At 61.9% G+C, this 54,612-nt stretch carries 61 protein-coding genes (1 of these 61 cut by a window edge); 40 read left to right on the top strand and 21 right to left on the bottom strand.

The window, feature by feature from the left end:
* Positions 1-2,103, top strand: the 3' portion of a protein-coding gene (gene putA, locus NKJ67_RS13575) for a bifunctional proline dehydrogenase/L-glutamate gamma-semialdehyde dehydrogenase PutA (RefSeq protein ID WP_352581642.1). The gene continues 1,509 nt to the left of window position 1, outside the view; 2,103 of the gene's 3,612 nt are visible here — the last part of the coding sequence; its start codon lies off the left edge, out of view; its stop codon occupies positions 2,101-2,103.
* A 71-nt stretch (positions 2,104-2,174) separates the two neighbouring features.
* On the opposite strand, the gene hmuQ is transcribed toward putA, so the two are convergent.
* The 4 genes from hmuQ to NKJ67_RS13555 all read right to left on the bottom strand — a co-directional run bounded on the left by hmuQ (position 2,175) and on the right by NKJ67_RS13555 (position 6,296).
* Complete coding sequence (hmuQ, locus tag NKJ67_RS13570; protein ID WP_056596121.1) at positions 2,175-2,489, bottom strand: heme-degrading protein HmuQ; 315 nt, start codon at positions 2,487-2,489, stop codon at positions 2,175-2,177.
* Positions 2,490-2,549: 60 nt separating this feature from the next.
* A complete protein-coding gene (locus NKJ67_RS13565; RefSeq protein WP_352581641.1) occupies positions 2,550-3,563 on the bottom strand; it encodes a TonB family protein in 1,014 nt (337 codons plus the stop codon).
* 85 nt (positions 3,564-3,648) lie between these two features.
* The gene (locus NKJ67_RS13560; protein ID WP_023812248.1) at positions 3,649-4,092 is read right to left on the bottom strand and encodes a hypothetical protein; all 444 of its coding nucleotides are present in this window, start codon (positions 4,090-4,092) and stop codon (positions 3,649-3,651) included.
* 5 nt (positions 4,093-4,097) lie between these two features.
* Positions 4,098-6,296 carry a TonB-dependent hemoglobin/transferrin/lactoferrin family receptor gene (locus NKJ67_RS13555; protein WP_352581640.1) on the bottom strand — a complete coding sequence of 733 codons (2,199 nt, stop codon included), beginning with the start codon at positions 6,294-6,296 and terminating at the stop codon, positions 4,098-4,100.
* A gap of 198 nt (positions 6,297-6,494) precedes the next feature.
* Here NKJ67_RS13555 and hemP point away from each other — a divergent pair, with 198 nt between their 5' ends.
* The 5 genes from hemP to NKJ67_RS13530 all read left to right on the top strand — a co-directional run bounded on the left by hemP (position 6,495) and on the right by NKJ67_RS13530 (position 10,716).
* Entirely contained in the window at positions 6,495-6,707 is a 213-nt protein-coding gene (hemP, locus tag NKJ67_RS13550; RefSeq protein WP_352581639.1) for a hemin uptake protein HemP, read from the top strand.
* A gap of 124 nt (positions 6,708-6,831) precedes the next feature.
* Entirely contained in the window at positions 6,832-7,893 is a 1,062-nt protein-coding gene (locus NKJ67_RS13545) for a hemin-degrading factor (protein WP_352581638.1), read from the top strand.
* A gap of 10 nt (positions 7,894-7,903) precedes the next feature.
* Positions 7,904-8,812: a heme/hemin ABC transporter substrate-binding protein gene (locus NKJ67_RS13540; RefSeq protein ID WP_352581637.1), complete on the top strand. Its 909-nt coding sequence runs from the start codon at positions 7,904-7,906 to the stop codon at positions 8,810-8,812.
* 11 nt (positions 8,813-8,823) lie between these two features.
* Entirely contained in the window at positions 8,824-9,921 is a 1,098-nt protein-coding gene (locus tag NKJ67_RS13535) for a FecCD family ABC transporter permease (RefSeq protein ID WP_352581636.1), read from the top strand.
* 6 nt (positions 9,922-9,927) lie between these two features.
* Entirely contained in the window at positions 9,928-10,716 is a 789-nt protein-coding gene (locus NKJ67_RS13530) for a heme ABC transporter ATP-binding protein (protein WP_127267527.1), read from the top strand.
* A 29-nt stretch (positions 10,717-10,745) separates the two neighbouring features.
* Here NKJ67_RS13530 and rirA read toward each other — a convergent pair whose 3' ends face one another.
* A complete protein-coding gene (gene rirA, locus NKJ67_RS13525) occupies positions 10,746-11,207 on the bottom strand; it encodes an iron-responsive transcriptional regulator RirA (RefSeq protein ID WP_127267528.1) in 462 nt (153 codons plus the stop codon).
* Between the two features lie 275 nt (positions 11,208-11,482).
* Here rirA and NKJ67_RS13520 point away from each other — a divergent pair, with 275 nt between their 5' ends.
* From NKJ67_RS13520 to NKJ67_RS13510, 3 genes are all read left to right on the top strand, one after another.
* Positions 11,483-12,778 carry a DUF445 domain-containing protein gene (locus tag NKJ67_RS13520; RefSeq protein WP_352581634.1) on the top strand — a complete coding sequence of 432 codons (1,296 nt, stop codon included), beginning with the start codon at positions 11,483-11,485 and terminating at the stop codon, positions 12,776-12,778.
* Between the two features lie 112 nt (positions 12,779-12,890).
* Positions 12,891-13,319, top strand: coding sequence for a phasin family protein (locus tag NKJ67_RS13515; protein ID WP_127267529.1), 429 nt, complete (start codon positions 12,891-12,893; stop codon positions 13,317-13,319).
* A 191-nt stretch (positions 13,320-13,510) separates the two neighbouring features.
* Entirely contained in the window at positions 13,511-14,008 is a 498-nt protein-coding gene (locus NKJ67_RS13510) for a MaoC family dehydratase (RefSeq protein WP_127267530.1), read from the top strand.
* Between the two features lie 39 nt (positions 14,009-14,047).
* Here the strand turns inward: NKJ67_RS13510 and NKJ67_RS13505 are convergent, their stop codons facing one another.
* Positions 14,048-15,502 (bottom strand): MFS transporter, encoded by a 1,455-nt coding sequence (locus tag NKJ67_RS13505; RefSeq protein ID WP_256747597.1) that lies wholly within the window; start codon positions 15,500-15,502, stop codon positions 14,048-14,050.
* A gap of 128 nt (positions 15,503-15,630) precedes the next feature.
* On the opposite strand from NKJ67_RS13505, the gene NKJ67_RS13500 reads away from it, so the two are divergent.
* The gene (locus NKJ67_RS13500; protein WP_127329593.1) at positions 15,631-16,524 is read left to right on the top strand and encodes a LysR family transcriptional regulator; all 894 of its coding nucleotides are present in this window, start codon (positions 15,631-15,633) and stop codon (positions 16,522-16,524) included.
* Positions 16,525-16,573: 49 nt separating this feature from the next.
* On the opposite strand, the gene cml is transcribed toward NKJ67_RS13500, so the two are convergent.
* Both cml and NKJ67_RS13490 read right to left on the bottom strand, forming a co-directional pair.
* A complete protein-coding gene (gene cml / locus NKJ67_RS13495; protein ID WP_352581633.1) occupies positions 16,574-17,770 on the bottom strand; it encodes a CmlA/FloR family chloramphenicol efflux MFS transporter in 1,197 nt (398 codons plus the stop codon).
* 213 nt (positions 17,771-17,983) lie between these two features.
* Entirely contained in the window at positions 17,984-19,393 is a 1,410-nt protein-coding gene (locus NKJ67_RS13490; protein ID WP_352581632.1) for an aminotransferase-like domain-containing protein, read from the bottom strand.
* Between the two features lie 104 nt (positions 19,394-19,497).
* Between NKJ67_RS13490 and NKJ67_RS13485 the strand changes: the two genes are divergently transcribed.
* Positions 19,498-20,388, top strand: coding sequence for a DMT family transporter (locus NKJ67_RS13485; protein ID WP_352581631.1), 891 nt, complete (start codon positions 19,498-19,500; stop codon positions 20,386-20,388).
* An 18-nt stretch (positions 20,389-20,406) separates the two neighbouring features.
* On the opposite strand, the gene NKJ67_RS13480 is transcribed toward NKJ67_RS13485, so the two are convergent.
* On the bottom strand, positions 20,407-21,447 hold the full coding sequence (locus tag NKJ67_RS13480) for a zinc-dependent alcohol dehydrogenase family protein (protein WP_352581630.1): 1,041 nt from the start codon (positions 21,445-21,447) through the stop codon (positions 20,407-20,409).
* Between the two features lie 98 nt (positions 21,448-21,545).
* A complete protein-coding gene (locus NKJ67_RS13475) occupies positions 21,546-22,007 on the bottom strand; it encodes a winged helix-turn-helix transcriptional regulator (RefSeq protein WP_256747594.1) in 462 nt (153 codons plus the stop codon).
* 102 nt (positions 22,008-22,109) lie between these two features.
* Here NKJ67_RS13475 and NKJ67_RS13470 point away from each other — a divergent pair, with 102 nt between their 5' ends.
* The gene (locus tag NKJ67_RS13470; RefSeq protein ID WP_256747593.1) at positions 22,110-23,351 is read left to right on the top strand and encodes an MFS transporter; all 1,242 of its coding nucleotides are present in this window, start codon (positions 22,110-22,112) and stop codon (positions 23,349-23,351) included.
* A 2-nt stretch (positions 23,352-23,353) separates the two neighbouring features.
* On the opposite strand, the gene NKJ67_RS13465 is transcribed toward NKJ67_RS13470, so the two are convergent.
* From NKJ67_RS13465 to NKJ67_RS13455, 3 genes are read right to left on the bottom strand one after another with little or no spacing between them, the layout of a single operon-like run.
* Complete coding sequence (locus NKJ67_RS13465; protein WP_256747592.1) at positions 23,354-23,827, bottom strand: DUF4262 domain-containing protein; 474 nt, start codon at positions 23,825-23,827, stop codon at positions 23,354-23,356.
* Positions 23,817-24,470, bottom strand: a complete 654-nt coding sequence (gene maiA, locus NKJ67_RS13460) for a maleylacetoacetate isomerase (RefSeq protein WP_352581629.1) — start codon at positions 24,468-24,470, stop codon at positions 23,817-23,819. Before maiA ends, NKJ67_RS13465 begins: the two co-directional genes overlap by 11 nt.
* 4 nt (positions 24,471-24,474) lie before the next feature.
* Positions 24,475-25,170, bottom strand: coding sequence for a fumarylacetoacetate hydrolase family protein (locus tag NKJ67_RS13455; protein ID WP_127810248.1), 696 nt, complete (start codon positions 25,168-25,170; stop codon positions 24,475-24,477).
* Between the two features lie 174 nt (positions 25,171-25,344).
* On the opposite strand from NKJ67_RS13455, the gene NKJ67_RS13450 reads away from it, so the two are divergent.
* Complete coding sequence (locus NKJ67_RS13450) at positions 25,345-26,028, top strand: response regulator (RefSeq protein WP_027039066.1); 684 nt, start codon at positions 25,345-25,347, stop codon at positions 26,026-26,028.
* Positions 26,029-26,270: 242 nt separating this feature from the next.
* On the opposite strand, the gene NKJ67_RS13445 is transcribed toward NKJ67_RS13450, so the two are convergent.
* The 3 genes from NKJ67_RS13445 to NKJ67_RS13435 all read right to left on the bottom strand — a co-directional run bounded on the left by NKJ67_RS13445 (position 26,271) and on the right by NKJ67_RS13435 (position 29,526).
* The gene (locus NKJ67_RS13445; RefSeq protein WP_352581627.1) at positions 26,271-26,759 is read right to left on the bottom strand and encodes a hypothetical protein; all 489 of its coding nucleotides are present in this window, start codon (positions 26,757-26,759) and stop codon (positions 26,271-26,273) included.
* A gap of 226 nt (positions 26,760-26,985) precedes the next feature.
* On the bottom strand, positions 26,986-28,326 hold the full coding sequence (locus tag NKJ67_RS13440) for a hybrid sensor histidine kinase/response regulator (RefSeq protein ID WP_023812224.1): 1,341 nt from the start codon (positions 28,324-28,326) through the stop codon (positions 26,986-26,988).
* A gap of 15 nt (positions 28,327-28,341) precedes the next feature.
* A complete protein-coding gene (locus NKJ67_RS13435; RefSeq protein WP_127329575.1) occupies positions 28,342-29,526 on the bottom strand; it encodes an FIST signal transduction protein in 1,185 nt (394 codons plus the stop codon).
* A 264-nt stretch (positions 29,527-29,790) separates the two neighbouring features.
* Between NKJ67_RS13435 and NKJ67_RS13430 the strand changes: the two genes are divergently transcribed.
* The 4 genes from NKJ67_RS13430 to NKJ67_RS13415 all read left to right on the top strand — a co-directional run bounded on the left by NKJ67_RS13430 (position 29,791) and on the right by NKJ67_RS13415 (position 34,933).
* The gene (locus NKJ67_RS13430) at positions 29,791-30,288 is read left to right on the top strand and encodes a (2Fe-2S)-binding protein (RefSeq protein WP_352581626.1); all 498 of its coding nucleotides are present in this window, start codon (positions 29,791-29,793) and stop codon (positions 30,286-30,288) included.
* A gap of 122 nt (positions 30,289-30,410) precedes the next feature.
* Positions 30,411-32,759 (top strand): xanthine dehydrogenase family protein molybdopterin-binding subunit, encoded by a 2,349-nt coding sequence (locus tag NKJ67_RS13425; protein WP_292336539.1) that lies wholly within the window; start codon positions 30,411-30,413, stop codon positions 32,757-32,759.
* Positions 32,760-32,844: 85 nt separating this feature from the next.
* Complete coding sequence (locus NKJ67_RS13420) at positions 32,845-33,642, top strand: FAD binding domain-containing protein (RefSeq protein ID WP_128363423.1); 798 nt, start codon at positions 32,845-32,847, stop codon at positions 33,640-33,642.
* A gap of 268 nt (positions 33,643-33,910) precedes the next feature.
* Positions 33,911-34,933: an acyltransferase family protein gene (locus tag NKJ67_RS13415; protein WP_352581625.1), complete on the top strand. Its 1,023-nt coding sequence runs from the start codon at positions 33,911-33,913 to the stop codon at positions 34,931-34,933.
* Between the two features lie 42 nt (positions 34,934-34,975).
* Here the strand turns inward: NKJ67_RS13415 and NKJ67_RS13410 are convergent, their stop codons facing one another.
* From NKJ67_RS13410 to NKJ67_RS13400, 3 genes are all read right to left on the bottom strand, one after another.
* Positions 34,976-35,473, bottom strand: coding sequence for a GNAT family N-acetyltransferase (locus NKJ67_RS13410; protein ID WP_352581624.1), 498 nt, complete (start codon positions 35,471-35,473; stop codon positions 34,976-34,978).
* Positions 35,470-36,228: a copper homeostasis protein CutC gene (locus NKJ67_RS13405; protein ID WP_352581623.1), complete on the bottom strand. Its 759-nt coding sequence runs from the start codon at positions 36,226-36,228 to the stop codon at positions 35,470-35,472. Before NKJ67_RS13405 ends, NKJ67_RS13410 begins: the two co-directional genes overlap by 4 nt.
* Before the next feature lie 97 nt (positions 36,229-36,325).
* Positions 36,326-36,757: a cupin domain-containing protein gene (locus NKJ67_RS13400; protein ID WP_127322303.1), complete on the bottom strand. Its 432-nt coding sequence runs from the start codon at positions 36,755-36,757 to the stop codon at positions 36,326-36,328.
* Between the two features lie 223 nt (positions 36,758-36,980).
* Between NKJ67_RS13400 and NKJ67_RS13395 the strand changes: the two genes are divergently transcribed.
* The 4 genes from NKJ67_RS13395 to NKJ67_RS13380 all read left to right on the top strand — a co-directional run bounded on the left by NKJ67_RS13395 (position 36,981) and on the right by NKJ67_RS13380 (position 38,792).
* Positions 36,981-37,469, top strand: coding sequence for an Hsp20 family protein (locus tag NKJ67_RS13395; protein WP_352581648.1), 489 nt, complete (start codon positions 36,981-36,983; stop codon positions 37,467-37,469).
* 69 nt (positions 37,470-37,538) lie between these two features.
* Positions 37,539-37,994 (top strand): hypothetical protein, encoded by a 456-nt coding sequence (locus NKJ67_RS13390; RefSeq protein WP_127322299.1) that lies wholly within the window; start codon positions 37,539-37,541, stop codon positions 37,992-37,994.
* A 44-nt stretch (positions 37,995-38,038) separates the two neighbouring features.
* Entirely contained in the window at positions 38,039-38,338 is a 300-nt protein-coding gene (locus NKJ67_RS13385; protein WP_127329565.1) for a DUF982 domain-containing protein, read from the top strand.
* A gap of 208 nt (positions 38,339-38,546) precedes the next feature.
* Positions 38,547-38,792: a hypothetical protein gene (locus NKJ67_RS13380; RefSeq protein ID WP_127329563.1), complete on the top strand. Its 246-nt coding sequence runs from the start codon at positions 38,547-38,549 to the stop codon at positions 38,790-38,792.
* A gap of 381 nt (positions 38,793-39,173) precedes the next feature.
* On the opposite strand, the gene NKJ67_RS13375 is transcribed toward NKJ67_RS13380, so the two are convergent.
* Entirely contained in the window at positions 39,174-39,422 is a 249-nt protein-coding gene (locus NKJ67_RS13375; protein WP_127272210.1) for a hypothetical protein, read from the bottom strand.
* A gap of 651 nt (positions 39,423-40,073) precedes the next feature.
* On the opposite strand from NKJ67_RS13375, the gene NKJ67_RS13370 reads away from it, so the two are divergent.
* The 15 genes from NKJ67_RS13370 to NKJ67_RS13300 all read left to right on the top strand — a co-directional run bounded on the left by NKJ67_RS13370 (position 40,074) and on the right by NKJ67_RS13300 (position 50,626).
* Complete coding sequence (locus NKJ67_RS13370; RefSeq protein ID WP_352581622.1) at positions 40,074-41,402, top strand: tyrosine-type recombinase/integrase; 1,329 nt, start codon at positions 40,074-40,076, stop codon at positions 41,400-41,402.
* On the top strand, positions 41,395-41,952 hold the full coding sequence (locus tag NKJ67_RS13365; protein WP_352581621.1) for a hypothetical protein: 558 nt from the start codon (positions 41,395-41,397) through the stop codon (positions 41,950-41,952). Before NKJ67_RS13370 ends, NKJ67_RS13365 begins: the two co-directional genes overlap by 8 nt.
* A gap of 72 nt (positions 41,953-42,024) precedes the next feature.
* Positions 42,025-42,219, top strand: coding sequence for a helix-turn-helix transcriptional regulator (locus NKJ67_RS13360; protein WP_352581620.1), 195 nt, complete (start codon positions 42,025-42,027; stop codon positions 42,217-42,219).
* A 211-nt stretch (positions 42,220-42,430) separates the two neighbouring features.
* Entirely contained in the window at positions 42,431-42,703 is a 273-nt protein-coding gene (locus NKJ67_RS13355; RefSeq protein ID WP_352581619.1) for a hypothetical protein, read from the top strand.
* Positions 42,703-43,764, top strand: a complete 1,062-nt coding sequence (locus NKJ67_RS13350) for an AAA family ATPase (RefSeq protein ID WP_352581618.1) — start codon at positions 42,703-42,705, stop codon at positions 43,762-43,764. Before NKJ67_RS13355 ends, NKJ67_RS13350 begins: the two co-directional genes overlap by 1 nt.
* Before the next feature lie 329 nt (positions 43,765-44,093).
* Positions 44,094-44,765, top strand: coding sequence for a hypothetical protein (locus tag NKJ67_RS13345; protein ID WP_352581617.1), 672 nt, complete (start codon positions 44,094-44,096; stop codon positions 44,763-44,765).
* Complete coding sequence (locus tag NKJ67_RS13340; protein ID WP_352581616.1) at positions 44,765-45,328, top strand: hypothetical protein; 564 nt, start codon at positions 44,765-44,767, stop codon at positions 45,326-45,328. The genes NKJ67_RS13345 and NKJ67_RS13340 overlap by 1 nt, the downstream gene beginning before the upstream one ends.
* Positions 45,325-45,810 (top strand): hypothetical protein, encoded by a 486-nt coding sequence (locus tag NKJ67_RS13335; RefSeq protein WP_352581615.1) that lies wholly within the window; start codon positions 45,325-45,327, stop codon positions 45,808-45,810. Before NKJ67_RS13340 ends, NKJ67_RS13335 begins: the two co-directional genes overlap by 4 nt.
* Positions 45,811-46,170, top strand: coding sequence for a hypothetical protein (locus NKJ67_RS13330; protein WP_352581614.1), 360 nt, complete (start codon positions 45,811-45,813; stop codon positions 46,168-46,170).
* Positions 46,167-46,901 (top strand): hypothetical protein, encoded by a 735-nt coding sequence (locus NKJ67_RS13325; RefSeq protein WP_352581613.1) that lies wholly within the window; start codon positions 46,167-46,169, stop codon positions 46,899-46,901. Before NKJ67_RS13330 ends, NKJ67_RS13325 begins: the two co-directional genes overlap by 4 nt.
* Before the next feature lie 3 nt (positions 46,902-46,904).
* Positions 46,905-47,561 (top strand): hypothetical protein, encoded by a 657-nt coding sequence (locus tag NKJ67_RS13320; RefSeq protein ID WP_352581612.1) that lies wholly within the window; start codon positions 46,905-46,907, stop codon positions 47,559-47,561.
* The gene (locus NKJ67_RS13315) at positions 47,558-48,055 is read left to right on the top strand and encodes a hypothetical protein (RefSeq protein ID WP_352581611.1); all 498 of its coding nucleotides are present in this window, start codon (positions 47,558-47,560) and stop codon (positions 48,053-48,055) included. Before NKJ67_RS13320 ends, NKJ67_RS13315 begins: the two co-directional genes overlap by 4 nt.
* Positions 48,048-48,380, top strand: a complete 333-nt coding sequence (locus NKJ67_RS13310; RefSeq protein WP_352581610.1) for a hypothetical protein — start codon at positions 48,048-48,050, stop codon at positions 48,378-48,380. Before NKJ67_RS13315 ends, NKJ67_RS13310 begins: the two co-directional genes overlap by 8 nt.
* Before the next feature lie 78 nt (positions 48,381-48,458).
* Positions 48,459-50,057 (top strand): right-handed parallel beta-helix repeat-containing protein, encoded by a 1,599-nt coding sequence (locus NKJ67_RS13305; protein WP_352581609.1) that lies wholly within the window; start codon positions 48,459-48,461, stop codon positions 50,055-50,057.
* Between the two features lie 38 nt (positions 50,058-50,095).
* Positions 50,096-50,626, top strand: coding sequence for a hypothetical protein (locus NKJ67_RS13300; protein WP_352581608.1), 531 nt, complete (start codon positions 50,096-50,098; stop codon positions 50,624-50,626).
* Positions 50,627-50,632: 6 nt separating this feature from the next.
* Here the strand turns inward: NKJ67_RS13300 and NKJ67_RS13295 are convergent, their stop codons facing one another.
* A complete protein-coding gene (locus tag NKJ67_RS13295) occupies positions 50,633-50,794 on the bottom strand; it encodes a hypothetical protein (protein WP_352581607.1) in 162 nt (53 codons plus the stop codon).
* 346 nt (positions 50,795-51,140) lie between these two features.
* Between NKJ67_RS13295 and NKJ67_RS13290 the strand changes: the two genes are divergently transcribed.
* From NKJ67_RS13290 to NKJ67_RS13275, 4 genes are all read left to right on the top strand, one after another.
* Entirely contained in the window at positions 51,141-51,467 is a 327-nt protein-coding gene (locus tag NKJ67_RS13290) for a hypothetical protein (RefSeq protein WP_352581606.1), read from the top strand.
* A gap of 61 nt (positions 51,468-51,528) precedes the next feature.
* Positions 51,529-51,993: a hypothetical protein gene (locus NKJ67_RS13285; RefSeq protein WP_352581605.1), complete on the top strand. Its 465-nt coding sequence runs from the start codon at positions 51,529-51,531 to the stop codon at positions 51,991-51,993.
* A gap of 378 nt (positions 51,994-52,371) precedes the next feature.
* On the top strand, positions 52,372-53,691 hold the full coding sequence (locus NKJ67_RS13280) for a tyrosine-type recombinase/integrase (protein WP_352581604.1): 1,320 nt from the start codon (positions 52,372-52,374) through the stop codon (positions 53,689-53,691).
* Positions 53,688-54,422 carry a hypothetical protein gene (locus NKJ67_RS13275; protein ID WP_352581603.1) on the top strand — a complete coding sequence of 245 codons (735 nt, stop codon included), beginning with the start codon at positions 53,688-53,690 and terminating at the stop codon, positions 54,420-54,422. Before NKJ67_RS13280 ends, NKJ67_RS13275 begins: the two co-directional genes overlap by 4 nt.
* The last annotated feature ends 190 nt before the right edge of the window (positions 54,423-54,612 follow it).

Genomic DNA, 54,612 nt, shown 5'->3' with positions numbered 1-54,612 from the left:
CGGCCTTCCCAGATCTTTGGAGCCGGGCGTCGCAATTCGAAAGGATTCGACATCACCGACACGGTGACGCTGGCGGCGATCGACAAGGCCAGGGCGGCCTTCGCCGGGCCGGATCGCTGGTATGCCAAGCCGATCACGCGGGCCGCCGGCTACGGCAAGCAGCGTCCGATCGTCAACCCGGCAAAGCCTTCCGAAGTGGTCGGCACGGTCAGCGAAGCCGCCGCAAAGCAAGTCGCGACCGCCGTGCGCTTTGCGGTGGAAGCGCAGCCGGCCTGGGCAAAACGTCCCGTTGCCGAGCGCGCTGCCATCCTCAATCGTGCCGCCGATCTCTATGAGGCGAATGCGGTCGAGTTCTTTGCACTCGCCACCCGCGAGGCCGGCAAATCGCTGGCCGACGGCGTCGCCGAAGTGCGCGAGGCCGTCGACTTCCTGCGCTACTACGCCACCGAGGCGGTCAATGCAGAGGCGGGCACGCAAGCGCGGGGCGCCATCGTCTGCATTTCACCGTGGAACTTCCCGCTCGCCATCTTCACCGGCCAGATCGCGGCAGCACTTGTCACCGGCAATTCGGTTATCGCCAAGCCGGCCGAGCAGACGCCGCTGATCGCTTTCCGTGCTGTCGAACTGCTGCGCGAGGCTGGTGTGCCGGAAGACGTCATCCAGCTTCTGCCCGGCGACGGCCCGTCGGTCGGTGGCCCGCTGACCGCTGACCCGCGCATTGCCGGCGTATGCTTCACCGGCTCGACCGAGGTTGCCAAGCTGATCGAGAAGCAATTGGCCGAGACGGCCGCGCCCGACGCCATGCTGATCGCGGAGACCGGCGGCCTTAATGCCATGATCGTCGATTCCACCGCGCTGCCCGAACAGGCGGTGCGCGACATCCTCGCCTCGGCCTTCCAGAGTGCCGGCCAGCGCTGCTCGGCGCTGCGCGTGCTCTACGTGCAGAAGGACGTCGAGAAGAAGATGCTGGAGATGCTAAAGGGCGCCATGGAGGCGCTCAATGTCGGCGATCCCTGGCGGATTTCGACCGATGTCGGCCCGGTCATCGACGACGAGGCACAGAACTCGATCCGCGAGTACTGCACGAAAATGGGCCTGCAGGGCCGGCTGATCGCCAAGCTAGAGGCACCCAAGGAGGGCCGCTTCGTCGCGCCGCACGTCTTCCGCGTCAAGGGTATCGAGGACATGGAGCGCGAGGTGTTCGGGCCGGTGCTGCATGTCGCCAGTTTCGACGCCGACGAGATCGACTCGGTCATCGCCGCCATCAACCGCAAGGGCTACGGCCTGACCTTCGGGCTGCACACCCGGATCGAGGGCCGCGTGCAGCATTTCGTCGACGGCATCCACGCCGGCAACATCTATGTCAACCGCAACCAGATCGGCGCCGTCGTCGGTTCGCAGCCGTTTGGCGGCGAGGGGCTTTCAGGCACCGGCCCGAAGGCCGGCGGTCCGCACTATCTCCGCCGCTTCCGCAAGGGGCCGGAGGCTGGCACCGATTTGCAGGATGGCCATAAGGTGACGGCGACCGAACTTGCCGACAATCTGCCCGATCCCACACTTGGCGGCTGGTCGACCCGTCCGGACCGGATCGCCATTCTGAGGAAGCATCTGCGCGGCAAGGGTGCCGCGGCCATAGGTGCCGCCGCCGGCATCGATTTCGGCCAGATCGACCTGCCCGGGCCGACCGGCGAGGCCAATACGCTGTCGCTGTCGCCACGCGGACGGGTGCTGTGCCTTGGTCCTGACGGCGATACGCTGCTGGCGCAGACGATCCAGGCGCTCGCCGCCGGCAATGCCGTGCTGGCCGTTGCGCCAGGTGCACCGGCAGCCCTTTCCGCGTTGACCGGCAAGGGCCTGCCGCTGGCCGCCATCGACGGCCGGCCGGATCCGGTCGAGGCGCGCGCGCTACGCGTCAACGTCGTCGCTTTTTCAGGCACGTCGGAGGCCGCGCGCATCGTGCGCAAGGTCATCGCCGACCGCTCCGGCCCGATCGTGCCGCTGGTCACGGAGGTGCTCAACCCGGCGGCTTATGCGCATGAACGGGCGGTCTGCGTCGACACCACCGCCGCGGGCGGCAATGCGAGCTTGCTGGCCGGGGCCTGACCCCCCGGTCAACTTTTGTTTTTATGCATGTCGTTGTCCCAAAAATCGGGACCACTTTTGGCCGACATGCATTACGCGCCTTCGACGACCGAAAAACCCTCGAACTGGGGGTGGCCGAGATAGTGGACCTTTGTCGTGCCGACATTCCTGTGGGCGGCGCGGAAATTCTCGGACTTGGTCCAGGCGATAAAATCGTCGTGGCTGGCCCACACCGTGTGCGACGCGAAAAGCGTGTAGCCTTCGGTCTCGTTGACCGGGCCACGCAGCAGATGGAATTCCCTAAACCCCTTCATCTCAGCAAGGCTGGAATCGCGGTTCTTCCAGACGGCTTCGAAGTCGCTCTCCGAGCCGGTCTGCACCTTGAAGCGGTTCATTGCGATGTACATTGCGGTTCCTTTCGTGCGGATGTTGATGATTGGCGGCTGCAGCGTTTGTTCTGCGCACATTCAAAATGGGCCGATTTCGGTCTCGAACTCCAAATTTGCGCTTGCTGCCTGTGGTGGAATCGGAGGGAAGGGGGCTGCCTTGCGGACAATGCCAAGCGCTGCCTGATCGAAAGCCGCCGATCCTGAGGTTTCCAGAATGCGCAACTCGTTTATGTTGCCCTTCCTGCCTATGACGAATGTGACAACCGCATTGTTGCGTGCCGCCAGCTGTAGGGAAGGCGGGAGGGTGCGATTGACGCTGCCGAGCTTTCTAAAAACATCGCCGCGGTAGTTGTCTTCCGCGGCCGTGCCTGCCTCTTTTTGCCTTTTGCCCTTGCTGGCTGCTTGCGCCGACCGGTCCTCGCCATACGCCGTGCCGCGCTTCTCATCCGCCATCTCTGAAGGGGCAGCTGCCGGAGTTGGCCTGGCTCTAGGGATCGGAGGCCGCTCCGGAACGGCGACAGGCGCTTCCGTGCTCTCGGCCTGAACGGTTGGCTCCGCTGGTGTTTCGGCCTTCCTATCCACGGTCTGATCATCGGAGCGCGGGGCGCCGGCCACCAATATGTCGGGCGTCAGCGTCTGCTGTTTGACAGCTTCCGGCAAAGGCTTGAGCGGCTTTGCTGCGTCCTTCACGGGTTGCGAAGGCTCCGTTGGCGGCGACGGCTTGGGCGGCGTTGCCGGCTGTGGTTTGGCCGGTTGCGGGCTGGGCACCAGTGCAACGTTTATTGCCGCCGGGTCCTTGTCCAGCGCGCTGCCGGCCACGTTGCTGCCCGACTGTTCACTACCTTCCGGCTGCTCGGCGTCCTGGAAACTGGAAATCCCCGTAGGGGAGATCAGAAAGGCCGCCGCCACCGCGACATGGAGCAGGCAGGAGACGACGATCGCCGCCGTCCATTTGCGGCTCCAGGCCGATGGCCGCGGCAGCGCGAGCGGCTCGGTTGGCTCTATGGTCAGCTCGGCGCCGGCCTCGGGGAGGGGATTGATGTCCTGCATGTCTCGCCGCGAGACCTGCAGCGACAAGAGCAGAGTTGTCAAATCAAGATCGTTCGCCGGCAGTCTGCTATCGCCGGCCAGAGGCTGCACTACGGTGTTTCGCGGCAATGCATGATGCAGCCCCACCTCAGACTCCGAAAGCGATCCCGGTCTTGGTGTCCGTCTTCAGCTTTCGCATGCAGGCGTTCGGTTCGACGCCGGTACCGGTGCATTCGGTCGCGCTGTTGATCAGCACGCGGCTGACTTTCGAGCACTCGGTGCCGGCCAGATCGAAACGCGTCACCTTGGTCTTGCCTGCCGGCAATTCTTTGAAGTCGAGCACGGTCAGCCGGTCGACGACGCCGGCCTCGTTGAACAGGGCGATCTCGAACGCCGCCTTGGACAGGTCGGCGCCGAGATTGTTGTTGACCACGAACGTCAGGCGGCAACCCTTGTCGGAAGGTTGCGCACCGTTGAGTTCAAGGGTCAGCGCAGGGACCGGCGCGGACTCTTGTGCCCACGCCGGAACCATCGCAAGCGACATCGCCAGCATCGAGGTCAGCAGACGAAGGGATGTCATCAAGCTCGTCATGGTCATCAGCCTCCAAATCGCATCGTCGCCGCCAGCTTCAGGGTGACGCCGGGCTCGTAGGCCGCGAAAACCGGCTGCGGCGGCTGGCCGGCCGTGGTCAGGTTGAGCGGGTTGGCGTATTTTACATCGAACAGATTGTCGGCGCGGAAATCAATCTTCAAATTGTCCGTCGCCTGGTAGCTGGCGAAAGCATTGACCAGCGTGTAGTCCTCGGCGATCGGATTGCCCTTGGGCTTGCCATTGTATTGCACTTCGCCGCCCACGGTCAGCTTGTCCTCGAGGAAGCGCAAGCCGAGCTGCGCGGTGACCTGGGATGAGGGGATGGTCAGCAGGTCGGCCCGAACGTCCTTGTAGGAAATGGTATGACCATTGGTGATTGAGGCCGAGAGCCCGGCATAGCCCCATCCGGCATCATAGACGCCCTCAAGTTCGAAGCCGTCGATCTTGGCCTTGGCAAAATTCTGGTATTGGAAGCATATCGGGATACCGGGTCCGCTCGGGCAGCCGGCTGTCGGGTCAAACCGCGACAGGGTAACGCCATCGATGTAGTCTTCGACATCGTTGTTGAAATAGGCTGCCTTGATGCGCAGCGCATCGCCGGCTTCGAGGATGTCATCCTGCTTGTAGTTGACGCCGAATTCGACGGTCTTTCCGGTTTCCGGCCGCAGATTGGGATTGGGCAGGAACGGGAAGGTGACACCTGCCGGATGGCGACCGCTGATCAGTGTTTCCGACAGGGAGAGTGACCGGTATCCTTCCGCATAGGTGCCGTAGAATTGCAGGCCGGCAAGGCTGGCGCTGTCGAAAGGCGAGACGCCGACGGTGATGCGCGGCGACAACCGGTCCCCCGACGTTTCGTGTGTGTCATCCTTGAGGCTGTAATTGTCGTAACGCAGCCCGGCGATGACTTCGAGCCACTCCCAGGTGAGCTTGTCCTGGACATAGGCGCCGGAGACGTTCCGCTTGCCGGAAGGCGTATAGAAGCTGTCGCCACCGGCCGTGCCGCCGGTCTCAACTTTATCGCCGGCCCAGTCGCCGCCATAGGTCAGTTCGTGCGCGATTCCCGCAGTTTCGAATCTGGACGTGTTCCAAATGTCGATGCTGGTCGTGCCGATGTCGAATGTCGATGTCGAGCCAGCCGGCAAAACAACTGGAAGGCCGGTGCTCGGGTCAAACCGGTTGAGAGGCACGAGGCTGGTCAGATCGAGATTGGTCTTGTTGTAGGAGGTGTTGATATGGAGATCGAGCCAGCTCTTGTCCTCATCCGTAATGTTGTAGCGGGCGGTGAAGGTGTTCGACTTCAGGTCGACGTCATTGACCGGCACGCCGCCGCTGATCTCGTTCCAGCCGTCGCTTGAGCCGACCCAGCCGAGCTTCAGCTCACTGTTGTCGGTCGGCCGGATGGTGGTCTTGAGCAGGCCGCTAAGCACATCGAAGCCGGTGCCCTTGACGGTGTCGCCACCGCCATCCTTGTAGTCGTCATAGTTGCGGTAGACGATGTTGCCGAGCACATCCCAGTTCTCGTTGAGGCGGTAGGCACCGGATGCGCTTGTTGTCCAGCCCTTGCCGTTGCTCTCATAGCGTCCCGTGACGGAGCCGGCCCATGTTTCTTCCGGCTTAAGGAAATCCCCGGCGTCCTTGGTGTCGAAGAAGACGACGCCGCCGATGGCGCCCGAGCCGTAGGTGTTGGCGACAGGACCACGGATAACATCCACGGATTTGACGAGTTCGGGGTCGATGTAGAAGGTCGACTGCGTGCCGTGGTCGGAACGCTGGAAGTTCTGACGGGCGCCGTCGACGATGACCGCGACGCGACCAAAATCCTGCAAGCCTCGGATGTTGATACTGGTGCTGACGCGTCTGGCGTCGGCCTGCGCCGCGACACCGGGCACGCCAAGCAGCATCTCATTCGGCGTCGTCGCCATGCGGCGGTCGAGCTGTTCCTGGCCGACATGGCTGGTCGATGCCAGCGATTCGATCGCCGTCTCGCCGGTGCGGCTGATGACGAGGATCTTGTCGAGCAGCGTTGCTCCCGCTGGTGCGGCGTTTTCTTCTTCAGCCTTCTTCGTTTGCTCTGTCGGCTGCGCCGCTTGCTGGGCGTTAGCCAATTGCGCCGACAAGGCGATAGCCGCCACGCTTGCCAACAATGCCGCCGCGCCGTTCGCCGCCGACCGGCCACGCCATTCCCAAGTCACCAACCCCATGCCCCAACTCCAAAGTCCAGGTTTCATGCTGGCTGGCCCGGGGCTGGCTGGCATTTTTGATCGTCTCCGGCGTCTTAAATGTTGACTCATTTAATCCGGTATTGCACTGACTAGTAAACATGATTATTCAAGTCAAGAAATGAATCGGATTACGCAACGCCTAGCCAGACGCCCGGCACAGGAAAGGGATCGATCCAGATGAACACCCACAATCCCAACGATTTTCGCTATCGCGTCCGCCGTTCCGACGATGCCTCGGCCCCCGCCCGTTTCGACCGGGTTCCGCTGGCGGTGCGAACCCTGTCCAGCAACACCCTGTTCCAGGGCGAGCACGAGATCGGCATTGAGCATCACGGTGCGCTCTACCGGCTGAAGATCACCCGTCAGGGCAAGCTCATTCTCAACAAGTAAGGCTGGAGCGGTTCACCGTTTCACGGAAACGCCGAACCGCTCTAGCTCTTTGTTTTAACGCAATTCCGGACGGAAAACCCTTTCACACTTTTCCTGGAATTGCTCTAGGCAGCAGGGACGAAACATGGATCAGCGCGTAAAACCCGCCCCGCATGAAATCCGGCGGGCACGGACAGACAATCCGAAGACGCGCGAGCGTGATCTGGCTGCCCAGCTCGGCATTTCGGAAGCCGAACTGGTCTGCGCGCACTGCGGCGACGGTGTCGTGCGCGTCGAGCCGCGCGTCAACGATCTTCTGACCGGCCTCGAGGCCGTCGGCGAGGTCATGGCGCTGACCCGCAATGAGAGCGCGGTGCACGAGAAGATCGGCGTCTATGACAAGGTCGTCACCGGCAACCACAATGCCATGGTGCTTGGCGAAAACATCGACCTGCGCATCTTCCCGAAGGTCTGGGCACACGGCTTTGCCGTCGAGAAGCGAGACGGCGACGAAATCCGCCGCAGCCTGCAGTTTTTCGATGCGGCGGGCGAGGCCGTGCACAAGGTGCATTTGCGTCCGGCCTCCAGCCTCTATGCCTATCAGAAGCTGGTTGCCGCGCTCGACTCGTCCAATCAGGAGCCGACCGTCGACATTTCGGGACCACTCCCCGATGACGAGAGCCATGGCGACGAAGCGGCCGCCAATCTCGACGATCTGCGCGACCGCTGGAGCCGGCTGACCGATGTGCACCAGTTCTTCGGCATGCTGAAGACGCTGAAGCTCAGCCGCCGGCAGGCGGTGCGCCTGGTCGGGCAAGACTATGCCTGGCAGCTCGACAATGATGCCGTCCGTGCCATGTTTCATCACGCTGCGGAGGGCGAGATGCCGATCATGTGCTTTGTGGGAAACCGCGGCTGCATCCAGATCCATTCCGGTCCGATCAAGTCGATCAAACCGATGGGGCCATGGATCAACGTGCTGGACGAAACCTTCCACCTGCATTTGCGGACCGACCACATCCAGGAGGTCTGGGCGGTGCGCAAGCCGACCAAGGACGGTCATGTCACCTCGCTCGAGGTCTATGATTCCGGCGGCAAGATGTTCATCCAGTTCTTCGGCAAGCGCCATGAAGGCGAAAGCGAGCGGGACGACTGGCGCTTCCTGGCGGAAAACCTGCCGCGCATCCCAAGCCCGACCGCAGCCTGAGGAAAATGCGATGCGTTTTTTCCCAAGATTGTCGACCGTGCGCGGATCTATTTTCGGGCCGGTGATCGGTCTCTCCATGGCTGTTATCGCACTGCAATCCGCCAGCGCCATGGAAGGCACGGCCGTGTTTGCCGATCCTTCGAAAATCGTGGCCGTTGGCGGCTCGATCACCGAGATCGTCTATGCGCTCGGCGAGGAAAAGCATCTGGTGGCTCGCGATTCCACCAGCCGGTACCCAAAGGCGGCGCTTGATCTGCCCGATGTCGGTTACATGCGTGCGCTGTCACCGGAAGGCGTGCTCTCGGTCAACCCGACCGGCATCCTGGCGTTGCATGGCAGCGGTCCCAAGGAAGCCGTCGACGTCTTGAAGAAGACGAGCGTCCCGTTCATCGAAGTGCCCGAGCACTATAGCCACGAAGGCATCCTCGAAAAGGTCCGTATCGTCGGCAAGGCGCTCGGCGTCGACGCCAAGGCCGAGGTGCTGGCCAGGGAACTCGATGCCAAGCTCACGGCAGCCGAGAAGCAGACGACGTCGATCAAGGAACGCAAGCGCATCCTGTTCGTGCTGTCGATACAGGGCGGCAAGATCCTGGCGGCCGGCAGCGAGACCGCGGCCGACGGTATGGTCAAGCTGGCTGGCGGCGTCAACGCGGTCGAGGGCTTTTCCGGCTACAAGCAAATGTCCGACGAGGCGATTATAACCGCCAGACCGGACGTGATCCTGATGATGAGCAATGCCGGGCCTCCGGTGTCGGACGACGAACTGTTCGGCAATCCGTCGATCGCCTCCACGCCGGCCGGAACGGCGCGCAAGCTGATCCGCGTCGACGGCGCCTATCTGCTCGGCTTCGGTCCACGCACGGCCGATGCCATCCACGACCTCGCTGTCTCGCTTTATGGCGGGCAGGTCACGGACTGAACGGGCGGATCATGGTCGATCAATCGATCGCCGGCCCGGTGATGGCAAGCGTATCCGGAGGCGACAGGTCGGGCCGCGCCCGCATCGTCATCCTTCTGCTGTGCCTGGGGCTGGCGGCTGCCATTTTTCTGTCGCTGACATCGGGGGCTTCGGACGCATCGGCCGTCAACGTCATCGGGGGCTGGCTGTTCGGCACAGTGCCTGATGACGCCGCGGTGAGCGCCCGCGACAGCCTGATCGTCTATGACATCCGCCTGCCGCGAATCATCCTCGGCATGCTGGTCGGCGCGGCGCTCGCGGTCTCCGGCGCGGTCATGCAGGGACTGTTCCGCAATCCGCTGGCCGACCCCGGCCTGATCGGCGTCTCGGCCGGCTCCAGCCTCGGCGCGGTTGCCGTCATCGTGCTCGGCGCCACGATATTGGCTCCGGTGACCGCCTTGCTCGGCACGCTTGCACTGCCGCTGGCGGCCTTCTGTGGCGGGCTCGCCACCACGCTGGTGCTTTACCAGGTCGCGACGCGGCGGGGGCAAACCTCGGTTGCCACAATGCTGCTTGCCGGCATCGCGCTGGCGGCGCTCGCCATGGCGCTGACCGGCATTCTTATCTTCATGGCCGACGATCGCCAGTTGCGCGACCTGACCTTCTGGCAACTCGGATCGCTCGGCGGCGCAACCTGGGCGAAGATCGCGTCGGTAGGGCCGATAATCGTGCTGGCGCTGGCGGCGATGCCGTTCCTGGCACGCGGCCTCAACGCGCTGGCGCTTGGCGAGGCGACCGCCGGTCATCTCGGCATTCCGGTGCAGCGGCTGAAATACACGGCCATCGTCGGCGTCTCTGCCGCGGTCGGCGCATCCGTCGCCGTCAGCGGCGGCATCGGCTTCGTCGGCATCGTGGTACCGCATCTGCTGCGCCTGCTGATCGGTCCGGACAATCGCTATCTGCTGCCGGCGTCGGCGCTGCTCGGTGCCTCGCTGCTGCTTCTGGCCGACGCGGTCGCACGCACCATCGTTGCGCCGGCCGAACTGCCGATAGGCATCGTCACCGCGATAGCGGGCGCGCCGTTTTTCCTTTGGATCCTGCTGCGCAAGCGCGGCGTGGTTGATTTGTGAGGCTTGATGATCGAGGCCAAGGATGTTTCGGTTGATATCGCCGGCAAGCCTATCGTCAGCGGTATCGATTTCCACGCGCGGCCCGGCGAGATCGCCGCCATCGTCGGCCCCAATGGTTCGGGCAAGACGACCTTCCTCAAAGCGCTTTCCGGCGAACTCGCCTACACCGGGCGCGTTGCCCTCAACGGCCGAGATCTCTCGACGATGAAGCCGGTCGAAGTGGCCGTCCATCGTGCGGTGCTGCCGCAGGCGACGACGCTGTCGTTCCCGTTCACCGTGCGGGAAGTGGTCAAGCTCGGCCTTGTCGGCGGCCGCTCAGGCGTCTTGCCGGGCGAGGATGCGCGGCTGCCGGAACGGGCGCTGGCGCGTGTCGATCTCGACGGCTTTGCCGGCCGTTTCTACCAGGAGCTTTCGGGCGGCGAGCAACAGCGCGTTCAGCTCGCACGCGTGCTGAGCCAGGTCTGGGCACCGGTGCTCGACGGCAAGCCGCGCTTTCTGTTCCTCGATGAGCCGGTTTCCAGCCTCGACATCAAGCACCAGCTGATCATCATGAACATTGCCCGCGACTTCGCCAGAAGGGGCGGCGGCGTGGTCGCCATCCTGCACGACCTCAATCTGACGGCCATGTATGCCGACCGGATCTTTGTCATGCATCGCGGCAGGCTAGCCGCCACCGGGTCGCCGCGGGATGTGCTGAGCGATGACCTGATCGAAAAAGTGTTCGACTGCCGGCTCAGGGTCGGCGTGCTGCCGGCCGGCAATATGCCGTTCGTGCTGCCTCAGTCAGCGGCCTGATTGCAGATCTAGCCCGCGCCTCTGCTGGGTCAGGCAGCTGGTGCGCGGCGCTCCAGCATGTCGATTCCGAGCAGGTTGCGCACATTTGGACGTGCCGCCACGAGGTCGGCGATCGTATAGCGCTCCAGCACGGCGAAGAACGCGTTCAGCGCCTCGCGCAGCGCCGAGTTCAGCGCGCAGCTATCGACGAGCGGGCATTCGGCGGCATCGTTCTCGAAGCATTCGGCCATGGCGAAGCTCTCTTCTGTCACGCGCACGACATCGAACAGGCTGATGGCTTCGGCCGCCCGGCCAAGCTTGACGCCGCCATTCCTACCGCGCACGGTCTGGACGAGGCCGTGCTCGACCAGGGGCTGCAGGATCTTGAACAGGAAAAGCTCCGACACCGAATAGGCGGCCGCGATCTCGGGGATGCGGCTCAATCGGTCATCATTGGCCGCGCAATACATCAAGATGCGCATGGCATAGTTGGTCTGGCGCGTAAGCCGCATTTTGTCCTCACAAGGCACTGGTGCGGTGCAACCACGCCAGATCTGGAAATTTTGCTGATATGGCTTTGACCCGAATTTCCGGATTCGCCACATTGGCTCGGGCGGAATATGGCCTATACCTTGGAATAATTCCAGACTAGCTTCGTGCGATAGATGAATTTTGTCCTCAACTTTGTGTGCGCGGCCGGGGAAAGTTCCGGACGAAACCCGCTGTCGCGGGTATTTCGGCCATCGGAACACTAAATAGGCTGAGATCGACGAGGAGCGGCTCACCCATGTCACAATCGGCTTCGCCCCTGGCGCCGGTCCGTTTCGATGCCGAGGCGGATGCCAAGCTTTCCGCGTTGCGGCGGACAAAATTCCTCGCGGCGGCCGCACTGGCGCTTTGCGTGCTGGTGTTTGCGCTCGCCAAATCCTTCGAGCGCACCTATCCATGGCTCGGCTTCGTCGCCGCCTTTGCCGAGGCCGCGACCATCGGCGGTCTGGCCGACTGGTACGCGGTGGTGGCGCTGTTCAGGCGGCCGCTGGGGCTGCCGATCCCGCACACGGCCATCATCCCGGAGAACCAGAACCGCATCGCCGACAATCTCGGTCGCTTCATCGAGGTCAACTTCCTGGCGCCTGAACCGGTGCGCGAAAAGCTCGCCGAGGTGGATTTCTCGGCACTCGTCGCCGACTGGCTGGCCGATACGGAGCGCGCCGCCGGCCTGTCGCGCTTCGTCGTGCGGCTGGTGCCGCAGACGCTGGCCGCTGTCGAGCAATCCGGCCTGCGCGGCTTCGTCACCAGCCGCATGCTCGAACAGATCGAAAAGGTGCCGCTGGCGCCGCTGGCCGCCGAGCTGTTGTCAGCGCTTACCGACGACCGCCGCCACCAGAAACTGTTCGACGAGTTCACCAAGGTGATCGGCAGGTTCCTCAATGACGAACAGGCGCTGGCGACGATGCGCGAAAAGATCCGCGAGGAACTGCCGTCGCTGTTCAACCTGTTCCGCGCCGACGCCTATCTCCTGAAGAAGATCGTCGCCTCGGCCGGCTCGCTTCTCGACGAGGTGAGGGCCGATCCCGACCACCCGATGCGCGCCGAATTCGACCGCTTCGCCCAAGGCTTCGTCGAGAAGCTGAGAACATCGAAGCAATACGCCAAACGGGCCGAGAAGCTGAAGCGCGACTTCCTGGCCCGGCCGGAGGTCAAGGGGTTGGCCGGCGAGATGTGGGCAAGCCTCAGCCAGTTCATCGAGCAGGACGCCAAGGCGCCGAATTCGGTTGTCCGCGCGCATCTTGCCAACATGTTCGTCGAGGTCGGTCGCCATCTTGCCGGGGATGCGCAGATCCGGGCCGACATGAACCAAGGGTTCGTGGTGGCTCTGGCGTCGTTCGTGGAGAGCCAGAAGGCCGGCGTGTCGACATTCATCGCCGACCAGGTCAAGCGCTGGGATCTTGCGCAGCTGACGCGGCTGATCGAGATCAACATCGGTCGGGACCTGCAGTATATCCGCTTCAACGGCATGATCATCGGCGGGCTCGCCGGTGTCGTGCTCTATGTGGCCGAGCGGCTGTTCCTCGTGAATTGATGCGCGACCAGACTGGCGCTCACTCCTCCGTGTCCGAATGGACTCACGGCATGCGAGTGCTATTCTCCCGCCGAGGGTGCCCGCATCATGCGGCAAAGGGGAGCAAACGAGCATGGCGAAACAACCGGAATCCGATTCCTTCATGGACATGTTCGGCAGGTTCGGCCGCGACCTGAAGGTGCCCAATGTCGATGTCGAGGTGATCCTCGCCCATCACCGCAAGAACCTCGAAGCGCTAGAGAAATCGGCACGAGCCAGTGCCGCCGGCGCGACCTCGCTGTTGTCCAGGCAGCGCGAGATGCTGGAGGACACGCTGCGCGAGGTCACGGACATGGCGCAAAGCTACAGGGCGCCGGGCAATCCGCAGGAACTGATGACCAAACAGACGGAGTTTGCCAGAAAGTCTTTCGAAGTCGCATTGAAGAATGCGGGCGAAGTGGCTGAACTGGTCAAGAAATCCGGCGCCGAATCGGTCGACATCCTGCGCACGCGCATCAAGGAGGCGATGGAGGAAATCCGCGCCGGCTACGAGAAGAAGTAGCGGAAATGGCCGAGGCTGGCTCGTTGCTGCCAGCGGCCCCTGAAGCCTGGAAATCCCGATTTAGCCTGCGACTGCGCTCGCGGCGTGGCACGATTGCGGCCGAAACCGGCGGAACGGATTCGCGCCGAGCGAATTGACAGAGGCCGTCAGTTCGTGGTCCGGAGGCTTTGGAAGCGATCGGGAAACCAGGAATGAACGAAATACGGCCTAAAGCGCCGCCGACCTACGAGCAGTTGAGGATGATGGCCGGGCAGGAGCTTGGCGTATCGGAGTGGACGACGGTCGACCAGAACCGCATCGACCAGTTCGCCGAATGCACCGGCGACCACCAATGGATCCATGTCGACCCTGAAAGGGCGCGGCGGCAAAGCCCGTTCCGCACGACGATTGCGCATGGCTATCTGACGCTGTCGATCATCGGCGCACTGGCGCTCGGCATGGGCATCGTGCCCGAGAACACCCAGGCTGCCTTCAATTATGGCTTCGACAAGGTGCGCTTCCTGGCGCCGGTCAAGGTCGGCGCGCGCATCAGGCTGCGCATCACGCTGCTGTCCATGGAGGACAGGGGTCCCGGCCAGTATCTCATGAAGGCAGCCAATACGGTCGAGATCGAAGGCGAGGAAAAGCCTGCCTTGACGGCTGAAACGCTGGTCATGCTCTATGAACGCCGCAAGCGGGCAGGCGCCTGAGCCTGTTTGGGAATTCTACTCTCTGAGCGGTGTGGCGCGTCACGAACCCCTGGATTCCGTGCGGCCTGCGGCGCGGGCAGAGAGCAGCGCGAGGACCAGCGCGATCAGCGCCAGCACTGTCGCCGTCTGAAATGTGACCTGCATCCCCCGGGCGGCCTCGGAACTCAGAAGACCAATGCTTTGGTGCTTTTCGGCCGATGCGACGGCGAATATGGCACCCATCAACGAGGCGCCGGTGATCAGCCCGAGATTGCGCGAAAGGTTGAGCAGGCCGGAGACGACGCCGCGCTGGCCGGCACTGATGCCGGCCATGACGGCTGCATTGTTGGATGTCTGGAACAGCGCGTAGCCGATGCAGGTGACGGTGATCGGAACGACATAGCCGGCAATGCCGAGCGTCACCATGGCGAGCGACAGCAGGAACGTGCCTGTCGTGAGGCTGAGCAGGCCGGCGACCATCATCTTGTGGGCGCCGAAGCGATCGGTCAGGCGTCCAGCCACCAGCGCCGACAGGGCCGAGACAAGCGGCCCGGTCGACAGCACGAGGCCGACCATTGCGGCATCGAGCCCAAGTCCTCGCGAAAGATAGAACGGGGCAACCACCAAAGTCGCCATCATTACCGTCGCGACAACGAGGCTCATGGCGAGGCTGGCGCTCAGTTGGAAGTCGCGGAAGCTGGCAAGCTGGATCAAGGGGTTTTTCACACTCGCCTGCGCGGCGGCGAAAAGAAAAACACCGATGCCGGCAGCGACCAGCAGGCCGACGTTGAGCGGTCCGAAATTGCCTCTGCCAAGCGTCATGGCCAGCGCATAGGCGGCCAATGTCAGGGCCAGCAGGGCAGTGCCCATGACATCGAACGTGCCTCGGTCGAGCCGCGCGGTTTTATTGCGTGCCGGCAAGGCACGCCAGGCGAGAGCGAAGGTGAGCACACCCAGCGGGACATTGACGAGGAAGATCGCGCGCCAGCCAAAGCCGGCGATCAAAAGGCCGCCGAGCGAGGGGCCAAGTGTCGTGCCGATCGCGGACATGGCGCCGAGCAGGCCCATGGCGCTGCCAATTCTGTCTTTGGTCACGGTTTCGGCGACAAAGGCCAGCGTCAGCGCCATCATCAGCGCCGCGCCAAGTCCCTGCACGGCGCGTGCGGCGATCAGCAGCCACAGCGTCGGCGCCAGGCCGCAGAGCACCGATGCCGATGTGAACAGCGCAATGCCGCCAAGCAGCAACGGCCGGCGTCCAAACATGTCGGCCAGCCGGCCGGCGCTGACGATCAGTGTGGTGATGGCGAGCAGATAGGCCAGAACAACCCATTGTACGGACTGGAACGTCGCGCCGAAATTCTGCATCAGCGACGGCAGCCCGACGCTGGCAATGCTGGTTCCCAGCGAGGATAGCAGCGTGGCGAGCGACAGGCTTGCCAACGCCCAGCCGGCGGATTGCATCCGTGGCGGCGCCGATGTCAGCCGCCCGTCCCGATTTTGCTCAGCGATTGCCACGGCGATCTCCTTCCATCAGTCCCACAACCGGAACTGCTGGAGATCTAGTTCCTTGGCCAATGTGGCGGAAGGCGCAGCATTTGCATCTTATTCGTGCGTTTGGCGCCATATGATGCCATGATCTGCCGATGACATCACCCGATCTCAACTTATTGTTCGCTCTCGACATCCTGCTGACCGAAGGCAGCGTGGCGCGTGCCGCCAGCCGCCTGCGCCTCAGCCCCTCGGCGATGAGCCGGACGCTGGCGCGGTTGCGCGAGGCTACGGGCGATCCGCTGCTGGTTCGCGCCGGTCGCGGCCTGGTGGCGACGCCGCGTGCGGAAGAACTGCGACAACAGGTGGGCCGTGTCGTCCAGGATGCGGAGGCGCTGCTGCGCCCTGCCACCTTGCTCGATCTCCCGAGCCTGGACAGGGTCTTCACGCTGCGCACCAATGAGAGCTTCGTCGAAGAATTCGCACCTCGTCTCGTTGCCCGTATCCAGGCCGATGCGCCCGGCGTGCGGCTGCGCTTTGCGCCGAAGTCCGATAGAGACGTCATGTCGCTGCGCGATGCGGCGATCGACCTGGACATAGGCGTCGCTGGCGAGACCGGACCGGAGGTGCGCATCCAGGCATTGCTTCGCGACTGCTTCATCGGCGCCGTGCGAATGGGCCATCCGTTGAGCGAGGGCGCGGTGACGCCGGAGCGCTATGCCGCAGGCCGGCACATCAGCGTTTCACGGCGTGGCCGCGAGAAAGGGCCGATCGACGAGGCTTTGAACCGGCTCGGGCTGCAGCGGACGGTCGTGTGCATGGTTTCCGGGTTCTCGGCAGCCCTTGCCATGGCCCGCACATCAGACCTGATCGCAAGCGTTCCGGAGCGGCATACTGAGGGTGCACGCACCGGCATGCATAGTTTTCCCCTGCCGGTTGCCACCGCCGAGGTCACCATCTCCATGCTCTGGCATCCGCGCCTCGATGCCGATCCGGCGCAACGCTGGTTGCGCGACCGCGTGCGGGAGGTCTGCGCGGCGTCGCGCTGACAACGATGAGAAGCCTGCGCCAACCGCCCAGGCTTCTCATCTGTCCCGTCTATTCGGTTTGGCGTTTCTGCAAATGCCTCAGTGCGCTTAGTGTGAGCGTCGCCATGACCGAACAGTAGCCCACCAGCGGCCACGCCGTGTCTCCATCAAGCAGGATGACGAACAGCGTGCCGAGGATGCCGACGACAAGGCTCTGGATGCAGAAGTAGAGCGCGACGGCGGTTCCCGCGACATCGCCGAACGCCTCGAGTGCACCGTTCGCGGTGACTGAGACAGCGAAGACGATACCCGCGGCAACGACCCACATCGGTAAGACGAATGTCGCGAAGGACGGCGCCGCGAACAGTTGCCCGGCCGCCAGCAGAGCCGCGCCGAGCAGCAACATCGCCATGCCTCTGATAGCACTGCCCGCAATGCCCCAACGTGCAATGAACTTTTTGGCGAAGCGGGTGGTCACGATCATCACCAGCGCCGCGGTGGCGAAGGCCAGGCTGAAACCGAGCTGTGAAAAGCCGGCGCGGTCCATGAGCACCCGGGGCGCCGTCGAAAAGAACACGAAGAAGGCGCCCATGGCGGCACTGAAGCCGAGCGTATACGCCCAGAAGGCGAAGCTGGAGAGAATGGGACGAAACGCCATTCGCCTGTCGTTGCCATTCAATGGTCGTGTTTCATGCCATCTCGGCCATGCATTGAGGGTGGCGGCTACCGCCAGACCGCCGAGCGTCAGGAAGATCGCGCGCCAGCCGAGATTGTCGGCGATCAACGCACCGGCAATCGGCCCTAACGCCGGCACGAAGGCCAGCATCGAACTGAACAGGCCGTAGATGACGGCACTTTCAAGCCTCTGCGCATAGACGTCGCGAACCGTTGCAAAGGTCGCAACGAGAACGGCGGATGCACCGATGGCCTGCACGACCCGCAAGGCAACGAACACCATGGCCAGCGAGGTGCAGGCGAGCAGGACGGAAGCGCCTGCAAACAAAAGCGCGCCGCCGATCAGCACCGGACGCCTGCCCATCCTGTCGGAAATCGGGCCGAAGACGATTTGGCCGAGCCCAAGACAGATCATGTAGAGGCTCAGCGTCAGTTGGATGACATCAGGCGATGTCTTGAGGATCTCCGGCATCGCCGGGACGATCGGGAGGTAGATGTCCATGGCCAGCGAGGCCAGGATGTCGAAGGGCGCCATCAGCACCATGGCTGCTGGCAGGGAAGTGGTCCATGTCGGGTTTTTTGGACAAGGCATGATTGAACATCCGCTCAAATGGCTACATTTGGCGGCGATCTGCCGTTCTCACTGAAGATGGGAAATGACGGGCCGCCGCAACAACGAACTGCTGTTGCGGCCTACTTGTCTGCTGACTTGCTGGTTCCCATAGTCGCTATCCCGGATCGCGCGGATATTCTCTCGACGCGCAGATCCGTCCCTTAGCAGCCAGAGGTTGTCCAGGCAACAGGATCAGCTTGGTCGCGTCATCGCAGCCTCGATCACCCTGAAAATCCGCTCGTCCGCGCATTGGGCAGCGTTGAAGCGCAGGAAGCGGCTGGCCGTTCCAGACAGGCTGAATGCGTTGCCGGGCGCCAGCACGATATTGTCGGCCAAAGCGCGGCGGGCGACTTCGGCCGCATCGACGCCATCCGGCAGACTGCACCACAGGAACAGGCCGGCCGGCTGGTCGATCCAGGGTGAGATGCCGATCGCCTTCAGACGAACGCTGGTCTCGCCCATGGCGCGCGCAAGCCGTGCGCGCAGCAAATCCATGTGCTTGCGGTAGCTGCCGTCCTTCAGCAGGGTCAGCACCAGTTCGGCCGCAAGCCGGCCGCCGCCAAAGGTGGTGGCGATCTTCAGGTCGGTCAGGGGCTCGATCCAGTCGCGGGGGGCTGCGATGAAGCCGCAGCGAACCGACGCCGACAGCGTCTTGGAGAAGCTGCCGATGTGGACGACGCGGTTGAGACCATCGAACGCCGCCAGCCTGGGGGCGGGCGCATGTTCGAAATCGGCGAAGATGTCGTCCTCGACGATAGTCAATTCCGACTGGTCGGCGAGCTTGAGCAGCCGATGGGCGGTGACTGGCGACAGCACCGCGCCGGTCGGGTTGTGGATGGCGGAATTGGTGATGTAGAGGCGCGGCCGATGCTCGGCCAGCGCCTGCGCGAACAGATCGATGTCCGGCCCCGACGGCGTGTAGGGAACGCTGACGACCTTGGCCCGGTGGGCGCGCAACAAAGCATGGAAGTTGAAGTAGCAGGGGTCGTCGACCAGCACGGTGTCGCCGGGCTCGATCAGGAACCGGCACAGGAGGTCGATGGCCTGCGTGCCTGATTCCGTCAGCATGATCTGCTCGGGAGAGGCCTCGATGCCGTGCCCGGCCATACGCCGCGCCAGCAATTGCCGTAGCGGTGGCAGGCCGAGCGGCGTGCCGTAATCGGCCAGTGCGACATCGTCCGCACGCGCTACCGTGCGCAGTGCCCGGCGCAGACCTCCCTGGGGCATCCATGAAGCGGGCAGCCAGCCGCAGCCGGGCTTCAGCATCTCGTCGCCGGCTTCCAGCGACTGGCGTGAGATCCAGAGTGGATCGACCGCGCGGTCGAGGCGGGGACCGATTTCGGCCAGCGACAGGGGCGCCAGCGATCCGGCGGCATAGAATCCGGAGCCCGGCCGCGAGCGGATCGCGCCTTCGGCGGCGAGCCGCTCATAGGCTTCTACCACGGTGGATTTGGACACTCGCATGGATTTGGCAAAGGCGCGGATCGACGGCAATTGCGCTCCCGGCGTCAGGCTGCGCGCCGCGATCCGCTGGCGGATCGTCGCCATGACACCTTCGACCAGCGTTCCGCTGCTCTCGCTTCCTGTTGTCTGTTTGTCCATCCGTACTGCTCTGCTGACCATGACAGTTTTGCATAATTGTACCGCATTGTCTCTGGCGATACCACCGGCTCCGCGCGATACGGAGCCGACAAACGGAGCATACGATGGACAAGACCGCGAGCGGCTGGATGAATGGATTCATCGGCGTGTTGATCTTCAGCGGCTCGCTGCCGGCAACGCGCGTGGCGGTGAAGGATTTCGATCCGACATTCCTGACGTCGGCCCGGGCGGCGATTGCCGGACTGCTTGGCCTGGCGCTGCTGCTTCTGTTCCGGCAGAAACGCCCGGAGCGCGGCGATCTGCTGTCGCTGGTGATCGTCGCACTTGGCGTGGTTGTCGGCTTTCCCTTGCTGACCGCGTTGGCGCTCAAGCACGTCACCACGGCCCATTCCATCATCTTCGTCGGCCTGCTGCCGTTGGCGACCGCGATCTTCGGCGTGCTGCGCGGCGGCGACCGTCCGCGCCCGGCGTTCTGGCTGTTTTCATGCATCGGCAGCGCGCTGGTCGCGGGTTTTGCCCTGACGCAGGGCGTGACGGCCTCGCCGGTGGGCGATGGTCTGATGCTGGCTGCCATCATCGCCTGCGGCCTGGGCTATGCCGAGGGCGCCGCGCTGTCGCGCAAGCTCGGCGGCTGGCAAGTGATCTGCTGGGCGCTGGTGCTGTCGCTGCCGATCATGCTGGTGCTGACGCTGATGACCATGCCGCCATCGTTCGACGGCGTCGGCGTCAGTGCGTGGATAGGGCTTGCCTATGTCTCGCTGTTCAGCATGCTGATCGGCTTCGTGTTCTGGTATCGCGGGCTGGCGCAAGGCGGCATCGCGGCGGTCGGGCAGTTGCAGCTGCTGCAGCCATTTTTCGGACTGGCACTGGCAGCGACGCTGCTGCACGAGCAGGTCAGCCCGCTGATGGTGGTCGTTACGGTCGGCGTGGTGCTTTGCGTCGTAGGCGCCAAGCAATTCGCGAAGCAGGAATTGCCACGACGCGCGATCGCCTGACGACGATGCCGTCCTCGCCTAAAACTTCGTCACCACGCCGATGCCGATCCCCTCGAAGCCGCCCATCGCCATCAGGGCCGCGGGCGCCTCGTCGAGGCTCATCCTCTTGCCGACCAGCAATTCGGGCTTGAGCTTGCCGTTGCGGATCATGTCCATCATGGCCTGGTAGCGGTAGGCCTGCATGCCGTGGCTGCCGAGGATTTCGAGTTCGAAGGCGATCACCTTGTCCATCGGCACCTGCGGCCGGGCATGCTCGCCCAGCATCAGGCCGACCTGCACATGGCGGCCGCGCCGGCGCAGATTGGATATCGAATTGAACGAGGTGGTGGGGTGGCCGAGCGCGTCCATCGACATATGCGCGCCGCCATTGGTGATCTGCTTGACCGCCTTGACCACGTTCGGCGTCGTAGATGCATTGATGGTGGCGACGGCGCCGATCTTTTTGGCAAAATCCAGTTTCTCGTCGGTGAGATCGATGGCGATGACATTGGCGCCCATGGAACTGGCGATCATGATCGCCGACAGGCCGACGCCGCCGCAGCCATGCACCGCGACCCATTCGCCCGGCTTCACCCGGCCCTGGTCGACAATGGCTCGAAACGAGGTGACGAAGCGGCAGCCGAGGCTGGCGGCGGTGGCGAATTCCATCTCGTCGGGCAAGCGCACGAGATTGGTGTCGGCGTGCTCGATGGCGACATATTCGGCGAACGAACCCCAGCCGGTGAAGCCGGGTTGAGTCTGATGCTCGCAGACCTGGTGATTGCCCGAATTGCATTCGAAGCAGCGGCCGCAGCCGACGGCGAACGGCACCGTGACGCGCTCGCCGGCCTTCCAGCGGGTGACCTGCTTGCCGGCGGCGACGACGATACCGGCCAGTTCGTGGCCCGGCACATGCGGCAGCGTGATGCCGTCGTCATGACCCATCCAGCCATGCCAGTCGCTGCGGCACAGACCGGTCGCCTCGACCTTGATGACGACGCCATCGGCTGCCGGCTTCGGATCGGGAACGGTCTGGATCGTCGGCGCTTCGCCGAATTTCTCGAAGACGACGGCTTTCATCGGTCACTCCACCCTCTGTGCTGCAGGAAACGATAGCCGATTCCCTGTCTGGTCGAGCGGAAATCGATTCCGCCACGCCTGTTGGCAGGCAGTAGCTCTTAACCGGTTTCGCGGTTGCGAAAGTCGGCAAGCCGGGTTTCGCCGGGGGCAAGCTGCCGCCCGTCCTCGGCATGGACTTCCAGGTGCTTGATCGGCCGGCCGGTGAGATTGTCGACCATGAAGGTATAGGGTTCGCCCGGTCCGGCGAAGTAGGTCTCGCCCCATTGCCGCAGGGCAACCAGGACATAGAACAGGCCGCGTCCCTTTTGCGTCAGCACATATTCATGGTGCGCGCTGCCGTCGGGTGCCGGGACCGTTTCGAGGATGCCATGCGCGACGAGATTGCGCAGCCGCGACGACAGGATGTTCTTGGCGACGCCGAGGCTCTTCTGGAATTCGCCGAAGCGCCGCAAGCCGTCGAACGCGTCACGCACGATGAGCAGCGACCACCAGTCGCCAATCGCGTCCAGTGGTCGCGCTATGAGGCAATCCGCTTCGTGGTGGCTCGTTCGTTTCACCATGGCAGTCGTTGGTCCAGCATTCGATTTTCGGTTGCAACATAAAACTGTTCTGCCTATCCAGCAAGAGGTTTCAAGTTGAAACCTTTTATGGAGAGAGCAGACATGAACATGCAGGTGGTGAACAGCGGTGCAACAAGCCTCGAGCAATCCGATGGGCCGCCTCGGGTGGCGCCGCCGCCTGCGGGATTGTCACGATTGACCGCGCTGATCTTCGCCATCGCCTGCGGCCTGAGCGTTGCCAATGTCTATTTCGCCCATCCGCTGCTCGACGCCATGGCGCATGATTTTGCTATCGCGCCGGCCTCGGTTGGCATCGTGGTGACGGTAACGCAGATCGGCTATGGGCTCGGCCTGTTCTTTATCGTGCCGCTGGGCGACCTGTTCGATCGCCGCAAGCTGATTGCCGGGCAGGCGATTCTGTCTGCCGTGGCGCTGGTGGCGGTCGGGGTCGCGCCCAATGCGGCGATGCTGCTGGCGAGCCTGGCGGTGGTCGGGCTGCTTGCGGTGGTGGTGCAGGTGCTGGTCGCCTTCGCTGCCGACCTCGCCGTAGCGTCGCAGCGGGGGCGGGCGGTCGGCACCGTCACCAGCGGTGTCATCCTGGGCATCCTGCTTGCCCGCTTCGCTTCAGGGGTCGTCGCCGATTTCGCCGGTTGGCGCTGGGTTTATCTTGTCTCGGCCGGGTTGACGCTCGTCATGGCGATGGTTCTCTACCTCATCCTGCCGCGCCATGAGGCGGAGCGGCCACGCACATCCTATCCGCGCCTGCTCGCTTCGGTGCTGCTGCTGTTCGTACAGGAGCCGCTGCTGCGCGTGCGGGCGGTGCTGGCCATGCTGATCTTCGCCAGCTTCAACGTGCTGTGGGCGCCGCTGGTGCTGCCGTTGAGTGCTGCGCCATTTTCACTTTCGCATACCGAGATTGGGCTTTTCGGCCTTGCGGGCGTCGCCGGCGCGCTCGGTGCGCGCTGGACCGGCGGCCTCGTCGATCGCGGACGCGGCCAGTTGGTCACCGGCTTCAGCCTGCTGCTGATGATGGCAGCCTGGCTGCCGATCGCCTTCATGGGCATGTCGCTGTGGCTGCTCGTTGCCGGCATAGTCATGCTGGATCTGGCGATCCAGGCCGTCCACGTCACCAACCAGAGCCTGATCTTCGCCCGCCGCCCGGATGCGCGCAGCCGACTGGTTGGCGGCTATATGATCTTCTACTCGGTCGGCAGTGCCCTGGGCTCCATCGCCTCGACCATGGCTTATGGTGCAATGGGCTGGAATGGCGTCTGTGTGCTTGGCGCCGGCATCGGCCTGTTGGCGCTGCTGTTCTGGGCGTTGACGCTGCGCGTCGGCAGATAGGCCTATGGCGACGGCGCGGTGTCGAGAAGCGGCTGCCAGGCTCGGAACCAGTCGCTCGCCTCGGCCTGCCACGGCCAGATGCCGTCCACAGTGGGATAGATCAGCTGGAGAACACCGAAATCCAGGCCGCCGTAGAACCAGAGGTCCCAGCCGAAATGCTCGCGGTAGTGGTCGATATGAACGGCGCCGAATTGACAGTCGAAACCTTCGATAAAACCGGACGATCGCTGCCCTGGTTGGAAAACCTCGCCGGAGCGGACGCGGCTGCAATACTCGTTGATGATGAACTGGGAGATTTCCGGCTTCAGGCCGATGACGATGAGTTCCGGCGCCTTGAAGTTGTGCTCTATTCCAACCGAATAGGTGAAAGGCGGATCGTCGCCTTCCTCCAGCACATGCAAGATGTGGCAGCCATAAGCCTCTATATCGGCCAGCGCCTTGGCTTCACCTGGGTCGGTGGCCTTTCTACTCGGCATCGATCTGGTTCTGGGGCGCGGCTTTCTGGAAGGCCGGCAGCGCCATGCAGGCGGCGTTGATGCGCGCGATCGTCGGGTAGGGCGTCAAGTCGACGCCGAAGCGGGCGTTGCTGGCAATCTGCGCGGCGAGGCAGATGTCGGCCAGGCCCGGCGCGTCGCCATGGCAGAATGTACCCGTCTCCGCCGCCGCCGACGCCATGATCTTTTCAAGCGGCTGAAAGCCCTCGTTCACCCAGTGACGGAACCAGTTGGTGATGTCCTCGTCGCCGGCGCCGAACAGGGTGCGCAGCGAGGTCAGCACACGCAGATTGTTCACCGGGTGGATGTCGCAGGCGATCATCTGCGCCAGCATTCTCACGCGGGCCCGGCCGGCCGGGTCCTTCGGCAGCAGCGGTGGTTCCGGGCTGGTCTCGTCGAGGAATTCGATGATCGCCAGCGATTGCGTCAGCAGCGTGCCGTCGCCGAGGATCAGCGCCGGCACCAGCCCTTGCGGATTGACCGCGAGATAGGCTGGTTCCAGATGCTCGCCATGGCGCAAATGATGCGGGACGTAGTCGTAGCTCAGCCCCTTCATCTCCAGCGCGATCCGCACCCGATAGGAGGTGGAGGAGCGATAGTAATTGTGCAGGACGAGTTCGCTCATGGCCTCACTTCGGCTGGCCGATGGTCACTTCGATGGTCCCGATGCCGTCGACGCCGCCGGTCATCGTGTCGCCGGGGCCAACCGCGCCGACGCCTGCCGGCGTACCGGTGAAGATCAGGTCGCCGGGCTCGAGTTCCATCGCCTCGCTGCAGATCGACACGATATCCGATATCGGCCAGATCAGTTCGGCGAGGTCGGCATCCTGCCTGATCTTGCCGTTGACGGCGAGCCAGATGCGGCCCTTCTGCGGGTGGCCGGATTCCTGCGCTTGCACCAGCGGGCCGCAAGGGGCGGAGCGGTCGAAGGCCTTCGACCAGTCCCAGGGACGGGCGGCCTTCTTGGCCTCATCCTGCAGATCGCGGCGGGTGAGGTCGATGCCGACGCCATAACCCCAGACATGGTCCAGCGCCTTGTCACGGGGAATGCGGAAGCCGGCTTTGCCGATCGCGGCGACCAGTTCGATCTCGTGGTGCAGATTGGCCGTCAGCGGCGGGTAGGGGATAGCGGTGCCGGAATCGACCACCGCGTCGGCCGGCTTGGTGAAGAAGAAGGGCGGATCACGCTCGTCATTGCCGAATTCTCGGGCATGCGCCGCGTAGTTGCGGCCGACGCAGTAGATACGGCGCACCGCGAAACGATCGGACGAGCCGGCAACGGCCACCGATGCGGTTGCGGGCAGGGGAAGGACGAATTCTGTCATCAAGGGTCTCTGCTTGGTTGCCGGAACATTCGACCGATTTAGGGCCTGGACAAGGCGATTTGGTCGAGAAAGTGCCGGCGGCACTTTCCGCCGGAGATGGCGATATACTATTTGGCAATAATCTGGCCATGGTGGAGAGGTTATTCTAATCGCTCACGAACTGAAATGAACCCCATGACCGCAACCCACGATCGCGCCCGGTTCCTGATCATCGACGACCATCCGCTGTTTCGCGAGGCGCTGCACAGCGCCGTGCAGATGGCCTATCCGGAAGTCGACACGGTGGAGGCGCGCTCGATCACCGAGGCGCTCGATCTTCTGGCCGATGCCAAGCCGTTCGACCTCGCGCTTCTCGACCTCTCGATGCCCGACGTGCACGGTTTTGACGGGCTGCTGCAACTCCGGACCCGCTATCCGCGCCTGCCCGTGGTCATCGTCTCAGGCTATGAGGAGCCGAAGATCATTTCCGAGGCGCTGTCCTACGGCGCTGCCGGCTTCATCCCGAAATCGGCGCGCAAGAGCGACCTCGCCGCCGCCATACGCTCGGTGATGGAAGGCGCGATCTATGTCCCGGAAACCTATGAAGGCCGCACGCCGGACGCCGAAAGCGTCGACCGCGCCGACATGGTGCAGCGCCTGTCGACGCTGACGCCCCAGCAATTGCGCGTGCTGCAGATGCTGCGCCAGGGCCTGCTCAACAAGCAGATCGCCTACGAGTTGCAGGTCGGCGAGACGACCGTGAAGGCGCATGTCTCGGAAATATTGCGCAAGCTCAATGTCTATAGCCGCACGCAGGCGGTGATCGAGGTTTCCAAGCTGGACAATGCCGAGCTGTTTCGGGACCAGGCGGGATTTTGAGAGGGTGCCCAGATGCCGACATCGGCGGCGCGACAATGCTCGACCAGCAGGGTTCTTGCAGAGCATAGTCTTCAGGCATGAAAAGCACTTTGGCGCGCCCATAGCCGCGCCGGGTTACATGGTGCGGCAGACCGGGGATGACAATCCGGGCAAGGCGAGCATGCTGGCATGGCTACACGCAGTGAAGGTCGGACAAACATGAAAAGTGCGTTGTCACCGTAACTTCCTCATGCGCAATTCCTTTATGGGTCGAGTATTTCTAACGAAAACAGGATAGGATTCTCAAAATTTGCAAAATAAAATCTAGATCCATTTAGAAAATCTATTACTCTGGATGTGTCAGGACCCATTTCTTCGCCAAATTCTGTTGAAAACGGAATTTTTCTACGCCTAACTTCGTTCAAAGTATCGTCGAATGTTCTCTTTTCAATTTTTGGTAACGTAACAGCGTAACGATCTGACTGTGACTTACTCTTTAGGCGAAAAAAAGTCTTTCTTACCATCAAATCGATTTTTATCATTGACACAAACGGCATATCAAATCTCGATCTTACGCATATTTCAATTGGTCCGAATCCCATGTAACCATTGAAAATTTCGTCGGGACCAAAACCCCAATAGTCTGGAGGCCCAACCAGCTCCGCAATTTCATTCAAATGTTCCCCAACCCGCACTCCCCCTATTCCCCCCGCTTCGGCAACAGAAAATATGTCTAACGTCACATCAGTCATGGCTTCTTTCCTGCAGGCTTTTTGTCTTGTCCTCCGTCGCTGCCAGTCTTTTTCTCTGAATTACGGTGACAGTGCACTATTTTCTTTTTGCGGCCTGCCTCGCTTCCCCGGCTTCACGGCTTTTCCAGTTGTCCGGCAATCCGGATCAGAAATGCCTCGCCACTCACCGGCCGACCGATGCTCTCGGCTTTGCGCAAAACCGATCGGAAGATCGTTGATAACGGAGCTAAGCCAGCAAATGCGCCAGCAGCGCCCTTAGTTGTGCCGGTTTCAGCGGCTTGCGCATCAGTTCGATGCCGCCGGAGCGGGCGGCTTTGGCGACTGCTTCCGAACTGTCGGCGGTGACGATCAGCGCCGGCACGGCGCGGCCGAGATAGTCGCGGACTTCGGCGATGGTCGTGGTGCCGAGATCGCCGCCGTCGAGATGCTGGTCGGCAATGACGATGTCGGGCACCCAGTCGGTGTCGCCAAGCATGTCGAGCGCATCGTCGGTCGAGGTCGCGGCCCGCACCAGGCATTGCCAGCGTTCGAGCAGGAAGGTCATGGCCTGCAGCACTTCGATATCGTTCTCGACCAGCAGCACCTTGGTGCCGAACAGGCCATAGCCGCGCGGCCGTTCCATGTCGGCAACGCTGGCGATGGCATCGGCTGGCGCACCGATGCCGACGGGAACATCGATGTGGAAGATCGTGCCGCGTCCGACCTTCGACGAGAATGTCACGGGATGGCCGAGCGCGCTGGCCATGCGGCGCACGATGGCAAGCCCGAGCCCGAGACCGCCACCGTCCAGTTCGGCATTGGCCGGCGAGGTGCCGCGATGGAATTCCTCGAACACCGCCTCGCGCTGGTCGTCGGGAATGCCGCAGCCCGTATCGGCGACGTCGATGCGGATGGTGTCGCCGCGATGTCTGGTGCCGACAAGCACGCCGCCCGAGCGTGTATAGCCCAGCGCGTTGGAGAGAATGTTCTGCAGGATGCGGCGCAGCAGCGTGCGGTCGGAGCGGACCACCGCATGGACCGGCCGGAATTTCAGCGACAGGCCTTTCATCTCCGCCACCGGCAGGAAATCCGAGCGGAGCGACGAGAACAGCGCTTCCAGGCTGACATCGCTTATGTCGGGCTGCACCACGCCGGCATCGAGCTTTGAGATGTCGAGCAGGGTTCTAAGCAGGTCCTCCATCGTCTCCAGCGAGCGCTCGACCTGCCGCACCAGTTTCTTGCCCTCGTCGCTGGTCTGAACTTCGGCGAGCGCCGAAACCGAGAGATGGGCCGCGTTCAGCGGCTGCAGCACGTCGTGGCTGGCAGCGGCGAGGAAACGGGTTTTCGACAGGTTCGCCAGTTCGGCGTTTTCCTTGGCGGCGCTGAGGTCGATGTTCGACTGCTCCAGCCGCCGCAAGGTCGAGTGCAGTTCCTCGGTGCGGGTGCGCACCCGGTTTTCCAGCGAAATCGCGGTCTGGAACAGCGAAAAGGCGTTGCCTTGCTGGTCCATAGAGCGCTCGACGCGGCTGACCAGTGCCGCGTTGATCTTCTTCAGCTTTTCAAGATCGTTTATGTCCCTCAGCGGCATCTTGTTTGCGCCGTCCTATTCCGCCGCCTGGCGCTCGCCAAAGGCGATGCCGGTGAAAGTCTGGTTCAGATGCATCGACCGGTACTGTTCGCCATAGGTGCCGAAGCCGATGACATTGTTGACCCGGTAGAGTTCCGAGATCTCGCGAAATACCTGCCGATTGCGCGCGTCCAGCCGGCGCAGCACGCAGTCGAAGCCGAGGATCATGTCGATACCGCCAAGCCTCTCCTCGACATCGCGCAGGGCGGCGCGCGTCGATTCGACCATGTCCTTGGGTTGAGCGATCGACAGCACAACGCCATCGTCTATGGCGCAGAAGAACGACAGCGAGCCGTCGGCATGCATCTTCTGGATCGACCGGCAATAATATTGGCCGCCCACCTTCACCACCACGGGATGTGAGGCGAAGCTCAGTGGCGTCAGCATCTGCGCGACGATGCCGACGGACGCGGAATATTCCTGCGCCGCATTGGTGGCATTGAACTCGCGCACGATGCGATGATCGGGATCGGAAGCCGTCACCACCAGTTTTTCATCGGTGGGAACGAAATTGTCGGTCTTGAAGACATGGAAGGGTATTTCGGTCGATATCAGCACGATGATGGCGCTGTCGGAGGTGACCTTGCCGTTCGAGATCAGGCGCGTCGTCTCGAATTTCAGATCGTCGCCGGCGGAGCCGCCAAGCAGCGGAATGTCGTCGAGGCCCCAGTGGATGGCTGAACTCACCGCTTCTTCGGCATAAGAGAGCCCGTCGATGAAGCAGAGCGCGAAAGTGCCTTTGGTCCGATCGCAACCAAGGCGCGCGCGCAGCGATCGCCGCAGGGTCTCCACCTCGCCGGTGATCCTGTCCATACCCGACGAGGACAGATTTTCGACCATCACGCTGACGGCGGTGAACGCGGTGGACGGAAGCAGCATGGCCAGCACATGGCCATCCTCGAGACCCTGCGGCGTGATCTCGCCGGCAGTCGAACAGCCGGCGTGGTGGAGCGCCGGTGCGTGGGTCATGAGCGCCTGGGAAAGGGCGCTGGCTTCGACCAGGCTCTGGGAAAAGAACAGCAGGGCAAAGCCTGCGTCGATGGCGGCTGCTTCCAGTGCGATCGCCTTGGCGAACGCCTCCATGTCGGGCTCGTCCGTGGTGAGCGCCGACAGGCCGCATGCATAGCGCGTCTGTGAATTGGCCAGCGATGTTCTCCGCATTTCCTCCGACGCTTTTTTGTGCGCGGCTGTTTTTAAATGCTTCTGGCGCGCGGGCGTCGACCGACATTGTTGCCTTCAATCGGCGGTTTGGCAATGGGGCCACCGGCACCGCATGTTTGGGCGCGGCCATGACCGAAAGTACAATGTTCCGCGTTTGCGACGTGCTGTTTTTTGTCCGATGTGCGGTGTACGAATAATGCACCGCCGAAGCGCGAATACCGCGTCGGCAGCGTGGATACCAAGGTTGATACCCAGGGAGGGACCATGTCGGACGTTTCGTTGATGGTGAACGGAAAGCGGGTCAGCGGTGCTGCCGAGGACCGAACACTTCTGGTTCACTTCCTGCGGGAAAATCTCGGCCTTACCGGCACGCATGTCGGTTGCGACACCTCGCAATGCGGTGCCTGCGTCGTCCACGTCGATGGCAAGGCGGTCAAATCCTGTACGATGCTTGCGGTGCAGGCCTCCGGCTCCACCGTGCTGACGATCGAGGGCCTGGCCAATGGCGCCGACCTGCATCCGGTGCAGGCCGCCTTCAAGGAACATCACGGGCTGCAATGCGGCTTCTGCACGCCGGGCATGATCATGACGGCGACCGACATGATCAGCCGCCACCCCGAAGGGCTCGACGAGGCGACGGTGCGTGCCGAGCTCGACGGCAACATCTGCCGCTGCACCGGCTACCACAACATCGTCAAGGCGATCCTCGCCGCATCGATGACGATGAAGGGGTCCAAGGGTAAGGCGAGACAAGCTGCTTAGGCAAGGGAATAAGGGAGTAGGGCAGTAGGGGAGTAGGGCAAAAAGGCCAACGCAACGAGGCCCTTTTCCCTAGTCCCTTACTCCCTACTGCCCTACTCCCATAAATTCCGGAGGAATTTCTGATGGGCATTGAAGGTGTTGGCGCTCGGGTCGCGCGCAAGGAAGATAAACGGTTCATCACGGGCGCCGGCCGCTATGTCGACGACATGGTGGTTCCCGGCATGAAGCACGCCGCCTTTGTGCGCAGTCCGCACGCGCATGCGCAGATCAAGAAGATCGATGTGAAGAAGGCCCAAGGCATGCCCGGCGTCATCGGCGTGCTGACCGGCAAGGAACTCAAGGCCGACGGCATCGGCAATCTCATCTGCGGTTGGATGATCCACTCCAAGGACGGCTCGCCGATGAAGATGGGAGCGTGGTCGCCACTCGCCTTCGACCGGGTCCGTTATGTCGGCGACGCCGTGGTCATCGTCGTCGCCGAGACCAAGGGGCAGGCGCGCGACGCCGCCGAGGCGGTCGAGATCACCTACAAGGAGCTGAAGGCCGTCGTCGATGCCTCCAAGGCGATGGACAAGGGTGCGCCGCAAATCCACCCCGAAGCGGACAACAATCTGATCTTCGACTGGGACATCGGCAATGCCGACGACACCGCGGCGGCTTTCGGGAAGGCAGCCCATGTCGTCAAGATGGACATCATCAACAACCGGCTGGTGCCCAATGCCATGGAGCCGCGCGCCGCACTTGGCCATTACGACAAGGCCGAGGATCACTATACCTGCTGGACGACCTCGCAGAATCCGCATGTGGCGCGGCTGGTGATGAGCGCCTTCTACAATGTCGCGCCGGAAAACAAGCTGCGCGTGATCGCGCCCGATGTCGGCGGCGGCTTCGGCTCGAAGATCTACATCTATCCCGAAGAGATCGTCTGCCTGTGGGCGTCGAAGAAGACCGGCGTGCCGGTCAAATGGGTGGCCGACCGGACCGAGAGTTTTCTGACCGATGCGCATGGCCGCGACCATCACACCCATGCTGAAATGGCCTTCGACAAGGACCACAGGATCCTCGGCCTGAAGGTGGAAACCCAAGCCAATCTCGGCGCCTACATGTCGCTGTTTTCATCGGCGACGCCGACCTATCTCTATGCGACTCTGCTGTCGGGCCAATACAACATCCCGGCCATCCACGCCAATGTGAAGGCGATCTACACCAACACCGCGCCCGTCGATGCCTATCGCGGGGCAGGGCGGCCGGAAGCGACCTTCGTCATGGAGCGCATGATGGAGACGGCGGCCCGCCAGTTCGGCGTTTCGCCGGCCGAGCTGCGGCGCAAGAACTTCGTCACAGCGTTTCCGCATCAGACGCCGGTCATCATGTGCTATGACGCCGGCGACTATGCCGCTTCGCTCGATGCGGCAATGCAGGCGTCGGACTATGCCGGCTTCGCCAAGCGCAAGGCCGCCGCCGCCAACAAGGGGTTGCTGCGCGGCATCGGCATGAGCTGCTACATCGAGGCCTGCGGCATCGCGCCGTCTGCGGCTGTCGGCTCGCTCGGCGCCGGTGTCGGCCTTTGGGAATCGGCGGAAGTGCGCGTCAACGCGGTCGGCACGATCGAGGTGCTGACCGGCTCCCACAGCCACGGCCAGGGCCATGAGACGACCTTCGCGCAACTGGTCAATGAGCGCTTCGGCGTGCCGCTCGATTCGGTCTCGATCGTCCATGGCGATACCGACAAGGTGCAGATGGGCATGGGCACCTATGGCTCGCGTTCGGGTGCGGTCGGCATGTCAGCCATCGTCAAGGCGCTCGACAAGGTCGAGGCCAAGGCCAAGAAGATCGCGGCGCACCTGCTTGAGGCCGACGAAGGCGACATCATCATCGAGAACGGCGCGCTGAAGGTGGCCGGCACCGACAAGAACGTGCCGTGGTTCCAGATGGCGCTGGCCGCCTACACCGCCCACAATCTGCCTGATGGCATGGAGCCCGGGCTGAAGGAGACGGCGTTCTACGATCCGTCGAATTTCACCTTCCCGGCGGGCTGCTATATCTGCGAGGTCGAGGTCGACCCGGAAACCGGCGTGACCGAGATCGTCCAGTTCGTCGCCGCCGACGATTTCGGCAACATCATCAATCCGATGATCGTCGAGGGCCAGGTGCATGGCGGGCTGGCGCAAGGCATTGGCCAGGCACTGCTCGAAGGCGCCCATTACGACAACAGCGGACAATTGCTGACCGCGAGCTACATGGACTACACCATGCCGCGCGCCGGCGATTTGCCGTCGTTCAAGGTATCGACCTCGAACACGCCTTGCCCGGGCAATCCGTTGGGGATCAAGGGTTGCGGCGAGGCCGGCGCCATCGGCTCGCCGCCGGCGGTGATCAACGCTATCACCGACGCCATCGGCAGCAACGATCTTGCCATGCCGGCTTCGCCGTCCACCGTGTGGGCCGCGATCCGCGCGACGAAACATTGAACGCGAATGGCGAATAGGGGTAGCGAATAGGGAAGAGAATGTTCGCTACTTCCTGCTCGCTCTTTCACCCAGGGGAGAAAGACAAATGTACGCAGTCAACTATCATCGCGCCGCCTCGGTCGCCGATGCCGCCAAGCTGATCAAGACCGGCGACGCCAAGCTGCTTTCGGGCGGTATGACGCTGATCCCGGCGATGAAGACGCGGCTTGCCGCGCCGTCCGACCTTGTCGACCTGTCGCGGATCACGGAGCTGCAGGGCGTCACGGTGTCGGGCAAGACCGTCACCATCGGCGCTGCCACCACGCATAATGCTGTTGCCAATGACGAGAAGCTGAAGAAGGCCTGTCCGGCGCTTTCCCATCTGGCATCGCTGATCGGCGATCCGGCGGTGCGCCACAAGGGAACGATCGGCGGCTCGATCGCCAACAACGATCCGGCGGCCGATTATCCGGCGGCGCTGCTGGCGCTGGGCGCGACCATCGTCACCAACAAGCGCGAGATCGCTGCCGACAAGTTCTTCAAGGGCCTGTTCGAGACCTCGTTGAAGGATGGCGAGATCGTCACCGCCGTCACCTTCACCGCACCGGCCAAGGCGGCCTATGAAAAATTCCGCAATCCGGCATCGCGCTACGCCATCGTCGGCGTGTTCGTGGCCAAGGGCAAGGATGGCGTCAGCGTCGCAGTCACCGGTGCCGGCGATGACGGCGTCTTTCGCTCGAAGGAGATCGAGGCAGCATTAGCCGGGAACTTCGCGGCCTCGGCACTCGAAGGGGTGAAAGTGCCAGCGAAGAATTTGATGACTGACATCCATGCCTCGGCCGACTACCGCGCCAATCTGATCGCGGTGATGGCCAAGCGCGCGGTGGCTGCCGCCAACGCCTGACACGATCCGTTGTGGACACGGAGAAGGGGTCATGCGGCCCCGTTTCCTTTTGTGGCGACCTGTAGTTGCCCAAACTTTTGATGGAATCGCCCTGCACCAATCGTTTGCCTGAGCAATTTCTTCCGCCGACACTTCACCTGGAACTGCACCGGCGGCAATCTCGCACTTGCACAAATCCATATTGCACTGCAATATGGATTTGGGCGGGAATGCGAGCCGGGTTCGAAATGTCGTGCCCTTTCGCATGCCTATTTGCGAGAGGATCGGCATGACCGACATTTCCGCGACGCATGTCGTTCCGTCCCGATCCGCCGCCGACAGATCAACCAGAACAAGACTTGCCTATCTCGACGGCTGGCGCGGGCTTTCGATCGCACTGGTGCTGATCGGCCATTTTTTTCCGGTTCCCGGAATCAATCTTGGCGTGCTGGGCGTCGAATTCTTTTTCGTGCTCAGCGGCCGGCTGATGGGCGAGATCCTGTTCATCGAACGCTACCCGCTGAAAAAATTCTTCAAACGCCGCTTCTCCCGCATCTATCCGGCTCTTTTGGTCTTCGTAGTCGTCGCGATGGTTGCGCTGTCCGGCACATTCATCGCCTTCAAATGGAAGGCGGCGCTGACGGCGCTGACATTCACCTACAACTATGCCGGCATTCTCGTGACGCGGGCAGGGGCGCTCGACCATATTTGGTCGCTCTGCATCGAGGAGCACGCCTACATCATCCTGGCGCTGATCAGCGTCATCGTCTCAAGTCGCTCTCGCGTGGTCGTGCTGCTCCTGGCGCTGGCCTTGCTGGCCATGGCCAATGGCGCGGTTTCGTACTGGGTCTTCGGCATGGACTACGAAACCACTTATTGGCGCACCGACGTGCACATTGCGTCGATCCTGCTGTCGGCTTCGATCTGCCTGCTGAAGGCCGACGGCATGCTGCCGGCGTTTTTGAGAGGCAAGCATGTGGCCCTGGTGGCGACGATCTGCGCCGTTGTCCTGTTCCTGGATCAGGTGCCGACGCCGATCCACTATCTCTTCGCGGTGCCGCTGCTGGCTCTGGCCGTCAACGCACTCGATTTCAGCCCACGGTATTTTTCCGGATTGCTGTCCTCCTGGCCGATGGCGACGCTGGGTCTGTGGTCGTATTCGCTCTATCTGTGGCAGCAGCCGTTCTACAAATTCGTCTATGAGCAAGGCAGCGCGCCGATCCCGATGCTGGCCGCGGTCTTCGCTTGCGCGGCCTGCAGCTATTACCTCATCGAGCGCCCGGCGCGCGAATGGCTCAACCGCAACTGGTGAGCAACAGGGCGTTCAGGCCGTCTTGCGGCGCGCCCGCCCTCTCTATGCCTGCAGCGATCTGACGTAATAGCGCACTGCTTTCTTGCCGCCATGGATCACTGCGTCGCCGGCCTCAGTGAAGCCAAGGGCGGCGTGAAAGACATCCGAGGCGGGGTTCGGCGGGTCGGTGTTGACTTCGCAGGTGACCAGATTGTAGCCGGCGCGCTCAACATGGCCGAACAGATCCTGATAGAGCCGGCGGGCATGGCCGCGGCCGCGCGCGTGCGCCGCCACGACGACGCGGTCGACATAGACGAACCGCTCATAGCGCTCGCGGAACCAGAGGAAATTCGGGCTGTCGTAGCGGGCGTCCTGGTCGAAGGTCATGATGAAGGCATCGAGATCGCCGATGCGCCTGGTGTAAAACGCTTCGCCGAGCAGGAAGGACAGCTTTTCGGATTCCAGCCATGACAGTTCGGCGGCATGCTCATTGTTGAGCGCCAGGATCGCCGCTTCGTCTGCGGCCGATACACGGGCTATCGGGGCAGGGGTCGAGGTCATGCCTTGGCTGCCGCGATCGTTGCCGCCACCAGTGATGTGTCGGTGAGCGTGTTGCGATACTCGCGATCGAGATCGGAACCACCCATGCCGACATGGGGATTGCGGTAGTCCATGGCACTCGGCACATCCTTGAGGGCGGCAAAATGCATTTCGGACAGGCCGGTTTTGCTGCGCACTTCGGCAATGTTGTGCAAATCCAGGCCGCCGCAGCCGAGGATGACGATCCGGTCGCCGGCCTGCCGCACCAGATCCGCCAACAGCGGCAAACCTTCGATGGCAGTGTCACGCTGGCCGCTGGTCAGCACGCGGCCGACCTTGCTGCGGATCAGCGATTCGAGCGCCTCGGCCGGGTCGCGCGTCATGTCGAAAGCGCGATGACAGGTGACGTTCAAGGGGCCGGCCGCCTGCGTCAGTTCGCTCATGCGCGCCTCGTCCATGGTGCCATCGGCGTTCAGGCAGCCAAACACCACGCCGGGCACGCCGAGTTCGCGCAATGCCGAGACATCGGCCAGCATCGAGGCGTATTCGGTCTCACTGTAGAGAAAATCGCCGCCGCGCGGCCGCACCATGACGTGAAACGGCACACTTGCCTGCTCGAGGGCGGCGCGGACCGTGCCGAGGCTCGGCGTGATACCGCCTTCGATGAGGCTGGCGCATAGTTCGACCCGGTCGGCGCCGGCGGCTTGGGCCGCGAGAAGGCCGTCAATGCCTTCGACACAGACTTCGATCAGCGGCAGGCGGAGAGCTTTGGTCAAGGGCAGATCCAGTCCATGATTTCTCGCCAGCCCTACCACCGGGCCGGTTGCTGGGAAAGCGGGAACAGCCTTCCGCCTTCGCCCACAGACTTGGCGGTTATTGGCGCAATTCCGTATTCTTGGCGCCTTGCTCGACCTGATCGATCACAAGAAGCTTCACTTCGACATCCCCGATATTGGTGGCCTGATGCCACTGGCCGATCATTTCGATGATGAAATCGCCAGCCTTGTAGGTGTTGCTGATGCCGGTCTCGACATTGGTGACCTTCAGCGTGCCGGCCTGGACATAGGCGTAGCGCGGAAAGGGGTGCCTGTGGACCGGCAAGGTCGCGCCCGACGCGATGTCGTAGGTCGAGACCAGCACCTGCACGTTCTTCTGCGGCAACGTGATCGGTTGGCCGGACGCGGTCGTCGTGCGCGACGCAAGAGGTGTCACGACCACAGGCGTGCCGCTGCTGTCCAGCGCGTGGGCCGGGTTCGCGGAAAAGGCCACCGCGAGCAGCAGTCCGGACATCAAAATTTTTCGCATGATTCGCTCCACCCCTGGCGTCAACATCGCGCAGTGGCCAGCAGCACGCAAGGCAGCGCCTTGGGCACCTGCCTGCCGGCCAAAAATATTTTTGACGTCCCTCTTGAAGGAAAAAAACACGATTACCAGATCGTTTTCCGTCGAGGCTTCGGCTCGACATACTGGCGTCGCAGCGGCGCTGCGACAGCCTCGTAACCCATGTTGCTTCACGGAGGATGTGGCTATGAGAAGTTTTGATTATACCCCTCTTTACCGCACAACGGTCGGCTTCGACCGTCTCTTCGATATGCTCGAGAAAAGCGTGCGCTCTGACTGGCCTCCCTACAATATCGAGAAGATTGGCGAGAACGACTATCGCATTACGATGGCTATCGCCGGCTTCGCTCTCGATGAGGTCGAACTCATGCAGAACGGCCCCGAATTGTCTGTCATCGGCCAAAGGAAACCCGACCAGGAAAATCGGGAGGTCCTTCATCGCGGCTTGGCGACGGGCAACTTCAAGCAGGTGTTCAAGCTTGCCGACCACGTAAAGGTCAAGGCGGCCAACCTCGAGAATGGCTTGCTGTCGGTGGACCTGATCCGCGAAGTGCCCGAGGAACTCAAGCCTCGGCGCATTGAGATAGGGTCCGAAGCCAAAGCGGTTTCGCTCGAGCAACCCGGCAAGAAGCAGTTGATCGATTCGGATGCGGAGCCTCAGCGCGAGGTCGCCTGATTCCCTGGAACCTGGATCTACGGTCCGCCTCCCGGTTCGGCCGGGAGGCACAGATCGCGGAGAATGGAGATGAGAACCGAAACCTACAGTTTTCACCAACCTGAACCGAAAAATCTTGCCGCGGAATCCGCTGGATTACGGACGCCGGATGATGTGCTGAACGAGGAGACGATGACGATCGGTGCAAAGCGGGCTTTGCTCGCTTTCTGGGCTTCCGACGTTCATGCGGTTCCTGACAATCCCGCATTGCGGCAATTGGACAACGGCGCCATCGTGGAAGTCAGCGACATACTTCGCGCGCTCCACCTCCTGGACGAATCCGGGCGGGAAACGCGTGTTTCAAAGGTGTCGGCAACCGTCAGCCTGTCTTTCGACCGGCGCCGCAGGAAGAGCCGTCTCGGTTGGATGCGGCACCCCTGGCGAGATGACGACGATGATCCGCCGCCAATCCCGGCCTTTGCAACGGTGCCGCCCGGGCGTGGAGGTGGCGGCATGTTGGCCGAGCCGGAGCATGCAATCGCATGATTTCCCGAACCAGCAACAAACCACCGTGCCGAATGGAGGATTACATGAGTGACAGGACGTTCGACCAACCGGTCCTGGTCAAGAATGGCGGGTTCATTCAAGAAATAGGCTGCCTCGACGACGCGTTCGACTTCTTTGACGAGTGGCCAAGGGAACGGCGGGGTCCGATTTTCGAAACGGCCTTTCGAGCCTGCCAGCGTGCTCACGACGGCCAGGTTCCGCTGACGGTGGCGCGCGATGCCGTCGCCGGCTTCGCAAGATCCGTCAAGATCCTGCAGGACCCGCTTGCTCAGTTTCCTTGGATGGACGGCACAAGGTCAGGTCGCGGTGGGGTTACCGCTTAGCCTTGATAAGGGCGGCGCTACCAGGATGGCCGGGCCTGCCTCGTCGTTTTCACATCGCTACAAGGTGAGCTGTCCTACCAGTTCACCTTGTAGCGGGGCGGCTCGATCGTTTGTTCGAACTCCTGGTGCGGTTTTTGGCGACTGGCTAGGTCAGCCTCGCAACAGTTGGCGCTAATATAATGTTCGAAGCGTCGCCACAGGAGGTTCAATGGTTTCCGCTATCGCAAGTCAACATCCGCATGTCCCGGAAAAACAAACGGCAGTGGGGAAGCCGCAAACCGGCGAAGGATTTTCGCCGGGCCGCAGCGCGGACGCCGTGGGACATCTGGCCAAAATCATGGTTGCCGCAGGCGGCGATATGGATGCTGGCGCGCAAGGCCGCGCGGCATCCAAGATCGCCAGGATGGACATCACGGTTCTGACCGCACCACCCGTAGAAACACCAACAGAGTAAGATATGCTCGTTCGGGCGCCTCCGCGCCGTCATCAGCGGCGTGGGCCGCTCTCGCGGATTACGCCACGGCTCTCAGCGGAGGCTCCGCCATCGTCCCAAGGCCGTCGCATTCCGCGCAGGCGCCCGTCTTTCCGGGGCAGCCGCCCCAATGGGTTCCCTGCGGGCAGCAGTGCCCGTTTGACGCGTGCCACTTGGAGCAGTCGAAAACCCTGCCGCTGCCATGACAGCGCGGGCATTCCATATTCGATGAAATCATACCAATTCTTGCCCAACCCAAACGCACTCGCCCTGCGCCGCAAGTAACAGGAATCATTGCGCTTTCAAGCACATCTCCCTGACTTAAATTGGGGGGATCGACGGATGGCCGGCGTCGATGGCGAGCTATTGTTGCGCCGTAATCAGGTTCCCCGTGAAGACCTTGCTCGCCACAAGCCGCGTTGGGCATTGGCCGGCAACAATAGGCTGCGCCGGCTTGTCCCGTTCGTTCTCGGCGGTCACAGCAACTGCGTCATCGGGCTGCGCGTTGGCGGCCTGTGTGGCCGTGGACGCGAAGAGCACCGTCTGGGTGATGAGAGCGGAAACTGCGGCAACCTGGACCAGCACGGCGGCGAGGGCGATCTTCTTCAGCATGCGAGAAAACGCTCTTCGATGTTCCCGGTTCCCCACGCATTCAGGTTTTCTGCTCGCTACGGAACAAGAGACCGGCAGGGCGGTTAACTCGGTTATGCCGAGCAAGATCAAAGAGCCACCATCGAAGCCCGCACCGGAGAAGGTACCTGTCCAACGCCGGGACAAAGAAGCCCCGCCAGAGCTTGAGCATGTCGACCCGCCACCGCGAGATGTGCGAGAGGCACCGGCACCCAACCCGAACGGCGACAAGAGATGAGATCGCCGAGATCGCAGCAAGGCCTTATGCCTGCTCGCGCGAACCTTCCCGATGCCGCGGCGTCATCGAGAGCGCTGGACAGCGGCGCCAGGTCAAGTTGAGAATCAACCTGCTGATCGCGATTTTGCAGACATGCCATAGATCAGCCCCTATGGGCGACCTGACCGTCTCAAGGCCTTGAAAAATTTGGCTCCCCGGGCCGGATTCGAACCAGCGACCAACCGGTTAACAGCCGCTCTACTGACAGCCAACTAAAGCCAACTACCGGTTGGTCGTTCTCTGAAAATCCGTTTGTTTTCAGTATGTATGCATTGCCGCTTGCACATTAGCGCACACTAGGGCAACATAGGCAGCAGGCAAACCCTGTTGCCCCAACGTTGCCCGGAGAGCCCCTTATGCCCCGCGAGAACCTGACAGACAACCGCCTGAAGGCATTGAAGCCTGCCAAACCTGGGGAGCGCTATGTGATCATGGACGCCCAGGTTCCGAGCATGGGTGTCCGCGTCACTGACAAAGCCCCGCTGAACGGTTCGAAGCTGAAGGCAGGGCAGATCAGCTTTATCTACATCGCGCGCTTTGGCGGGGCCAAGCAGCCGGCTCGCAGGGCGCTCGGAGAATACGATATCATGTCGCTCGATGCAGCCCGCACCACGGCCAGACAATGGGCGGCCCTCATTTCGCGGGGCATCGATCCGAAAGAGCAGGAGGCCGAGGCTAAAGAGAAGGCAGAGGCCGAAAAGCGTGAGCGGGTGAGGGGCGCCGCAGATCGTCGGCGCAAGCAGTTTGAGCGCGTCCTAGTCCGCTACATTGCCGCACGGCGGCGGGACGGCATCCGCAAGGTTGAGGAAGACCGCAACGACTTCAAACGCGAATGCCTGCCAGCGTGGCGAGGGAAGGCCGTGGGGGACATTCAGAGCGCTGATGTGATGGCGGTGCTGGAAAAGATCGACAAGCGCGGTGCGACCCGGCAGGCGCTGAACATGGCTCAGAAGATCGGGACATTCTTCAACTGGTGCGTTGACGACGATCTGATTACCGCCTCGCCCTTCCGTGCAAAGAAGGTGCGCACCACGATCGGCGAGAAGACATCGAGGGATCGCGTTCTCTCTGATGCCGAGATAGGAGCCCTGTGGACCGCCACGGCTGCTGGTGACGTCTACAGCGCCGTCTATCGCCTGTTGCTGCTGACAGGGCAGCGGCTGAACGATATCGCGCAAGCCTCATGGTCAGAGATCGACCTTGACCGCAAAACCTTGACCGTGCCGGCGGCTCGGTTCAAGTCTGGCCGTGACCATGTTGTTCCGCTGACTGATGACGCTATCGAGATCATTGGCAAGCTGCCACGCTTCAAGCGGTGCAACTGGCTTTGCTCGCTGGACGGGCAGGGACCGGTGACGATCGGCCACAAGGTCAAACTGCGGATTGATGCCGCCATGCTTGCGGCGCTCCGGGAAGATGATCCCGAGGCCACGCTCCCGGCATGGGTCAACCACGACATCAGACGAACGGTTCGAACCCGGTTGTCCGAAGAGGACGTGATGGATGAGGTGGCGGAGGCCGTCATCGGTCATGTGCCCCCTGCGCTGGTCAGAACCTACAGCAAATCTAACAGGCTCAACGTCAAGCGTGGTGCCCTGATGGCCTGGGAAGCGAAGCTTGCGGAACTGACAGGCCGTGAGAAGGCCAGCAACGTCATTTCCTTGCGTGAGGTGGCCAATGTCTGATCCTTTGGCGACACTCCTGGCCGATCTAGAGGCTGCTCGAAATCTTCAAGGCGACGATATGGAGAACGTGCAGAGGTCGGTGGCCCTGCATGCCCTCGATGCAGCGCATCGCTACTTTGCCGCCATCGGCGTCGAAGATCTGCTTCGCGCGCCATTCCTTCACTTGATAGGTGCTATCCAGGACATCGAACAGCGACGGACGAACCCGTTGCTTTCCCCAGGGCCATTCCATGAGGCGCAAAACGCGCAGAGAACCCGCCAACTGGACACTGCCGAATTCGTCATGGCGGCGTTTGCTGTCACTGTATTGTCCGATGGCGGCACGCCAACCGACAAGGCACTTGAGGAAATGGCTGCGGTCATAGGCACGACAAAGGACAGGCTTCGCGAGTTTCGGAAGAACATCGGTAAGGGCAGGGCCAGCGAGGACGCGAAGCGTGAGTACGCCGAATGGCGAGCGACCCGCCGACGGTTCAAAGAAATGTCGGCTGACAAGTTTGTTGAAACCATGAAGGACAAGGCAAAGCGCCTTCATCTGCAAAAAGGGTAAAACGACTAATTCTCTACCCCCGGACATCCCGCACCTTCGAGTGGTTAGAAACCGCAAGAAGGCGCTACACACATGTCCCTCATTCCACTGCATGACCTCCCCTCCAAGGGGATAACCTACAGCCGAAACTACATCGACCGGTTGATCAAGGAAGGCAAGTTCCCCAAGCCCGTCTTTCTAAGTGCGCGGCGTCGAGCTTTCCTCGAATCCGAGATTGACGCCTGGGTCAAAGCCCGCGTCGATCAGCGTGACGAGGTGGCCGCGTAATGTTGAGCGCCATCGAAACGAGAGACGCCGCACCCCGATTGCCCTCGGGGAACGGCGCCATATTCATCAGGCATTTGGCAACGGCTGATAGCTGGGAATCTAGCCCTCTCAACCTCAAAAGTCTAGCGGCACGGCGCATATCTCGTCGTTTCGGCGTTGGCTTCGCATTGGCGTTGGTCGTTGCAGAGCTTGCCGAGATCGGCGGTGACGCATGATCGCCAACAGCATCCCAAGCACTGAAGACATGTACATGGACGCTGCCGTCCGGCATCTGGCTGCCGCGCGCAGCCACCTTCAATGCGCTATGCTCCGCTTCGATGACGCGGGCTACGAACACGACCCGACCGCGCGGTCGTACAGCTACGTCGCAGGCATCGTTGCCGAGTTCAGCGACAGGCGGTATCGGCCGGTGCCACCACCTCAACCCTCTCACATCGTGCGCGCAGTCAAAGAGTATCGCCGCCAGGCTAGGAGGGGCTATTGATGGAGGATCGCGCGCGAGCAAGCAGGCTGGGTGGCAGTGACAAACGGCAGCCGAGGCCCGGACTGCATCTTCTCAGCTACGCCGAAATGGAGGCGATGCCAGAACCGGAATGGCTTGTTGAGGGCCTGATCCAGAAGCGCAGCACCGCGTTGATGTTCGGCAAGTCGAACTCGTTTAAATCGTTCCTGGCGATCGATATCGGCCTTTCGGTCGACACCGGCCGCGACTGGCACGGTAATGCAGTGAAGGCCGGCGGCGTTCTGTTCGTCGCCACCGAGGGCGCCAACGGTGTTGGGCGGTTGCGTATCCCGACATGGTACCAGCACCACGCCGTTTCCGAGGAAGACCGCAGGGCCTTTCTCTACCCGCAAGAGATCTGCCTGGACACCCCGGACGACGTAACCTCGCTGATCGCTGCCATGAATATCTGCGGCAACTTCGCTCTTGTCGTCATCGACATTTTCGGCGGTTCCATGAAGGGTTCCGAGATCGAGGACAAGACTGCTCGGGCATGGGTGCACGGTATCCAGCGCATCCTTCGCGAGACAGGCGCGTCCGTGCTGGTGGTGGCCCATACAGGCTGGCAGGACGACAGCAGGGCACGGATGCACACACACTTCTGGGGTAGCTTCGACAGCCGCTTGCGCATGGAGGGCGACAAGGACGCGCTCACAGGCACCTTGACGGTTGAACGCCACAAGGATGCCGACAGCAGCGGGTCATGGGGCTTCAGGATGGCACAGGCAGGCGAGAGCCTAGTTCCCGAGATGGACAGCACCGTCAAGACAGGGACTGCCAAGAAGACGCTATCAGCAAAGTACCGTGCAGCCCTCAACGCCCTCGATGACGCTTTGACAGGGCACGGCGTGAGGAAGTTCGGAGCCGACTGGCCACCGTGCGACGTCGTCCTTACCGAGCAATGGCGGAAACATTTCTACCTTCACGCCGCGGACGATTCGCCGGAAGCAAAGCGAAAGGCATTTCAGCGGGCTCGCGACGCTCTCAGGGAGCACGGTCATGTGCAGTTCTACGACGATCACGCATGGCGATGCTTCGCATAGGCCGGGACCGGGACACCGGGACATACCTAAAGGTATATGTCCCGTCCTGTCCCGCTTTACCGTCCACCGGGACGCACCGGGACATGTCACGCTTTGTCCCGCTTGTCCTGCCTGAAATCACTCTGAAAACAGGGGCTGGAATTGGACCCGAATCCACCTGCGAAGCGTCTTCGCTTTTTCTGGAGGCTGGCATCCCCATAAATCAGCGCACATTAGCGCCAACCGGCTCAATACCGGTTGTTCTTTGGGCTTCAAACCCTTGCAACATAAGGATTTCTGCGTGATAGTTTTCGCAAGTGATTTGCACGGGGCAACAGCAGGGCAACAAAATGACGGCAGACACAGACACGAAAGCTCCCGGAAAGACCGGCGGTAGGTCCAAGGTGACAAACGGGTCCAAGGTCGGCACCGAGATGGATGGCCGCACGATATGGGTCCGTCGCCTTCGTGACCTCATCGAGGCTCATGAGCAGGATCTCGGTGGGTCCGACAATATCAACCAGGCCCAACGGTCGCTGGTGCGCCGCGCTGCCACCCTGTCGGTCGAACTGGAGCGCCTGGAGGCAGGCTTCGCAACCAAGGGGCAGATCACCCCCGAAGACCTAGACAGCTATCAGCGGGCCAGCAACACGCTCCGCCGCCATCTGGAGGTGCTTGGCCTCCGGCCACCGACAGGCGGCCCACGGGTTCAAGACATAACGGCCATGAACATTCTGCGCAGTGATGGCCGCAGGATCGCTGACGTGCGGGACAGCATTGAGACCCTTGGCGTCGTGGTTGGTAAAGAGAAGGCCAAGTACCAGGTTGCGCGGCGCATCGCCTACGCGGTGGCACAGGCCAAAGAGACAGGCCAGCGGCTACATCCGAAGCTTGCCGAACTGGCGGTTGAGTTGAGACTGGCAGACTTCGCGGACGGAGAGGAACCGCCGCTCGCAGAGGATAGCGCCGCTGACACTGTGGACGCCGAGACCATGACTAGCATCTTGAGTGGTGTGTGCTGATGGACCTCGCCCGCCGCCGCGCCACCACAGAGACCCGCATTGCCGATCTACAACAGGCACGAGGCACGGCCTTGCTCGACGGCAAGAGCTTTGACCCTCGCGAGCTTACCGCCTTGGAGACGGAGCTTGCCGCCATCGATGCCGCCGAAGGGGAGGTAATGCGCCGTCAACGCGTGGCCGCTTCCGAGGCAGAGCGGGAGCGCATGGCCAATCTGCGGGTGACCCTGACGGTTGTCGAGGAAAACCGGCTTGCGGCTGTAGACCGTGCCGAGAAGGCCGCCCGAGACCTCGTTGAAAACCTGAAAGAGGTTCGAGCCCGCGCCGCTGATGTTGCCCGGCTTCTACGTGCACTTGGCAGCGGTTCCCTGCCTCTCGAAGAGACTGAAAACCGCATGAGCTGGCGCCTCACGGCAGCCCTGAAGCCGCTGACTGGCTTCGGTCGCCGCTATGGCCAGATCGTCACGCCAGAAGCCCGCAGCCCCTTCAACGACCCGTGGCGCGCCGCCGAACAGGCAGTCGCCGGCCCCGATGTTTCCAAAGCCCTGAAAGGATTTTCCGAATGAACAAGGCAATTGACCCCAAGATGCTGAAATCTGTCGATCGGCAGGTTCCCGAGATCGACCCGGCGCGCGTGCAGGTCCAGGCAGCCGGCCAAGTCTGGCGCGAATACTTCGTCAGGGCGCCGCAGGATTTCGTCGCCGACGATCTGAAGGAGCCGGCGATCTGGAAAAAGGTTCAGGCCGGCCGCTTCGGGTTGAAGAAGTTCGATCGCGTTTTCGTGGTCGCATTCGATGAAAGCTGGGTGGCAGAGGCCATCGTCGCCAGCGCCGACATCAAAGGCGCTGTCCTTGCCAAGCCCCGCGTCACGACCATGCCCGAGCGCTATGACACGCTGTTTCAGGACGAGAACTATCGCATCGCATGGAACGGCTTCGGCTACATCGTGGAGCGCAAGTCTGATGGTCATCCAATGACCCAGCCCACCGCCAATCCCGACCTTGCCGCGCGCCTCCTGGCCCAGCTTTACCCGGCGAGGGTCGCATAAATGGCCACCACGAACGGCGCTTCGGTCAGTGACCCCGATATTCACGCCACCCGGTACAAATGGCTGGCGATCCCGAACGGCAACCAGGGCAATGCTGTGGCCCTCAACGTCTACCACGACCGCACAGTCCAGGTGCTTGGCACGTTCGGCACTGGCGGCTCTGTCACCATTCAGGGTTCCAACGACAATGGCACGACCTGGGCCACTCTCACCGATCCGCTTGGCAACGCCCTGACCTTCACGGCTGCCGGCATGAAGCCAGTCGGCATGCTGCCGTACCAGATCCGCCCCAGTGTCACGGCAGGGGACGGCACCACAGCAATTACTGTCTGGCTGCACGCGAGAGGAGCCAACAAATGAGCAACGAACTCACAATTTCCGAGAATTCTGGCGCGGCGTCTGGATCGTCTGCGACGGAAGGCCTTACGGGTGGCGGGGAGCGGGCGGGTTTTGCCTCCTTGCCTGTAAACCCCACCCGTAAGGCAGAAATCGCCAGCATCATGGCAACCGATATCCACCGGTACTATGACGAGAAACTTGACCGGGAATACGCTGCTTTGCTGGAGGCCGAGCGGGCCGAGATTAACCCCGATTTGGTTAATCCGACCCGACCCATGGATGCCGAGCAATCCCGCAACTCTCTTTGCAGTTCCGAGGCTGGCCGCCGGCTGGTTTCGGACTGGGACGAGCTTGGCGGGTTCCGGGCTCACCTTGCCAACGTGCAACGCGATGCCGCCGATATGGTGCGCCCCCTTGGCGGCAATCGTGAGCAGCGCGTGTTCATGGAGCGTTTCGACCGCCATGTTCCGGAGCCGGCTCGCTATGCGGTCTATGCCGAGATCGCATCTGGCACGCTCTACGCCACCCCGGCTTCTCCAGCGGAAGTGAAGCATTTCGCTACGACATCTGCCGGCAAATTGCTTGTCGCCGAATGGGGCTCCAGCGCACCTGAAAGGGTCGCGATGCTGCGCGCCCGGGCAAAGCGCATGACGGACGCCATGACCGAGGAAGATGCAGACGAGTTCTGGACGTGGTTCGATGAATTGCCGCCGGCAACCGCGATGTCGATCTTCCGCAAGATGGCGGGGTGATCGATGATCGCTTTTCATGGCTCGCCCTGCCTGTTCCAGCACTTCGACGCCGGCAAGATCGGGTCGCAATGGCGATATGGCGGTTCCGAGGGTTTTGGAATCTATCTCGTCGACGACCGTGAGGTAGCTGCCAGATACGCTTTGCCGGGTGCTTCGATGCACGTGGCTGTCCCGCAGCCATGGTACGGTTGGCACCAAAACCCTACGCCGAACGGCAAAGAGGGGACGCGCGGCCAGGGCTATGTTTACAAGGTCGAAGCGCCGGATGGTCCGTTCCTCGACAATGACGTTCTCTGCTCCGAGCATCCGCAGCCGGCCCGTTCCATTTTCGAGAAGGGCTTTTCCGCCCTGAAAGGCAGGGGGCCAACGAGGGGCTACTGGCTCCACGTGCTCGCTGATGCACCGAACAACCGGGCCTATTACAGCCAAGTCGGCAAGCTTCTCTCTTACTGTCGCAAGAACGGCACCCCTCTGGAGCCCATGCTTGCCGCTGCTGGTTATGTCGGCTGCAAAAAGCGGGATCGGGGCACCAATGAGTTCGTGTGTTTCGATCCCGGTGCGCTTCGCATCTTGTCTGTGTCGGCTTTTCGAGAGGGCGAGTTTTTGCCGATGAAGGCCCACAAACCTTTCCAGCACGCATGGTTGGAGGTGGCGGCATGACCTACACGTTTCACACCGAGGGTCATTGCATGGGCGGCTTTGTCCCCACCGGCGCACAATTGGAAGCAGATCCAGAGCCTGAGATTAACCCCGGCCAACTCGTCGCTGTTGTGCTGAAAGAAACCGGCCCCATGCGCGGCCTGGCTCTCTCTCTGCACGGCAACGGCTGGCTTGGCGTCGTGAAGATGTTCCTCGGCACCAGCACAACCCGAGCCGGCCGGAAGGCCTACATGCTGGCCCAGCTCGATCCGCCGATCGTCCTTGCCGTGGAAGAAACCCACATGGCTGCGATGCATCTCATTGTCGGCGCCAAGGAAACCCCGTGGGGACTGGAAAACACCGCTGAACAGGACGCTGACCTTGAGGTTGCGCTTGATCTGATGTGGCCGTGGATGTGCGGTGGGGCGACCCAGCCCATAGGTCCGGATTGGCGTCCTGTGGATATCTCGGCCTTTGTTGCCGCCACCGAAATGCTGGAGAGCGTCCATGCATAAATTCCACTGCGGACTCACGGAAACCGCCATTGGCCCGGGCTTGGGTTCCATCGCGGATCTCGGTGACCTCATGATGAAGGCACGGGATGCCGGCTTGAGCGAGGATGAGCAGTTCAAGTTCTCCGAGCTGTTCAACTTCGCCACGCAAAATATGCCTTACGTGAACCTGTTCTACGTCAGGCCGGTGCTGGATTTCCTAATCCTGCACTCGATGCGGGAAGTGGCTTCGCCTGGTGCCTATCAGCGCCAGCAAAGCCAGCGGCGCAAGCAGTACGGGCAGCACAGCGTCTTTCCCAAGCCGCTAGACCCATTCGGGGGCCTTTGACCCCAAGCCGATCCGCTCCTTCGGCAAGAGCGCAATGGAACGTCGGATGACGTCCCGTCCCTTAGATGGAGCCCATTTATGACCTCGATCCAGATTGATCTGAAAGACGGCCTATCGTCCTCGGTTGCCATCAAAGGCCCATGCCGCGCGGCCACCACGGCAAACATCACTCTCTCCGGAGAGCAGACTATCGACGGTGTGGCCGTGGTCACTGGTGACCGCGTGCTGGTCAAGGACCAAACGACCGCTTCGGACAACGGCATCTATGTCGTGGACACGGGATCATGGCGCCGGTCGAAGGATTTCAACAAGACCCGCGATGTGAAGACCGGAACGCTGGTCAATGTGTCTGGCGGCACGGTCGGCTCTGGCCTTTGGGACGTGACGACCCCCGATCCTATCACTGTGGGGACGACCAGCATCAGCTTCGCCCTGTCCGTCTCTGGCAGGTTCCCCTCTGTCGCAAGCCGCGCGGCGCTCAAGGCAGTAGACACGAGCAAGGACACGATCATCAGTCTGACCGAGGCAGGACGCCAAGGCGTCTTCATCTGGACGGCCGGCAACTTCTCCACACAGATCGCGGCCGACACGACAGAAGGTCTGTACGTCAAGGCCACGGCGATTGCATCCACGGTTGGCGCATGGGTTCGGCAATTTGCGGGCACGATCTATTCGTCGTGGTTCGGTGCGGTCGGCGACGATGCCACCGACAATCTGTCGGCCCTCACCTACGCAATGGCGCGGGACGAAGAACTAATCATGCTGCCTGGTACATACAGGATCTCGGCCGAACTCGCGTACATCGGGACCGGGACGAAGACGGTTCGCGGTCTGGGGTTCAACGCCTCCGTTCTCAAGACGACATCAGCCACCGCGCACATTCTTCGTAGAAACTCCGCTAGCACCCTGATCGTTCGCGACTTGGGTATTACAACGAGTGTTGATAAGTCGGCAGGTGCGGCCATCATGCTGTCCGGCGATGGCGCGCGTGACGTCGTAGACAACTGTCGACTGCATGGCCCTTCGGGAGCCGTCGCCCTCTACCACGGTGTCTACGGTGAAACGACGCTGATCCCGACGATCAGCCGGAACTACTTCCTGTCGTGCAAAGGAGACGCCATCTATTTTGGCCGAGCGGTAGGAACGGCCGGCTGCGAGGCGGTCGTCACCGGCAACACCTTCAACACTCTGGTTGCAAGTGCCGGCAACGCAGTGGCGATCTATTGGGACAGCAGCCCCGGCACGCTTCGCATCTACGGCAACACGTTCCAGAATTATGACTACGGCGTTCTTTGCCAGCCGCTAAGTTCATTGACGACGGCGGCACTGCTGATCACCGGAAACGCTTTCGAGGGCATCGCGGTCAGTTGTATTGCTGTCTCGCTCCCGGCAGCAAGCGCTGGCGCGGTGCAGGACGTGACGGTCACGGGCAACCGTTTCAGCCTCAATACCACCCCAGCCCTTCAAGTTTTGGGAGCGACCAATCAGGCGTTCATTGGGACTGTGCCTTCACCGGCAATTCGGTCAAGTTTGGCGCAAATTACCCCGTCAACATCCAGGCTGGCATCTCCTTTACCTGCACCAGCAATAATTTCTACGCAAGCTCTGATGTCACCGCAGTTCTGGTGGGCGCGAGCTACCCGAAACGCAGCATCATCGGGCCTAACTCGTATGTAAATAGTGGCACCTTTGGGCCTCTGACGATCCCGTATCTATTGCAGGGCAACACCGGGGCGCAGATCGTCGGCGATAGGCAATTCGTCACGGCGCCCGCGTCCGTCACGCTTTCGAATAGCTCGACATCGGCACAGAACATCTTCGACGCGGCCAACGACACGCTAACCGTGCTGGCGAACGTCACCTATCGGTTCAAGGCGCGGCTTTGCTTCAACACCGGGACGACCTCACACACGACCGCTTTTGGATTGGGTGGGACAGCCACATTCTCGTCAATCGGCTATGAAGCCATCGCGACCTCTGTTGCTGCCAACACTATAGGTGTCCCGCAGATGACTCCCGTGGCTAACTCAGTCGCTACGGCTGTCGTGCTCACTGCAGCGTCGATCGTCGCCAGAACGGATATTCAGATCGAGGGGATCATGCGTGTCAGCACAGCCGGCACGATCATTCCGCAAGTGACCTTCTCTGCCGGTCCAACCGGCACCTGCAACACGGCACTGAACAGTTATTTCGAACTCGAACCTTGGGGATCCGACACCATCGTTGCTGTTGGTGCGTGGTCTTAATGATGCTCACTCCACAACGAAGATGAGCACCGCGAGATAGGCGAGGCCGGCTGCAACAATCAGCCCCTCGCCACCCCAGGCGAAGATGGCATCGCCGTACAGATGGCTTAACACCACGGCTCCGGCGAACCAGATCCCCATAATGACCAGTTTGCGCTTGTCACCCATGCTCTCCCCCATAGCTTCGCCCCCGCAAGGGCGTGCTTGAAGTATTAACCGAATAAGAGCATCTTGTCCGTGGGCGTGATAACCCGGACTAGGAATAGACCGCTTCACCGAGACACTGGTGCTTCCTTTGGCGAGGAAGTGCGGTCGAACGTGTCCTTCTGGACACAACGGACGTGCTTGGCGGCACGGCTCCGAACCCTGCCTTTATGGCCGGGGGCGAGCGTGCTGTCCAGAGGGAAACCTTAAAAGCGTTCGGCCTGTCTTCCTGGCAGGTTATCACCCCCCGGCTACGGCGCCGTCTGCCGTGCAGGGCCGTGATAGCCCTTAGACCAGGGACCAACCATCAATGAACGCTCACGTTAGAATTCTGAAGCCCTACGGGATGCCGCAGGGGGCTGACCCGCGCCAATGGCGCCAGTCGGTTGAGAAGCGCCTGAACGACCTCCTGGACCGCGCCATGAGCCTTATAACAGCGCTGGATCTCATGGAAGCCGATTGCGATCTGGAAGAAACCGCCGATGATGAGCCGTCGCTAGGCTGCCTTGATGATCTGGAGCAAGACAACTGCGACCTGGAGGAAGGCGGCGACGCAGAGCCTTGTCCAGACACCTACGGCGAAACCGTCATGTGGGGCGATGACCTGAAATCGCAGGAAGTGCTGGTGTCTCTGTAAAAACCGTTAATGTTGCCCGCCGGCTCCGGCTGGCGGGCTTTCCCCTGGAGAATTTCCGAACATGATCCTCTATCACTTTACGGCTCTCAGTTTGCTCGACCAGATCAAGGCAGAGGGGCTTTCGAAGGGCGAGATCCCACTGACTGCGCGGCGAACGACAAACGCCGTTTGGTTCACGACCGACAGTGAGGCTGCTGGGCATGGTCTTAGCGACGGCGAGACGCTCTCGCGGGACCATATTCAAATATTGAAGGCAAAGGGCTTTATAGCGGCCAGCGCACCAGATGAGGGCCTAAAGTGGCTCGATAAGCGAGCCGTAAGGATCAAGGTTGTTATCCCCTCGACGGATCATGACCTAAAGCGGTGGGTGCCATGGGGGCGAAAGCATTTGGAACGAGAATGGTTCGACACGCTTTCGAAAGTGGGTGGCGGCCACCAGAAAGCTCGGACGTGGTATGTTTGTTTCCGAACGGTTCAGCCGGCAGAGTTCGCGGCGATTGACATCCTTCGTTGTGAAACGGCTTAAGCCCCGGCTGGCCTCACGGTGGCGGGCTTTATCATTCGATTCGGTGCGCTTGTTGCCCCAGACGTTGCCCCGACGAGGATTGGGCCATTTGTCCGCGGCTTCTAATGTTTGCTAAGCCTTTGAAAAGATTGGCTCCCCGGGCCGGATTCGAACCAGCGACCAACCGGTTAACAGAGGGTTTCTATAGCGATTTCCTGCATCGGCATGCGACAGCTTTAAGTTTAAAAATACTCGTCAATATCAATGTGTTATAGCTTCAGGCCGTTGCTACATGTCGCAGCCGGTATCGACAAAGCGCGTGGTTTTGTGTAGATCATAATGTAGATCAATCACGGAGCCCCGGGCAAACCGGTTGTAGCAAGGTTGGTCGCTGGACAGATGCCAAAACTCGAACTTACCGACAAATTCTGCCAGGCCGCGAAGGCCGGTTCCGGCCGAAAGGCGGACTATTTCGACACGACCGTCAAAGGTCTTGTGCTGCGCGTCTCGGCGGGTGGGCAAAAGACCTGGTTCGCGGTCTATGGGCCGCCGAACAAACGGCAATGGTTGAAGCTCGGCAGCTATCCCGAGACACCACTCGGCACCGACAAGGGCGCTCGCCAGAAGGCCAAGGACACGCGCGCCAGCGTGCAAGACGGCGGTGACCCCGTAGCCGCCAAGAAGGCGCACGCCGCCTCGATGACCGTCTCTGATCTGGTCGAGAGCTATCTCACCCGCCGGGCATCATCGCGGCGGTCGGTCGATGAGATCGCGCGCCGACTGCGCAAGAATGTGTCCGGCTATGACGCTGACGGAAAGAAGGTTGAGAAGGCGTCATCAGGCTGCATCGGCGAGGTGAAGCTCGCGGACCTGCATCGTCGCGACATCACCAAGGCAATCGATGCAGTGAAGGACCGGGGCGCGACTGTCGAGGCAAACCGGGTGTTCGAGGACATTCGGGCCATGATCCGCTGGGCGCGCGGGCGTGGCGATCTGGACAGCAACTTGACCGAAGGTATGGCGAGGCCGACCGAAACGGTCGAGCGCGACCGCGTGCTGACGGCCGACGAGATTAAAACGATGTGGGCAACCTTGCCGGAAGCCAACATGCGGGAAAGCACCCGCCGCATACTGCGCCTGTGTCTGGTTACCGGACAGCGTGTTGGCGAGATCGCCGGCATGTTGCGCGGCGAGCTGGACCTGACACGTGGTCTTTGGACGATACCAGCTAGGCGCGCGAAGAACGGTCGCGACCATGTTGTCCCCCTGTGCGAAATGGCAATCAGGATCATCGGCGATCAAATCGCAGACGTGAACGCGCTGTCGGGCCGCAAGGGCAGGGCGGTCACGCCTTTCGTCTTTCCCGGACCCGGCGCGCGCGCAGCCGTCACCGGCGCATCTGTTCCTAAGGCTGTGAAGCGGGAAGAGATTACCAAGCGCGGCGTAGCGACGATCCTGGGCATTGCGCCGTGGACACCGCACGACCTGAGAAGATCGGCTGCGACCGGCATGGAGGAGATCGGCATTTCGCCCTTTGTCGTCGGGCACGTACTGAACCACGTATCGGTTACCAAGAGCACGGTTACGTCGCGGGTATATGCACGCTACGACTACATGCGCGAAAAGCGTGAGGCACTAGACCTTTGGGCTGATCGGCTTGCTGCAATCATTGATGGCAGGGGTACTGTGGCGCAACTTCGAGCGGGGGTGGCGGCTTGAACCGATCAAGGATATCGGCCATCGAGGCCGAAACTTTCTTACGGCATGCACGGCAGGCTGCAGCGATCACAAAGGAACAAGAAGAGGCAATCTCAGGCTTGATTGAAGAGTCTATCAATCACTTCCATGAGAATTGGCCTGCGGCTGTCGAACGCGAGCGTAGTCGCCTCGAAAGGATATTGGACGGGCTAAATATGGCGCTCGCGCCAATCATAGCCCAAGACTGGAAATATCCCGATGGCGTTTCTGCGCCCTTCCATGATGAGGCCAGTGCATATCGTTGGCTAAAAGCAGAGGGAGAAGAACCCGTCTGGATCGGCGGCGACGTCTTTCCCGCGCCGGGGCGAGACGAAGATTTCGCGATATATGGCCGCGATTGGATGACGTGTGGCCTTTGGGAAAGGTACAAAAAAATCCAGACGCAACTTACGGATTTGGGTGCTTACGGCGATTTTCGAAAGAAGGATCATTGGTCTAAGCCACCATGGCCCGGCTCCAGGTTGTCGCTTCTTCTTCAAGAGCTGATTCATAGCCTTTGCCAAGTCTGGCACGACCACGTTGATGGGCAGCTTGGGCTACCTCGGAGAGACACGGACCCAGACAATCCACTGCTCCGTTTTGTTGACGCTTGCCTGACAATCGCGATCGGGGACCTGCGACCGAGCAAACCCACGCTGTTAGACTTTATCGCGAAGCGAAGTCGTCCGGAAATCCGCGTAAGGGACGCTTAATACGCAGCAAAGATTGAGAAATCGAGCAATGACGCGGTCCCGGCAACTATTATGACAGCGAAGAGGAAGCGTAGCCGGTGCTGGCTCGGCGACGGGTGGACTCGGCAGGTATTCGAACGGGCGAAAGAGTCCACGGTGACGGGAGGCTGCCATTAGTCGATCCTTCTTGCGATGAGATAAATCGCGAGGA

Origin of the sequence: Mesorhizobium sp. M0088 (assembly GCF_040322895.1) — a bacterium.
Taxonomy (GTDB): Bacteria; Pseudomonadota; Alphaproteobacteria; order Rhizobiales; family Rhizobiaceae; genus Mesorhizobium.
Note: the sequence above shows the minus strand (reverse complement) of the source record. Positions and strands in the feature narration are given on the sequence as shown.

Bases quoted from the DNA above. Each gene is read 5' to 3' on its own strand.
- hmuQ (WP_056596121.1), bottom strand. From the start codon at position 2,489: ATGTACATCGCAATGAACCGCTTCAAGGTGCAGACCGGCTCGGAGAGC.
- NKJ67_RS13560 (WP_023812248.1), bottom strand. From the start codon at position 4,092: ATGACGAGCTTGATGACATCCCTTCGTCTGCTGACCTCGATGCTGGCG.
- NKJ67_RS13555 (WP_352581640.1), bottom strand. From the start codon at position 6,296: ATGGGGTTGGTGACTTGGGAATGGCGTGGCCGGTCGGCGGCGAACGGC.
- hemP (WP_352581639.1), top strand. From the start codon at position 6,495: ATGAACACCCACAATCCCAACGATTTTCGCTATCGCGTCCGCCGTTCC.
- NKJ67_RS13545 (WP_352581638.1), top strand. From the start codon at position 6,832: ATGGATCAGCGCGTAAAACCCGCCCCGCATGAAATCCGGCGGGCACGG.
- NKJ67_RS13540 (WP_352581637.1), top strand. From the start codon at position 7,904: ATGCGTTTTTTCCCAAGATTGTCGACCGTGCGCGGATCTATTTTCGGG.
- NKJ67_RS13535 (WP_352581636.1), top strand. From the start codon at position 8,824: ATGGTCGATCAATCGATCGCCGGCCCGGTGATGGCAAGCGTATCCGGA.
- NKJ67_RS13530 (WP_127267527.1), top strand. From the start codon at position 9,928: ATGATCGAGGCCAAGGATGTTTCGGTTGATATCGCCGGCAAGCCTATC.
- rirA (WP_127267528.1), bottom strand. From the start codon at position 11,207: ATGCGGCTTACGCGCCAGACCAACTATGCCATGCGCATCTTGATGTAT.
- NKJ67_RS13520 (WP_352581634.1), top strand. From the start codon at position 11,483: ATGTCACAATCGGCTTCGCCCCTGGCGCCGGTCCGTTTCGATGCCGAG.
- NKJ67_RS13515 (WP_127267529.1), top strand. From the start codon at position 12,891: ATGGCGAAACAACCGGAATCCGATTCCTTCATGGACATGTTCGGCAGG.
- NKJ67_RS13510 (WP_127267530.1), top strand. From the start codon at position 13,511: ATGAACGAAATACGGCCTAAAGCGCCGCCGACCTACGAGCAGTTGAGG.
- NKJ67_RS13500 (WP_127329593.1), top strand. From the start codon at position 15,631: ATGACATCACCCGATCTCAACTTATTGTTCGCTCTCGACATCCTGCTG.
- cml (WP_352581633.1), bottom strand. From the start codon at position 17,770: ATGCCTTGTCCAAAAAACCCGACATGGACCACTTCCCTGCCAGCAGCC.
- NKJ67_RS13490 (WP_352581632.1), bottom strand. From the start codon at position 19,393: ATGGACAAACAGACAACAGGAAGCGAGAGCAGCGGAACGCTGGTCGAA.
- NKJ67_RS13485 (WP_352581631.1), top strand. From the start codon at position 19,498: ATGGACAAGACCGCGAGCGGCTGGATGAATGGATTCATCGGCGTGTTG.
- NKJ67_RS13480 (WP_352581630.1), bottom strand. From the start codon at position 21,447: ATGAAAGCCGTCGTCTTCGAGAAATTCGGCGAAGCGCCGACGATCCAG.
- NKJ67_RS13475 (WP_256747594.1), bottom strand. From the start codon at position 22,007: ATGGTGAAACGAACGAGCCACCACGAAGCGGATTGCCTCATAGCGCGA.
- NKJ67_RS13470 (WP_256747593.1), top strand. From the start codon at position 22,110: ATGAACATGCAGGTGGTGAACAGCGGTGCAACAAGCCTCGAGCAATCC.
- NKJ67_RS13465 (WP_256747592.1), bottom strand. From the start codon at position 23,827: ATGCCGAGTAGAAAGGCCACCGACCCAGGTGAAGCCAAGGCGCTGGCC.
- maiA (WP_352581629.1), bottom strand. From the start codon at position 24,470: ATGAGCGAACTCGTCCTGCACAATTACTATCGCTCCTCCACCTCCTAT.
- NKJ67_RS13455 (WP_127810248.1), bottom strand. From the start codon at position 25,170: ATGACAGAATTCGTCCTTCCCCTGCCCGCAACCGCATCGGTGGCCGTT.
- NKJ67_RS13450 (WP_027039066.1), top strand. From the start codon at position 25,345: ATGACCGCAACCCACGATCGCGCCCGGTTCCTGATCATCGACGACCAT.
- NKJ67_RS13445 (WP_352581627.1), bottom strand. From the start codon at position 26,759: ATGACTGATGTGACGTTAGACATATTTTCTGTTGCCGAAGCGGGGGGA.
- NKJ67_RS13440 (WP_023812224.1), bottom strand. From the start codon at position 28,326: ATGCCGCTGAGGGACATAAACGATCTTGAAAAGCTGAAGAAGATCAAC.
- NKJ67_RS13435 (WP_127329575.1), bottom strand. From the start codon at position 29,526: ATGCGGAGAACATCGCTGGCCAATTCACAGACGCGCTATGCATGCGGC.
- NKJ67_RS13430 (WP_352581626.1), top strand. From the start codon at position 29,791: ATGTCGGACGTTTCGTTGATGGTGAACGGAAAGCGGGTCAGCGGTGCT.
- NKJ67_RS13425 (WP_292336539.1), top strand. From the start codon at position 30,411: ATGGGCATTGAAGGTGTTGGCGCTCGGGTCGCGCGCAAGGAAGATAAA.
- NKJ67_RS13420 (WP_128363423.1), top strand. From the start codon at position 32,845: ATGTACGCAGTCAACTATCATCGCGCCGCCTCGGTCGCCGATGCCGCC.
- NKJ67_RS13415 (WP_352581625.1), top strand. From the start codon at position 33,911: ATGACCGACATTTCCGCGACGCATGTCGTTCCGTCCCGATCCGCCGCC.
- NKJ67_RS13410 (WP_352581624.1), bottom strand. From the start codon at position 35,473: ATGACCTCGACCCCTGCCCCGATAGCCCGTGTATCGGCCGCAGACGAA.
- NKJ67_RS13400 (WP_127322303.1), bottom strand. From the start codon at position 36,757: ATGCGAAAAATTTTGATGTCCGGACTGCTGCTCGCGGTGGCCTTTTCC.
- NKJ67_RS13395 (WP_352581648.1), top strand. From the start codon at position 36,981: ATGAGAAGTTTTGATTATACCCCTCTTTACCGCACAACGGTCGGCTTC.
- NKJ67_RS13390 (WP_127322299.1), top strand. From the start codon at position 37,539: ATGAGAACCGAAACCTACAGTTTTCACCAACCTGAACCGAAAAATCTT.
- NKJ67_RS13385 (WP_127329565.1), top strand. From the start codon at position 38,039: ATGAGTGACAGGACGTTCGACCAACCGGTCCTGGTCAAGAATGGCGGG.
- NKJ67_RS13380 (WP_127329563.1), top strand. From the start codon at position 38,547: ATGGTTTCCGCTATCGCAAGTCAACATCCGCATGTCCCGGAAAAACAA.
- NKJ67_RS13375 (WP_127272210.1), bottom strand. From the start codon at position 39,422: ATGCTGAAGAAGATCGCCCTCGCCGCCGTGCTGGTCCAGGTTGCCGCA.
- NKJ67_RS13370 (WP_352581622.1), top strand. From the start codon at position 40,074: ATGCCCCGCGAGAACCTGACAGACAACCGCCTGAAGGCATTGAAGCCT.
- NKJ67_RS13365 (WP_352581621.1), top strand. From the start codon at position 41,395: ATGTCTGATCCTTTGGCGACACTCCTGGCCGATCTAGAGGCTGCTCGA.
- NKJ67_RS13360 (WP_352581620.1), top strand. From the start codon at position 42,025: ATGTCCCTCATTCCACTGCATGACCTCCCCTCCAAGGGGATAACCTAC.
- NKJ67_RS13355 (WP_352581619.1), top strand. From the start codon at position 42,431: ATGATCGCCAACAGCATCCCAAGCACTGAAGACATGTACATGGACGCT.
- NKJ67_RS13350 (WP_352581618.1), top strand. From the start codon at position 42,703: ATGGAGGATCGCGCGCGAGCAAGCAGGCTGGGTGGCAGTGACAAACGG.
- NKJ67_RS13345 (WP_352581617.1), top strand. From the start codon at position 44,094: ATGACGGCAGACACAGACACGAAAGCTCCCGGAAAGACCGGCGGTAGG.
- NKJ67_RS13340 (WP_352581616.1), top strand. From the start codon at position 44,765: ATGGACCTCGCCCGCCGCCGCGCCACCACAGAGACCCGCATTGCCGAT.
- NKJ67_RS13335 (WP_352581615.1), top strand. From the start codon at position 45,325: ATGAACAAGGCAATTGACCCCAAGATGCTGAAATCTGTCGATCGGCAG.
- NKJ67_RS13330 (WP_352581614.1), top strand. From the start codon at position 45,811: ATGGCCACCACGAACGGCGCTTCGGTCAGTGACCCCGATATTCACGCC.
- NKJ67_RS13325 (WP_352581613.1), top strand. From the start codon at position 46,167: ATGAGCAACGAACTCACAATTTCCGAGAATTCTGGCGCGGCGTCTGGA.
- NKJ67_RS13320 (WP_352581612.1), top strand. From the start codon at position 46,905: ATGATCGCTTTTCATGGCTCGCCCTGCCTGTTCCAGCACTTCGACGCC.
- NKJ67_RS13315 (WP_352581611.1), top strand. From the start codon at position 47,558: ATGACCTACACGTTTCACACCGAGGGTCATTGCATGGGCGGCTTTGTC.
- NKJ67_RS13310 (WP_352581610.1), top strand. From the start codon at position 48,048: ATGCATAAATTCCACTGCGGACTCACGGAAACCGCCATTGGCCCGGGC.
- NKJ67_RS13305 (WP_352581609.1), top strand. From the start codon at position 48,459: ATGACCTCGATCCAGATTGATCTGAAAGACGGCCTATCGTCCTCGGTT.
- NKJ67_RS13295 (WP_352581607.1), bottom strand. From the start codon at position 50,794: ATGGGTGACAAGCGCAAACTGGTCATTATGGGGATCTGGTTCGCCGGA.
- NKJ67_RS13290 (WP_352581606.1), top strand. From the start codon at position 51,141: ATGAACGCTCACGTTAGAATTCTGAAGCCCTACGGGATGCCGCAGGGG.
- NKJ67_RS13285 (WP_352581605.1), top strand. From the start codon at position 51,529: ATGATCCTCTATCACTTTACGGCTCTCAGTTTGCTCGACCAGATCAAG.
- NKJ67_RS13280 (WP_352581604.1), top strand. From the start codon at position 52,372: ATGCCAAAACTCGAACTTACCGACAAATTCTGCCAGGCCGCGAAGGCC.